This window comes from Streptomyces sp. NPDC005728 (assembly GCF_040630895.1).
Taxonomy (GTDB): domain Bacteria; phylum Actinomycetota; class Actinomycetes; order Streptomycetales; family Streptomycetaceae; genus Streptomyces.
The window spans coordinates 1-57,671 of record NZ_JBEXYL010000046.1 but is presented as its reverse complement, the minus strand read 5'-3'; the positions used below and the strand labels follow the sequence as shown (position 1 = coordinate 57,671).

37 protein-coding genes and 3 pseudogenes (1 of these 40 running past the window's edge) are annotated in these 57,671 nt (G+C 71.0%); 29 read left to right on the top strand and 11 right to left on the bottom strand.

Translation table 11 applies throughout. The features are described 5' to 3' along the window. Together ABZ471_RS27615 and ABZ471_RS27610 are read right to left on the bottom strand one after the other, a co-directional pair. Positions 1 to 213, bottom strand: the start of a protein-coding gene (locus ABZ471_RS27615; RefSeq protein ID WP_359069947.1) for an acyl-CoA dehydrogenase family protein. The gene continues 930 nt to the left of window position 1, outside the view; 213 of the gene's 1,143 nt are visible here — the first part of the coding sequence; the start codon lies at positions 211 to 213; the stop codon falls past the left edge of the window. Positions 214 to 245: 32 nt separating this feature from the next. After that, a complete protein-coding gene (locus tag ABZ471_RS27610; RefSeq protein ID WP_359069945.1) occupies positions 246 to 1,877 on the bottom strand; it encodes an aldehyde dehydrogenase family protein in 1,632 nt (543 codons plus the stop codon). A 161-nt stretch (positions 1,878 to 2,038) separates the two neighbouring features. Between ABZ471_RS27610 and ABZ471_RS27605 the strand changes: the two genes are divergently transcribed. The 8 genes and pseudogenes from ABZ471_RS27605 to ABZ471_RS27570 form a co-directional block, all read left to right on the top strand. After that, positions 2,039 to 2,338, top strand: a complete 300-nt coding sequence (locus ABZ471_RS27605; protein ID WP_145884114.1) for an acyl carrier protein — start codon at positions 2,039 to 2,041, stop codon at positions 2,336 to 2,338. An 11-nt stretch (positions 2,339 to 2,349) separates the two neighbouring features. Further along, positions 2,350 to 8,037, top strand: a complete 5,688-nt coding sequence (locus ABZ471_RS27600) for an SDR family oxidoreductase (protein ID WP_359069942.1) — start codon at positions 2,350 to 2,352, stop codon at positions 8,035 to 8,037. 51 nt (positions 8,038 to 8,088) lie between these two features. Next, entirely contained in the window at positions 8,089 to 9,690 is a 1,602-nt protein-coding gene (locus ABZ471_RS27595; RefSeq protein WP_359069941.1) for a fatty acid--CoA ligase, read from the top strand. Beyond that, the gene (locus ABZ471_RS27590; RefSeq protein ID WP_359069940.1) at positions 9,687 to 10,679 is read left to right on the top strand and encodes an LLM class flavin-dependent oxidoreductase; all 993 of its coding nucleotides are present in this window, start codon (positions 9,687 to 9,689) and stop codon (positions 10,677 to 10,679) included. The genes ABZ471_RS27595 and ABZ471_RS27590 overlap by 4 nt, the downstream gene beginning before the upstream one ends. Before the next feature lie 29 nt (positions 10,680 to 10,708). Beyond that, positions 10,709 to 11,476: a thioesterase domain-containing protein gene (locus ABZ471_RS27585; protein WP_359069985.1), complete on the top strand. Its 768-nt coding sequence runs from the start codon at positions 10,709 to 10,711 to the stop codon at positions 11,474 to 11,476. A 522-nt stretch (positions 11,477 to 11,998) separates the two neighbouring features. Next, entirely contained in the window at positions 11,999 to 13,207 is a 1,209-nt protein-coding gene (locus ABZ471_RS27580) for a cytochrome P450 (protein WP_359069938.1), read from the top strand. A 59-nt stretch (positions 13,208 to 13,266) separates the two neighbouring features. After that, a pseudogene (locus ABZ471_RS27575) lies at positions 13,267 to 13,542 on the top strand (MFS transporter); the annotation flags it as partial. Positions 13,543 to 13,684: 142 nt separating this feature from the next. Next, positions 13,685 to 13,876 (top strand): annotated as a pseudogene (locus ABZ471_RS27570) (alpha/beta fold hydrolase); the annotation flags it as partial. Here the strand turns inward: ABZ471_RS27570 and ABZ471_RS27565 are convergent. Further along, a complete protein-coding gene (locus tag ABZ471_RS27565; RefSeq protein WP_359069987.1) occupies positions 13,822 to 14,103 on the bottom strand; it encodes a hypothetical protein in 282 nt (93 codons plus the stop codon). The pseudogene ABZ471_RS27570 and the gene ABZ471_RS27565 overlap by 55 nt on opposite strands. Before the next feature lie 405 nt (positions 14,104 to 14,508). On the opposite strand from ABZ471_RS27565, the gene ABZ471_RS27560 reads away from it, so the two are divergent. The 3 genes from ABZ471_RS27560 (at position 14,509) to ABZ471_RS27550 (ending at position 17,591) form a co-directional block, all read left to right on the top strand. Further along, a complete protein-coding gene (locus ABZ471_RS27560) occupies positions 14,509 to 15,459 on the top strand; it encodes a diacylglycerol kinase family protein (protein WP_359069983.1) in 951 nt (316 codons plus the stop codon). Positions 15,460 to 15,522: 63 nt separating this feature from the next. Then, positions 15,523 to 15,891: a nuclear transport factor 2 family protein gene (locus ABZ471_RS27555; RefSeq protein WP_359069936.1), complete on the top strand. Its 369-nt coding sequence runs from the start codon at positions 15,523 to 15,525 to the stop codon at positions 15,889 to 15,891. 131 nt (positions 15,892 to 16,022) lie between these two features. Continuing rightward, positions 16,023 to 17,591 carry an MmgE/PrpD family protein gene (locus tag ABZ471_RS27550; protein ID WP_359069935.1) on the top strand — a complete coding sequence of 523 codons (1,569 nt, stop codon included), beginning with the start codon at positions 16,023 to 16,025 and terminating at the stop codon, positions 17,589 to 17,591. Positions 17,592 to 17,596: 5 nt separating this feature from the next. Here the strand turns inward: ABZ471_RS27550 and ABZ471_RS27545 are convergent, their stop codons facing one another. Both ABZ471_RS27545 and ABZ471_RS27540 read right to left on the bottom strand, forming a co-directional pair. Then, entirely contained in the window at positions 17,597 to 18,844 is a 1,248-nt protein-coding gene (locus tag ABZ471_RS27545) for an AAA family ATPase (protein WP_359069933.1), read from the bottom strand. Then, positions 18,841 to 19,638: a GntR family transcriptional regulator gene (locus ABZ471_RS27540; RefSeq protein WP_359069931.1), complete on the bottom strand. Its 798-nt coding sequence runs from the start codon at positions 19,636 to 19,638 to the stop codon at positions 18,841 to 18,843. Before ABZ471_RS27540 ends, ABZ471_RS27545 begins: the two co-directional genes overlap by 4 nt. Before the next feature lie 337 nt (positions 19,639 to 19,975). On the opposite strand from ABZ471_RS27540, the gene ABZ471_RS27535 reads away from it, so the two are divergent. The 9 genes from ABZ471_RS27535 to ABZ471_RS27495 all read left to right on the top strand — a co-directional run bounded on the left by ABZ471_RS27535 (position 19,976) and on the right by ABZ471_RS27495 (position 30,328). Then, on the top strand, positions 19,976 to 21,253 hold the full coding sequence (locus tag ABZ471_RS27535; RefSeq protein ID WP_359069929.1) for an extracellular solute-binding protein: 1,278 nt from the start codon (positions 19,976 to 19,978) through the stop codon (positions 21,251 to 21,253). Positions 21,254 to 21,530: 277 nt separating this feature from the next. After that, positions 21,531 to 22,529 carry a sugar ABC transporter permease gene (locus ABZ471_RS27530; RefSeq protein ID WP_359069928.1) on the top strand — a complete coding sequence of 333 codons (999 nt, stop codon included), beginning with the start codon at positions 21,531 to 21,533 and terminating at the stop codon, positions 22,527 to 22,529. After that, positions 22,526 to 23,356 carry a carbohydrate ABC transporter permease gene (locus ABZ471_RS27525; protein ID WP_359069927.1) on the top strand — a complete coding sequence of 277 codons (831 nt, stop codon included), beginning with the start codon at positions 22,526 to 22,528 and terminating at the stop codon, positions 23,354 to 23,356. Before ABZ471_RS27530 ends, ABZ471_RS27525 begins: the two co-directional genes overlap by 4 nt. Before the next feature lie 8 nt (positions 23,357 to 23,364). Continuing rightward, a complete protein-coding gene (locus ABZ471_RS27520) occupies positions 23,365 to 24,852 on the top strand; it encodes a glycoside hydrolase family 3 N-terminal domain-containing protein (protein WP_359069925.1) in 1,488 nt (495 codons plus the stop codon). Positions 24,853 to 25,101: 249 nt separating this feature from the next. Then, a complete protein-coding gene (locus ABZ471_RS27515) occupies positions 25,102 to 26,133 on the top strand; it encodes a phytanoyl-CoA dioxygenase family protein (protein WP_359069923.1) in 1,032 nt (343 codons plus the stop codon). Continuing rightward, complete coding sequence (locus ABZ471_RS27510; RefSeq protein ID WP_359069921.1) at positions 26,130 to 27,443, top strand: DUF6271 family protein; 1,314 nt, start codon at positions 26,130 to 26,132, stop codon at positions 27,441 to 27,443. Before ABZ471_RS27515 ends, ABZ471_RS27510 begins: the two co-directional genes overlap by 4 nt. Continuing rightward, positions 27,440 to 28,636: a type III PLP-dependent enzyme gene (locus tag ABZ471_RS27505; RefSeq protein WP_359069919.1), complete on the top strand. Its 1,197-nt coding sequence runs from the start codon at positions 27,440 to 27,442 to the stop codon at positions 28,634 to 28,636. The genes ABZ471_RS27510 and ABZ471_RS27505 overlap by 4 nt, the downstream gene beginning before the upstream one ends. Position 28,637: 1 nt before the next feature. Continuing rightward, positions 28,638 to 29,141 (top strand): GNAT family N-acetyltransferase, encoded by a 504-nt coding sequence (locus tag ABZ471_RS27500; RefSeq protein WP_359069918.1) that lies wholly within the window; start codon positions 28,638 to 28,640, stop codon positions 29,139 to 29,141. Further along, positions 29,138 to 30,328: an MFS transporter gene (locus tag ABZ471_RS27495; RefSeq protein ID WP_359069981.1), complete on the top strand. Its 1,191-nt coding sequence runs from the start codon at positions 29,138 to 29,140 to the stop codon at positions 30,326 to 30,328. The genes ABZ471_RS27500 and ABZ471_RS27495 overlap by 4 nt, the downstream gene beginning before the upstream one ends. 162 nt (positions 30,329 to 30,490) lie before the next feature. Here the strand turns inward: ABZ471_RS27495 and ABZ471_RS27490 are convergent, their stop codons facing one another. From ABZ471_RS27490 to ABZ471_RS27480, 3 genes are all read right to left on the bottom strand, one after another. Next, entirely contained in the window at positions 30,491 to 31,738 is a 1,248-nt protein-coding gene (locus ABZ471_RS27490; protein ID WP_359069916.1) for an MFS transporter, read from the bottom strand. Between the two features lie 96 nt (positions 31,739 to 31,834). Further along, complete coding sequence (locus tag ABZ471_RS27485; RefSeq protein ID WP_359069914.1) at positions 31,835 to 32,968, bottom strand: hypothetical protein; 1,134 nt, start codon at positions 32,966 to 32,968, stop codon at positions 31,835 to 31,837. Positions 32,969 to 33,177: 209 nt separating this feature from the next. After that, on the bottom strand, positions 33,178 to 33,768 hold the full coding sequence (locus ABZ471_RS27480) for an isochorismatase family protein (protein ID WP_359069913.1): 591 nt from the start codon (positions 33,766 to 33,768) through the stop codon (positions 33,178 to 33,180). Between the two features lie 131 nt (positions 33,769 to 33,899). Between ABZ471_RS27480 and ABZ471_RS27475 the strand changes: the two genes are divergently transcribed. Beyond that, positions 33,900 to 34,895: a DJ-1/PfpI family protein gene (locus ABZ471_RS27475; RefSeq protein WP_359069911.1), complete on the top strand. Its 996-nt coding sequence runs from the start codon at positions 33,900 to 33,902 to the stop codon at positions 34,893 to 34,895. 124 nt (positions 34,896 to 35,019) lie between these two features. Continuing rightward, the gene (locus tag ABZ471_RS27470; RefSeq protein ID WP_359069909.1) at positions 35,020 to 35,943 is read left to right on the top strand and encodes a tyrosine-protein phosphatase; all 924 of its coding nucleotides are present in this window, start codon (positions 35,020 to 35,022) and stop codon (positions 35,941 to 35,943) included. A 112-nt stretch (positions 35,944 to 36,055) separates the two neighbouring features. Here ABZ471_RS27470 and ABZ471_RS27465 read toward each other — a convergent pair whose 3' ends face one another. Beyond that, positions 36,056 to 37,585: a UDP-N-acetylglucosamine 1-carboxyvinyltransferase gene (locus ABZ471_RS27465; protein ID WP_359069908.1), complete on the bottom strand. Its 1,530-nt coding sequence runs from the start codon at positions 37,583 to 37,585 to the stop codon at positions 36,056 to 36,058. Positions 37,586 to 38,024: 439 nt separating this feature from the next. Here ABZ471_RS27465 and acnA point away from each other — a divergent pair, with 439 nt between their 5' ends. Continuing rightward, on the top strand, positions 38,025 to 40,739 hold the full coding sequence (gene acnA, locus ABZ471_RS27460) for an aconitate hydratase AcnA (RefSeq protein WP_359069905.1): 2,715 nt from the start codon (positions 38,025 to 38,027) through the stop codon (positions 40,737 to 40,739). Positions 40,740 to 40,916: 177 nt separating this feature from the next. Continuing rightward, positions 40,917 to 42,437, top strand: a complete 1,521-nt coding sequence (locus tag ABZ471_RS27455) for a HAMP domain-containing sensor histidine kinase (RefSeq protein ID WP_359069903.1) — start codon at positions 40,917 to 40,919, stop codon at positions 42,435 to 42,437. A 6-nt stretch (positions 42,438 to 42,443) separates the two neighbouring features. Here the strand turns inward: ABZ471_RS27455 and ABZ471_RS27450 are convergent, their stop codons facing one another. After that, positions 42,444 to 45,095 carry a SpoIIE family protein phosphatase gene (locus tag ABZ471_RS27450; protein ID WP_359069979.1) on the bottom strand — a complete coding sequence of 884 codons (2,652 nt, stop codon included), beginning with the start codon at positions 45,093 to 45,095 and terminating at the stop codon, positions 42,444 to 42,446. A 338-nt stretch (positions 45,096 to 45,433) separates the two neighbouring features. Here ABZ471_RS27450 and ABZ471_RS27445 point away from each other — a divergent pair. Both ABZ471_RS27445 and ABZ471_RS27440 read left to right on the top strand, forming a co-directional pair. Continuing rightward, positions 45,434 to 46,390, top strand: a pseudogene (locus tag ABZ471_RS27445) (lytic polysaccharide monooxygenase). Between the two features lie 347 nt (positions 46,391 to 46,737). Next, entirely contained in the window at positions 46,738 to 50,004 is a 3,267-nt protein-coding gene (locus ABZ471_RS27440) for a GH92 family glycosyl hydrolase (RefSeq protein ID WP_359069901.1), read from the top strand. Between the two features lie 61 nt (positions 50,005 to 50,065). On the opposite strand, the gene ABZ471_RS27435 is transcribed toward ABZ471_RS27440, so the two are convergent. Continuing rightward, positions 50,066 to 53,869 (bottom strand): GH92 family glycosyl hydrolase, encoded by a 3,804-nt coding sequence (locus ABZ471_RS27435; RefSeq protein WP_359069899.1) that lies wholly within the window; start codon positions 53,867 to 53,869, stop codon positions 50,066 to 50,068. 342 nt (positions 53,870 to 54,211) lie between these two features. Between ABZ471_RS27435 and ngcE the strand changes: the two genes are divergently transcribed. The 3 genes from ngcE to ABZ471_RS27420 are packed head-to-tail and all read left to right on the top strand — an operon-like array spanning position 54,212 to position 57,540. After that, on the top strand, positions 54,212 to 55,657 hold the full coding sequence (gene ngcE, locus ABZ471_RS27430; RefSeq protein WP_359069897.1) for an N-acetylglucosamine/diacetylchitobiose ABC transporter substrate-binding protein: 1,446 nt from the start codon (positions 54,212 to 54,214) through the stop codon (positions 55,655 to 55,657). Positions 55,658 to 55,685: 28 nt separating this feature from the next. Continuing rightward, the gene (locus ABZ471_RS27425) at positions 55,686 to 56,612 is read left to right on the top strand and encodes a sugar ABC transporter permease (protein ID WP_359069977.1); all 927 of its coding nucleotides are present in this window, start codon (positions 55,686 to 55,688) and stop codon (positions 56,610 to 56,612) included. A 4-nt stretch (positions 56,613 to 56,616) separates the two neighbouring features. Further along, entirely contained in the window at positions 56,617 to 57,540 is a 924-nt protein-coding gene (locus ABZ471_RS27420) for a carbohydrate ABC transporter permease (RefSeq protein ID WP_359069895.1), read from the top strand. Positions 57,541 to 57,671: the final 131 nt, after the last annotated feature.

Here is a 57,671-nt window from a genome sequence, read left to right as displayed (position 1 = left end):
AGCCAGCTGCACGCGCAGCGCCTCCAGCGGGGCGGCACCGTGGCCGCCGTAGGACTCGGGGATGAGCAGGCCGACCCCGCTGTGGATCCGGAACAGGTCGATCACCGGACTGCCGGGCCGCTCCCGCTCGGCGTACGGAATCTGCTCCAGCTCCTTGAGCAGTCCGGGGTGGAACCGTTCGCAGACGGTCCGGGCAGCATCGAGGGAACGCACGGGAAACCTCCGGAAGACTTCGGGACGGTCGGTCAGGCGCCGAAGACCGCGTCGTACGGGCTCACGTCGCGGGCGATGCTGACTCCCTGGATGTGGGAGGTCTTGAGCATCGGGTAGTTGGCCTCGCCGAAGGCGCCGCCGGTGCGACCGGTGCCGCCGTGGCTCGGCAGATACGGCAGGAAGCCGATGTGGGAGTCGTTGACCTTCAGCAGACCGCCGTTCACCACGCGGCGCACGAAGGTCTCGATGACGTGGTCGGAGCGCGACCACAGGGAGTTGCGCAGCCCGTAGTCGTTGCTGTTGACAAACTGCAGGAAGGACTCGAGGAGGGCGTCGTCGTGGTCGCGTTCGGCGACCACGATCGGGATCAGCGGGAAGAACGTCTCCTCCCGGACCACGTCGTACGTCCGGGCCCGGTCCAGGCCGTCCACCCGCACCACCGTCGGCTGCAGGAAGACACCCGTCTCGGACACCGTGCCGTCGACCTCGGTGCGGTTGCCGCCGGTGACCAGCTCGGCGCCGTTGTCCAGCGCCTGCCGCAGCAGCCGGAAGAACCGCTCGCTGCGCCTGACCGGCGACAGGAGCACGTCCTCCTCCTCGGGCAGGCCCGGCTTGATGCCCTTGACCTGCTCCTTCACCTCGGCGATCAGCGCCTCGGCGATGTCGGGGTGGACCAGCACGTAGTTGGGCACCATGCAGATCTGCCCGGAGCCGTAGAACGCCTCCGTGAGGGCCTCGGCCGCCCACTTCACGTCGGCGTCCTTCCACACCACGATGCCGTCGTTGCCGGCCAGTTCGAGGATCGGCTTCTTGCCGTGCGCCACGCATTGCTGCTCGAAGCGCAGGCCCTCCTGGCTGCCGCCGATGTAGAAGATGTCGTCGATCAGCGGGTCCGCGATCCAGCGGTCCATGGTCTGCTTCGGGTTGGAGCACACCGCGTTGAGCACACCGGCCGGCGCGTCGACCTCCTCCAGCAGCGGCGCGACGATGTCGCGCAGCAGCCACATGGTGGACAGGGCGATGCTGCGGGGCGAGCGCACCACCACGGCGTTGCCCGCCATCAGCGCGAGCACGCACAGGGCGGCGCTGGGCAGCGGGGCGTTCTGCGGCGGGTTGAAGGCGACCACACCGTCCGGCTGGCGGTGCAGGATCAGCTTGCGGCCGTTGTACTCCTTCTCGACCCGCATCTGCTTCAGGTACCAGCGCAGGGAGCCCGGGGCGTAGATCTGCAGCAGGCAGCTCAGCTCCCAGCGGGCCAGCTTCACGGGGTGGGATTCGGCGACCAGCATGCGCAGGAACTCGTCCTGGTGCTTGATCAGTTCCTCGCGGAACCGGGTGCCCAGTCGCATCCGCCTCTCCAGCGGAACGGCCGCCCAGTCGGGGGCGGCCGCGGCGGCCGCCTGGGTCGCCAGGTCGATGGCGGCGTCGTCCGCGATCGCGCAACGCCCGACGACGTAGGGGTGCTGGGCCGCCTCGGATTCCGGGTCCTGTTCGAGGGAGCGCTTCAGGCTCACGCTGGTGAACACGTCTTTCAGCAGGGAACGCCCGCTGACGGTGTAGACCCATCCGTCCCCGGCGACGTCCTTGCCCGCGATGTAGAGGTCGTAGCTCTTGAATCCGGAAGGTGCCTCAGCACTCTCCTCCTGCGCGGCTTCGCGAAGCATCTTCAGCCTTTCGGATATGGCGTGTGGATTTCTTGAAGCAATGCGAGCCTGACAGCGGAATCTGACCCCGCGCTGACACGTGACTGACCGCGCTGATCCGGCCAACGGGGCTGTACTCCGGCCGTCAGCGGGGTGTCAGCCCGCGCTGCTTGCATGACCGCATGCCACCTGTCGACAGCACGATCCAGCGATTGCGCGATCTGCCGCGCAGTGAACTCGCCGAAGAAATCGAGTCAATCGTCCTGGTGAAATTCAAGGCCGTGCTCCTCATGGACGATTCCGAGGATCTTCCCCTCGACGTCAGCTATTTCGATCTCGGCCTCACCTCGCTGCGGCTGACCGAGATACGGCAGAGCCTGGAGCAGCTCCTGGACCTGTCGATCAACGTCAACGTGCTCTTCAACGAGCCGACGATCGCCCACCTCGTGGACCACCTGACCCAGGCCATCCAGGAAGCTTGAGGAGTCGTTCCATGCCGCGTACGGAATCAGCGCAGGCGCCCGAGCCGGTCGCGATCGTCGGAATCGGTCTGCGGTTCCCCGGCGGCAGCGGCTCGCCCGACGAGTTCGACGCCTTCCTGAAGGAGGGCCGCAGCGGAATCGGGCCGATCCCCCGGGACCGCTGGGACGTCGACGCGTTCACGCCCGAGGGCCCTGACGACAAGGGCAAGATCATCGCCTCGGGCGGCGGGTTCCTGGACCGCATCGACCTGTTCGACGCCGGCTTCTTCAACATCTCCCCGAAGGAAGCCCGGTACATGGACCCCCAGCAGCGGCTGCTGCTGGAGACCGCCTGGCAGGCCCTGGAACACGCGGGCATCGACCCGGCGCCGCTGCGCCGCGGCAACGGCGGCGTCTACATCGGCGCCAGCTCCATCGACTACGCACTGGAGCTGGACTCGCTGCCGTACGAGGAGCTGGACGGCCATCTGGCGTCCGGCATCACCATGTTCCCGCTGTCGGGCCGCCTCTCGTACTTCCTCGGCTGGCGCGGCCCGAGCATGAGCGTCGACACCGCCTGCTCGTCCTCGCTGGTCGCCCTGCACCTCGCGGTGCAGGCGCTGCGCGGCGGCGAGACCGACATCGCGCTGTGCGGCGGCGTCAACGCCCTGCACCACCCGCGCATCCCTGTGATGTTCTCCAACGCGCAGATGCTCGCCCCGGACGGGCAGTGCAAGACCTTCGACGAGGCCGCCGACGGCTACGCGCGCGCCGAGGGCTGCGGGATCGTCGTCCTCAAGCGGCTCTCCGACGCCGAACGCGACGGCGACCGCATCCTCGCCCTGGTCCGCGGCACCGCCGTCGGACAGGACGGCGACAGCGCCGGCCTGACCGTGCCCAACGGCCCCGCCCAGGAGAAGGTCATCCGCAGCGCCCTGGCCGCGGCCCGTCTCGCGCCCGAGGACATCCAGTACGTCGAGGCGCACGGCACCGGCACTCCGCTCGGCGACCCCATCGAGTTCGGCGCCATCGGTGACGTGTTCGTCGACTCCCACACCAAGGACCGGCCGGTGCTGGTCGGTTCCGTGAAGACCAACCTCGGTCACATGGAGCCCGCCTCCGGCATCGTCGGCGTCATCAAGACCGTGCTGCAGCTGCGATCCGGCACGATCTACCCGCACATCAACCTCGACACCCCGTCCGGGCGCATCCCCTGGGACCTCTACCCGGTGCGCGTGCCCACCGCGTGCGAGCCCTGGAAGGCCGACGTACGGCGCGCGGTCGTCAACAGCTTCGGGTTCGCCGGGACCATCGGCGCGGTGGTGCTGGAGCAGGCGCCCGAGCCGGCCGAGAAGCTCTCCGAGGGCGGGGCCGCACCGGTGTTCACCCTGTCGGCGAAGAACGCCACCGCCCTGCGCGAACTGGCCGTCCAATACCGGAAGTTGGTGGAAGAGCAGCCCTTGTCGGCGCTCTGCCACAGCACCAACACCACCCGCACCCACCACCCCTACCGCATCGCCGCGCCGGTCACCGACCGCGCAGTGCTGGCCAAGCTCCTGGACCGGGCCGCCGAGCAGGAACACGAGGGGCCCTCCGGAATCCGCAAGACGGCCTTCATGTTCACCGGCCAGGGCTCCCAGTACGCCGGCATGGGCGCCGCCCTCTACGAAGCCCTGCCCGTCTTCCGGGCCCAAGTGGACGCGTGCGACCTGCTGTTCGCCCAGCACCTGGACCGCTCGGTGCGCGACCTGCTGCTCGGCACCGCCGCCGACCCCGAGGCGATCGACCGCACCGAGTACACCCAGCCCGCCCTGTTCACCCTGGAGTATGCCCTCGCCCAGCAGTGGATGGCCTGGGGTGTGCGCCCCAACGTGCTCATCGGGCACAGCATCGGCGAGGTCGTGGCCGCCGCTGTGGCCGGCCTGTTCGGCCTGGCCGACGCGGTCAAGCTGGTCGCCGCCCGCGCCCGGCTGATGCAGGCCGTGCGCACCGAGGGAGGCATGGCCGCCGTCGCCGCGCCCGTCGAGGAGGTCGCCCCGCTGCTGGAGGGCCGCGCCGACCTGGCCCTGGCCGGGATCAACGCCCCCGACCAGACCGTGATCTCCGGCGCCACCGCCGCCCTCGACGAGGTCGTCGGCATCCTCGCCGACCGGGGCGTCCGCGTCGACCGCCTCAAGGTCTCGCACGCCTTCCACTCCCCGCTGATGGCCGAGGTCTACGACGACTTCCGCGCCGCCCTCGACGGCATCACCTTCCACGAGCCGAGGATCAGCCTCATCTCCAACGTCACCGGACGCCTCGCCCGGTTCCGCGAGATCGGCGACCCCGACTACTGGGTGCGGCACATCGGCGAACCCGTCCGCTTCCTCGACGGCATCCGCGCCGTCGCCAAGCGCGGCCGGCACGCCCTGATCGAGGTCGGCCCGCAGGCCGGGCTCACCGCGCTCGCCCGGCGCAGTGTCACCGTCGAGGACCACCTCTGGCTGGCCGGCCTGCGCCGCCGCGACACCACGACCGCGACGACCCTGACCGCGCTCGCCGACTACTACGCCGCCGGGCTCGGCGTCTCCTGGGCCGACTACCACGCCGACCACCCCTCGCCGGCCCGGGTGGACCTGCCGACGTACGCCTTCCAGCGCAAGCGCTACTGGCTGCCCTCCGTCACGCCCCGCCGCTCCACCGCGAACGGCACCGCACGCCACCTGCTGCTCGGCACCGAGGAGCGGTTCGCCAGCGGCGTGCGCGAGTTCACCGCGGAGTTCACCACCGAGGAACTCGGCGCACTCGCCGACCTCGCCGACGGCGGCCGTACGGTCCTGCCGGCCGGCGCCTACGTCGACCTGCTGCTCGCCGTGCAGGACGCGGTCCAGGGCCACGCCCGCTCGGCCGTCCGGGACCTGTTGCTGCTCGCCCCGCTGGAGCTGCCCGCCGACACCGTGACCGCGCTGACCACCCGCTGGCGGCCGCGCCCGGGCGGCGGCGCCGAGGTCGAGGTGTTCACGGTCGTCGGCGGCGAGGAGAACCTGCACGCCACCGCCGTCGTCGCCGCCGAACGCGAACCCCTCGTCCCCGTCTCCGAACTGGCCGAGCTGGACGCCACCCTGGCCCCGCCCGGACAGCAGATCGACGACGAGGACATCTACACCGACCTCGCCTCCGTAGGCCGCCCGCAGGGACCCCGCATGCGCCTGCTGCTGCGCGCCGCCCGCCACGGCGACGGGCTGGTCACCGGCGAGCTGACCGGCCGCGACGCCACCGCCGTCGAGCACGTCCCGGCGGAGCTGCTGGAGGCCGCCGTCCAGGCCCTGGTCGTCCTCGACCCCGAGGGGCCGGTGTTCGTGCCCCGCGAGATCGCCTCCGTACGGCACTTCCGCAAGCCGCGCGGCGAGCTGCTGCGGGTCCTCGCCCGGGTCCGCGGCGAGCAGGACCGGCGCCTGGCCGACGTGCTGCTGCTGGAGAACGGCGACCCGGTCGCCGAGCTGCTGGGCGTCCGCATGGCCCGGCCCGAGGGCCGCGGCGGCCGCCGCCAGTTCCTGCACCGCCCCGACTGGGTGCGCCGGGCGCTGCCCGCCAAGGAGCACGCGCCGGCCCGGCACGTCGTCCTGCTCGACCCGTCCGCGGTCCGCGCCGCCGAACTCGCCGCCGAGCCCGGCCTGAAAGTCACCTGGCTGCCCGAACTCACCGACCTCAAGGCCGCCCTGGAGGACCCCACCGTCACCGACGTCTGCCGCGTCTGGCGGCAGCACCCGGCGCCGATGTCCGCCGGCCGGCTGCGCGCCGAGTGCGAGGACAACTACCGCGAACTGCTCACCCTGACCGGCGCGTTGGACGCCTCCGGCGCGCCCCGGCCGCCCCGGCTGTGGCTCGTCACCGAGGGCGCCCAGTGGCTGCCCGGCGACCCGGCCGGCGACGGCGGGCACCTCGGCGCCGCCACCCTGTGGGGCTTCGGCCGGGTGCTGCTGGCCGAGTACCCGCAGTACCGGACGACCCTGGTGGACCTCGCCCCGGGCAGCGGCCTCGCCCCGCTCGCCGACGAGTGGCGCAGCGAGCCGCCCGGCGAGTACCAGGTCGCCCACCGCCCCGGCCGCCGCTATGTGCGCCGGCTCCTCGCCGGCGACGAGAGCCTCACCTGGAGGGGAGGCTTCGAACTGCGGGCCCCCGACTCCGGCGACCTGTCCGACCTCGCGCTCGCCGCGGTCACCGAGCGGGCGCCCGGGGCCGAGGAGGTCCAGGTCCGCGTGCACACCGTAGGCCTGACCGCCGAGGACGCCCGCACCGCCCTCGACACCGGCCGAGCCGAGCGCTCGGAGGCGGACGCGGCCGAGGAGGAACCGCCGCCGCTGCTCGGCCGGCTGGCCCGCGGCGCGGTCCTCGCCGCGGCCGCCGGCACCGGTTTCGCACCCGGCGACGAGGTCCTCGTCCGCCACGACGGCACGTTCCGCTCCACGCTCACCGTCCCCGCGGTGGCCGTCGTCCACGCCACCGGCTCCGACGACACCGCGCCCCGCTTCCGGCTGGACGAGACCGGCGAGGCCCTGCGCACCGCCCTGTCCGACCCCGCCGGACGTGCCTGGGTGACGCTCCCCGAGGACCCGGCCGGGGAACGGGCCGACCGCGTCGAGGAGGGCCCGGCCGGGCTGCGCGCCGACCGCACCTACCTGGTCACCGGCGGTCTCGGCGGCCTGGGCCTGGTCACCGCCCGCAAGCTGGTCGCCCTCGGCGCCCGGCACCTGACCCTGGTCAGCCGCAGCGGCCGGGCAGCCGAGGAGGCCTCACCGGTCCTCGCGGACCTCGCCGCCGACGCCGAACTCGACGTCGTACGCGCCGACATCTCCCGCGCGGAAGACGTCCAGCGCCTGGTACGGCACCTGGCGGCCGGGCCGTACCCGCTCGGCGGCATCGTGCACGCGGCCGGCTCCTACGACAAGAAGCTGGTCTCCGAACTGACCTGGGAGTCGATCGACGCCCAGCTGGCGGCGAAGGCCTACGGCGGCTGGCTGCTGCACGAGGCCGCCGAGGAGTCCTTCCCCGAGCTGGAGTTCTTCGTCACCTACTCCTCCATCGCCTCCGTCCTCGGCGGCGCCACGCAGGGCCACTACGCCGCCGCCGGCGCCGGGCTCGACGCGCTCGCCGAGTGGCGCAGCCGGCGCGGGGTACCGGGGCTCTCGGTCAACTGGGGCGCCTGGGCCCGGGTCGGCATGTCGGCCCGGCTGGAGGAGCACCTCAGCCAGGAGATCGAACGCAGCGGCGTCCGCTTCTTCTCCCCGACCCGGGCCCTGGACACCCTGGCCCGGCTGTGGGGGCGGCCGCGCACCCAGCGGATCGTCGGCGAGTTCGACTGGGACCGCTATGTGGCGGGCAGCGTCACCGGCGACCTGTTCTACGACCGGCTCGCCCGGCAGGCCCCCGACGACGACGGCACCGGGCTCGACCTCACGGCGCTGACCGCGCTGCCCGAGGCCGAACGCCTGGCCGCCGTCACCGGCGTGGTCCGCGAGAAGGTCGCCGCCGTCCTGCATCTGGAGGAGGGGGACGAGCTGGACCTGTCCACCGAGTTCATGTCGCTGGGCCTGGACTCCCTGATGGCCCAGCAGGTCAAGGCCGCACTGGAGCAGACCTTCCGGCTGCCCCTGCCGGCCTCCCTCACCCACGACCACCCCACGGTCCGCGCGCTGGCCCAGTTCGTCGACGGTCAGCTCGGCCCGGTACCGGCAGCGTGACAGAGCTGGGGGGCGTCTTCGCAAGGACGCCCCCCAGGGACGGGAAACACGATGACTGACACACCGAGGGAGCGCTGGACGCTCCACCACGCCTCCCGGGCCCACGCCGGAAGCCGCCCGGACCACCCGGCGATCATCTGCGAGGGCCGCGTCACCACCTACGAGAAGCTCCACCGCGACAGCAACCGCGCCGCGCACGCCCTGCGCGCCGGCGGGGTCGGACGCGGCGACCGGGTCGCCTACCTGGGCCGCGAGTCGGCGCACTACTACCTCGTCATGATCGCCTGCGCCAAGGCGGGCGCGGTCCTGGTGCCGGTCAACTGGCGGCTCACCCCGAACGAGGTCGACCACATCCTGCGCGACTCCGGCGCCGCCCTGATCTTCGTCGACGACGAGTTCTGGGACACCGTCGCCACCGTCCGCCACCAACTGCGCGGACTGCGCAAGGTGATCCGGGTCGACGGCACCGACACCGACGGCGAACCCGCCCGCGGCGCCGGACTGCCGGCCTGGACCGCCGACCAGCCCGACACCGACCTCACCCCGGGCACCGGCCCGGACGACGCCGTCATCCAGATCTACACCAGCGGCACCACCGGCCTGCCCAAGGGCGCGGTGCTCGCCCACCGCAGCTTCTTCACGCTGCCGCACGCGAGCCGCGAGCAGGGCGTGGACTGGATCGACTGGCTGCCCGAAGACGTCGGTCTGATCTCCCTGCCGGGCTTCGGCGTGGCCGGCATCGGCTGGTTCCTGCACACGTTCAACGCCGGCGGAACCAACGTGATCATGCCGCAGTTCGACCCGCAGGAAGCGGTCCGGCTCATCCGCGAGCACCGGGTCACCACCACCTTCGCGGCCCCGGCGATGCTCCAGGCGATGGCGGCCGAACGCGGCGCGGGCCCCGAGGCGTTCGCCTCCCTGCGCAAGATCGCCTACGGCGCCGCCCCCATGTCCGAAACGCTCCTCAAGCAGTGCCTGGAGACCTACCGCTGCGCGTTCGCGCAGATCTACGCCAGCACCGAGACCGGCAGCGTGGCCGTCTGCCTCCCGCCCGAGGTGCACCACCCCGGCAGCACCGTGCTCACCTCGGTCGGCAGGCCCTGCCCCGGCAACGAGATCAAGGTGATCGGCCCCGACGGCGAGACCCTGCCGCCCGGCGCCATCGGCCAGATCTGCGTCCGCACCCCCTCCCGGATGCTCGGCTACTGGAACCTGCCCGAGGCCACCGCCCGCACCCTGGTGGAGGAGTGGCTGCACATGGGCGACGCCGGATACCTCGACGAGGACGGCTACCTCCACCTGTGCGACCGCATCAACGACACGATCATCGTCGCCGGGCAGAACATCTACCCGGCCGAGGTCGAGAAGGCACTGGCCGCGCACCCGGCCGTCGCCGACGCCGCGGTCGTCGGACTCCCGGACGACCGCTGGGGCGAGAGCGTGCACGCGGTCGTGGTGCTCAGGCCCGGCGCGACCGCCACACCCCGGGAACTCCTGCTGTCCCTGCGGGGCCGCATCGCCGACTACAAGATCCCGGGCACGTACCACTTCACGGACTCCCTGCCCCGCAACCCGTCGGGCAAGATCCTGCGCCGCGCGGTACGGGAGCAGCTGACGACACCGGCCAGGGACCCCCTTGGGAGTGCAGTGTGACTTCACCACGGATCGGCATCCTCCTTCCCACCCGAGAGCAAGCCATCAACGGCACCTACGCGGCAGCTCCCCTGCTCGACTTCGCCCGCCGGGCGGAGGCCCTCGGCTTCGACTCCCTGTGGGCCGGCGACTCCCTGACCGCCCGGCCCCGCCTGGACCCGCTCGTCGTCCTGTCGGCCGCCGCGGCGGCCACCCGGCACATCGCGGTCGGGACCGCCGCCCTCACCCCCGCCCTGCGCCATCCCCTGATCGGCGCCAACATGGTCGCGAGCCTCAGCCATGTCGCCGCCGACCGGCTGATCCTCGGCCTCGGCTCCGGCTTCCCCATGGCCGAGACCGAGGAGGAGTTCGCCTCCGTCGGCGCCTCCTTCCAGGGCCGGGTGAGCCGCCTCGACGAGATCACCGCGCTGTGGCGCACCGCCTGGCGCTCCGGTACGAAGGGCGAACCGACCGGGTTCGAGGGGAAGTTCTGGCAGGCGGAGAACCTCGACCGCCTCCCCGCGCCCGCGATCCCCGGCGGCCCGCCCCTCTGGCTCGCCGGCAGCGACACCCCCAGGATCCTGGCCCGCGCGGCGACCCGGTACGACGGCTGGCTGCCTTTCCTCCCGGACGTCGACGCCTACGCCCGCGCCCGCCGCCGCCTCGCGGAACTCGCTGAGGAGGCAGGCCGGACGGTGACACCCGCGCTGTACGCGACCGTCACGGTCAACGCCGGTGAACGGGCGGCCCGCGCCGAACTCGAGCACTACATCAGCCACTACTACGGCCGATCCCTGGAGCAGATGCGGACCATCCAGGCCTACGCCTGGGGCAGCGCCGAGAAGTGCGCCGAGTGGCTCGGCGGCTACGTCCGCGCCGGCGCCCGGCACCTGGTCGTACGGATCGGATCCCTGGACCCCGAGCCGCAGTTGAAGGAGATCGCCGAGGTACTGCTGCCCGCGGTACGCGCCCTCGGACCGTCCACCACCGTTGGGAGTACGCAGTCGTGACCACCGCCACCGGTACCGTCGGCAGCCAGATGTCCAGCGAGGGGCACTGGTTCCACCCCGTGGAGCCCTCGCCGGACGCCTCGATACGGCTGTTCCTGCTGCCCCACGCGGGCAGTGGCGCCATCATCTACCGCGACTGGGAGCGCCTGCTGCCCCCGGACATCTCGCCGCAGGCGGTGACGCTGCCCGGCCGGCACAACCGCCGGGAGGAGCAGACCCACGAGCGGTTCTCGCCGCTGCTGGACGCCCTGCACGAGGCGGTGCTCAACGATCTGGACGAGCGGCCGTTCGCCTTCTTCGGTCACTGCCTGGGCGCCCAGCTGGCGTTCCGGCTGGCGATCCGGATGGAGGAGGAGGGCGGACCGGCTCCGGTGATGGTCGGCATGTCCGGCTGGTCGCCCGTGGGCTTCTTCCAGCCGACGGAGGAGCAGAGCCGGATGCCGGAGCCCGAACTGGTCGAATGGATCAAGAAGTTGGGCTCGTTCCCGGCCGAGATCTACGACAACCCCGAGATGCTCGCCCTGGTCGTGCCCGCACTCCGCGCCGACCTCAGGGTCGCCGGGGACTACGCGGACGACGGCGCCGGCGTCACCTGCCCGCTCGCCTCCTACGGCGGCCGCAGCGACCCGCTCCAGGAGGCCCCCGACGCCATGTCCCACTGGGCGGGCCGCACCCCCGCCTACCTGGGCCACAACGAGTACGAGGGCGGCCACTTCTACATCGACACGCACGCCCGGGCCGTCACCGCGCACTTCGCGCACCGGCTGCAGCGGACCGTGGCCACGGTCGCGGGCTGAGCCGCGAGGCCGCGCCGGCGGGGCGCGGGACAGCGACCCGAGGACCGTTTCCGGGTGCCGTCCCGCGCCCCGCCGCGCGTGGCACACACCCCGCACCGAGTCCGGCCGTGCCGGTCGGGGAGGTGCGCCTCCGCGGGAAACCGGCCGACCGGCCCACGTCAGTCCAAGATCAGCCCCGGGTCAGTTCTCCTTGGCAAAGTCATTACTACCGCTCGCGCCCACCGGCGCTCCGGTCGACCACCGGTGCGTCCGACGTGAGGAGAACACCCGTCATGACTCACACCCCCGCCACCCCTTAGCAACTCCCTCCACCGACTCGCACGGGCCCCGGCAGGGACCCGTGTCAGCGCTGTGTCAGGGCAGTGCGCCAGGGTGGCGTACTACGTCCGCGCACGGCCCGGAGGGAGAGATTCCCCTTCCACGGCCCCGCCCGGGGCGCCCGCCCGGGCCCCCACCGTGTCCAGCGCAAAAAGAGAGCCGGTGCCGAGGATCACCTTTGCCCCCCGAACCCGGAGGACGAACATGTCACTCGCGCACCACACCGATGTCCTGGACTGGCCCTTCGCCCGGACCGAGGACGGTACCCCGCCGCCCCTGCTGGCCGCGTTGCGCAAGGCGCCCCCCTGCGTGGTCCGGCTCCCGGCGGGAGCAGCGGAGTCCCGGCTCGCCTGGCTGGTCACCCGGTACGCCGACGTACGACAGGCTCTCGCCGACCCGCGGCTGAGCGCCGACGAGACGTTACCCGGCGCCCCCGTGCGCATCCAGGTGACGCCCGGAGGCAACCCCAGCTCGTTCCTTCGCCTGGACGACCCCGAGCACGCGCGACTGCGCGGCATGATCCAGACCGAGTTCACCGCCCACCGCGTCAAGCGGCTGCGCGAGCCGGTCCAGCGGCTGGTGGACGAGCTGCTGGACGAACTGGCCGCCCGGCCGCAGCCGGCCGACCTGCACGCCGTCTTCTCCCGGGCGCTGCCCACCCTCGTCATCGCACGCCTCCTGGGCGTTCCGGGAGAGGACTCCCCGTTCTTCGTCGAGAAGACCCACGCCGTCATGTCCCAGGAGGACCCGGCCGTCTCCCAGGCCGCCTACGTGGAGATGTCCGAGTACCTCGCCGAGCTGGCGCTGCGCAAGCTGGCCGCTCCCGGGGACGACCTGATCAGCCGGCTCGCCGTCACCTACCACGCGACCGGCGCCCTCGCCCTGGACGAACTCGTCGGCATCGCCCGCCTCGTGCTGGTCGCGGGCCACGAGACCACCACCAACCAGCTCGCCCTGAACATCCTCGCCCTGCTGCGCGACGACGAGCTGCGCGCCCGGGTCGCCGCCGACGACGGCGCGCGCATCCCCAACTTCATCGAGGAATCGATGCGTTACTGGTCGATCTCCCAGGACGCCACGGTCCGCCTCGCCGTCGAAGACCTGGAACTCGGCGGCGTGGCGATCGAGAAGGGGGACGCCGTCGTCATCTCCGTGCCCGCCGGCAACCACGACGAGTCCGTCTTCGCCTGTCCGCACCGCATCGACCCCGACCGCGACACCAGCGGCCATCTGCAGTGGGGCTTCGGCCCGCACTACTGCCAGGGCGCCCCGCTGGCCCGGCTCGAGATGGAGCTGTCCCTGCGTTCCCTGCTGCGCCGCTTCCCGAACCTCCGCCTCGCGGCCGACCCGCGCGCGCTGTTCCGCCGCGGGACGGTCTTCCACGGGGTGACTCGTCTTCCCGTGACCTGGTGACCGGTGCATCCCGCCGGTGCACCCACAACCCACAAGGAAGGTCAGGAAACGGAGTCGTCATGACTTCTGAAGCAAGCCCGGAAGCCGCGGTGGAAGGGCGTGAGAGGACGATCCCCGTGGGCACACCGGCTGCCGCCCCTTCCGCCGGTGCCCTCCTGGTGGTCCTCGTCGGGACGTTCATCACGGTGCTGGACTTCTTCATCGCCGACGTGGCCGTCCCCGCCATCAAGGCCGACCTGCACGCCACCGCCGCACAGGCCCAGATGATCGTCGTCGGCTACGGCGTGGCCTTCACCGCGGGCCTGATCACCGGCGGCCGGCTCGGCGACCTCTACGGCCGCCGGCGGAACCACCCGGGACGGGACCCGGCTGCACTACAGCGACCGGGGCGACGGACGGCCCGTCGTCCTGCTCGGCGCGGCCATGGCGGACTCGCGCATGTAGGAGTTCCAGGCGCCGTTCCTCGCCGGGAACGGGCTGCGCTGCGTCATCTACGACCGGCGCGGCAGTGGCCGCTCGGACATCCCCTGGACCGGATACGACTACGACACCCTGGCCGGCGACCTCGCCGACCTGCTCGACCACCTCGATCTGAGGGACGTCGTGCTGGTCGGCTACGCGGTGGGCGGCGGGGAGTGCGTGCGCCACCTGTCCCGCCACAGCACCGCCCGGGTGGCCGGGCTGGCCCTGGTCGCCTCGACGACGCCGCTCCTGATGCGCGCCCCGGACAACCCCGACGGACTCGAACCCGGGCTGATCGAGCAGGTGGAGCGGGCCATCCGTACCGACCGGGCCGCCTGGCTGTCCGAACTCACCTGGCCGTTCTTCGCGGGCCCCGCCCCGGACCCGGACAACCTGCCGCTCGCCGGGCAGCTCGCCGACTGGCTGATCGGCATGTGCCCGAACACCTCGCCGAGAGCCGGGATCGAGATCTACCGCACGCTGTTCACCACCGACCAGCGTGCGGAGACGGCCGCGGTGCGGGTGCCGACCCTGGTCGTCCACGGGACCCGGCAGCAGGTTCCGCACCTACGAGGGCGCGGCACACGGCATGTTCGCGACCCACGCGGACCGCCTCAGCGCAGACCTGCTGGCCTTCGCCAAGGAGTGACACGCGCCGCTGCCGCCGCGTCCGGCCCCTGCACAAGGGGCCGGACGTTCGCGTTTCCGCCCCCCTGCTGCCGCGTCAGCGCCACGTCAGCCCCGCGACAGCGCCCCCCGGCAGAGTGGAGATCGCCGCGCCGCCGGGGCGCACAGCAGGCCGGGTCTCCGGTGCCGTCCGACGAAGGAGTACGCCCGCCATGGCAGACACCGCAGCCCCGGCTCCCACCCGGGCACTCGTCCTGGGCAACCCCGCATCCGGCAGCCACTCGCCCGAACTGGTCGAGGAGGTGCGCCAGTTGTGCGCCTCCTGCCTGGAGCGCACCGAGGTGCACCTCACCACCGGACCGGGCGACGCCACGGTCGCCGTGCGCCGGGCCCTGCAGCGGCCCGCCGGGGCACCCGACCTGGTCGTCGTGATCGGCGGCGACGGAACCGTCCGGGAGGCCGTCCAGGGACTGGTGCCCGTCACCGGGAACGCCACCCTCGCGGTGGTGCCCGGCGGCACCGGCAACTCCGGGTACAAGATGCTGTGGGGCGAGCGGCCCTGGAGCGAGTCCCTGAAGGCGGTCCTGACCGACTACGGCATCGGCGGCAGCGCCCGCCTGCGCCGACTGGACCTGGCCCGCCTCGCCGAGACCCGCAACTACGTCTATCTGGGCGCCTGTTCGGGCGTGATCGCCGATGCGCTGATCACCGCCCGGGAGCTGCCGCTGACCGGACGCGAGCGCTACGCCCGCGCCTTCGCCGACACGGCCGCCGGCTACCCGCCCTACCCGGGCCGGGTCACCGTCGACGGCCGCGTGGTGCACGAGGGCCCCACGGTCCTCGCCAACGTCGGCGGCGGCCGGTACCGCGGCGGCCGGTTCCTGGTGCTGCCGGACTCGCTGCTCGACGACGGACTGCTCGACGTCTGCGTGATCGGCGGCGAGATCGCCGCGGCCGATGTGCCCGGACTGACCCTGAACGCCGCGCACATGGACCACCGGGCGACCGTGTACGCGCGCGGCCGCAGGATCACCGTCGAGCGCACCGACGGCCACCGGCTGCCGCTGGAGCACGACGGCGAGTACCAGCACGGCATCGGCGCCTCGGCCACGTTCGAGGTGCTCCCCGCCGCCCTCCCGGTCTGGGCGCCGGCCACCCCCTGAAGCCCGCACGAAGCCACCTGTCCGAAGAACACGTCAGAGCACGTCACAGAGGAGAACGCCCGCATGAGCGACCTGACCACCACCGTCTCCCGCTACCTCGACATCTGGAACGAGGCGGACGCCGACAAGCGCGCCGCGACCATCGCCGAGCTGTTCACCGCCGACGCCCCGTACATCGACCCGCTCGCTGCGGTCGAGGGTCACGAGGGCTTCGGGGCCGTGGTGGCCGGCGCCCGCGACCAGTTCAAGGGCCTCACCTTCGAGCTGCACGGTGCCGTCGACGCCCACCACAACCAGGCCCGCTTCCAGTGGGGCCTGGTGACCGAGCCGGGCGCCGAGCCGATCGCCATCGGCTTCGACGTCCTGGTCACCGACGACGAGGGCAGGATCCAGGGCGTCTACGGCTTCCTGGACAAGGTCCCCGCCGCCTAGGACCCAGCCACACCGCGGGAGCACCGGGCCAACGGTGCTCCCGTGCTCGTGTTCCCCTCCCGATGCGCGTTCCCGCACCCGTCGCACGCTTCCGCTCCCGACGCACGCACGGCAAGGAAGGTAGCCGCCTCATGACCACTGTCCTCGGGGAGAGTGTGGCCCGGGCCCTGTGCGCCGACTGGACCGAGCAGGCCGAGATCCTGCCCCGGGCCCCCCGCGGCCGCACGCCCGCCGACACCCCGCTGCGCGAACTCTCCCACTGGGCCGCCACGTTGCGCCCGCAGCACATCCCGTGCCGGGTGCTGAAGCTCGCCGCGAGCCAGGTGCTGTCACAGATCGCCTCCATCCGGGCCGGTCTCCAGCACCCCCTCGGCAGAAAGCTGGTCGCCGCCTTCGGACACCCCATGCAGCGCGACCCGCGGCAGGCCGCGGGCGTCTTCGCCGCGCTCGGCTCCTGGCTGAACCTGGACGACACCGCGTACGCCGGGCACCTGTCGAACTCCACGGTCGCGGTCCCGCTCGCCTTCGCCTACGCCCGCCGGCTGGACGGGCTCTCGCTGCTCACCGCTGTGGTCGCGGCCAACGAGTGCGCGGCCCGCATCACCGCTTCCGCGACCCTCGGGCCGCTGCGCGGCCAGAGCGCCGTGCACACCCACCTGGCCGGCGCGGTCGCGGGCCGCCTGCACGCGGACCGGGCCCCCGCCGCCCTCTTCGAGAACGCCTTCGGGCTGGCCTTCGCCATGCCCAACTGGCCGCTGATGCGCGCCTTCCTCGCCAGCGACGCCCGCCTGTTCAACACCTTCACGCCGGTGCGCACCGCGATGGACGCCTGCGACGCGGCGTACGCCGGGCTGCGCGGGGCGCCCGACATCATGGAGCACGGCGACGGCTTCCTGGCCCGCTTCGCGACGGTGCCGCTGCCGCAGGCGGTGGCGAAGGGGCTGGGCCGCCGCTGGCACACCGACACCCTGTCGTTCAAGATGCACCCCGGCGGGCCCGGCATCGACGCGGCGGTGGACTGCGCCGCCGAGATCCACCGGGAACTCGGTCCGGTCAGGCCCGAGGACGTCGCCGAGGTGGTCGTCGAGGCCTCCCTGTACACGCTGTTCGCGGGGGAGCGGGCCGCCCAGTACGTCACCGGCCCCGGCTCCCCGCTGGGCGCACTGGTCCTCGACGTGCCTTATCCCGTGGCCACCACCCTGCTCACCGGCGAGTTCTCGGTGGACGACTTCTCCTCGCCGTACCTGGACGACCCGGACCGCTGGGCGCTGGCCCAGCGGATCCGGCTGGAGCACGACACGGAGATGACCCGCGAGCTGTTCCTGTCCGACGCGCCGTTCGGCGAGGCCGTGCGTGAGGCGGGGGAGCTGGCCGTGCCGTGGCTGCGCGGCTTCGGCGGGGACGAACTCGTGGACCTGGTCGGTGCGTTGCAGGCCGACGACCGGGACTTCTCCCGGTCCACCAAGGCCACCGGCGCCCGGGTCACCGTACGGCTGACGGACGGCCGTACCCTCTCCCGCACCCGGCTGATCCCGGTGGGCGCCGCCGGTCCGGAGACCCGGGCGAGCCACGCCGACCTGGTGCGGGAGAAGTTCCTGTCGGTCGGCGGCTCCCAGCAGGTGGCCGACACCGTCGACGGCCTGCACCGGATGCGTCCCCGGGGGGTACGCCGCTGGATCGAGACGGCGTTCCTGGACTGAGCGGGTCAGGCGCCGTGGGTCACGTACAGGCGCACCGCGTCGTGCAGGTGGTGGCGGATCCGGCCGTCCCGGTCCCGCTCGCCGGCCTGGATCATCTGGCGGTGCAGCAGTTCCTCCAGCAGGTCCACGGCGAGCCGCCGCGACGGTGTCACCCGGGCGAGCATCTCCTCGACGCCGAAGCCGCCCGTCAGGTGCCGGAGCTGGTGCAGCGAGGTCCGCAGCGGGGGTGACAGGGGCCGGTAGTACGCGGCCACACTCGCCCGCAGGGACAGATCCCCGACGGACAGCGTGCCCAGCCGGTCCCGTTCGTCCGCCAGCCGGTCCGCCAGGTCCCGCAGCGACCGGTGCGGGCGCGCCGTGAGCCACAGGCCGGCGATGTGCAGGGCGAGCGGCAGCCGACCGCAGTAGCGCACGATGTCGAGCGCGGCCGGCCGCTGCGCCCGGGTGCGTGCCGAACCCACCAGCTCCTCCAGCATCCGGCCGGCGTCCCGCCGGCCGAGTGTGCCGATCCGGCGGCACGACGTCCCGCGCAGCGCGGGCAGTTCGCGGCGCGCCGCGACCAGGACGGCACTGCGTCCGCCGTCCACGAGCAGCGGACGGACCTGCGCCTCGCTGACGACGTTGTCGAGGACCACCAGCACCCGCCGTCTGCTGAGTGCGTCCCGCAGCCGGGCGCGCGCCTCCTCCGGGCTCTGGGCGCCGGCAGCCTGGCCGAGGGACCGCAGGACGCGACGGACCAACTGGTCGGAGGTGAAGGGAAGACAGGAGGTGGGGTGCAGGTCGACGAAGACCTGGCCGTCGGGGAACCGGTCGCGCGCCGCGTGGGCGGTGCGCAGGACCAGGGAGGTCTTCCCGGCGCCCGGGGGTCCCACGATGACCGCGGGTCCGCCCTGACCGGGAAGACTGCCCGTCAGTTCGTCCGCCAGCTCTTCCCGGCCGACGAGGCGGTGCCGGGGGGCCGGGGGAAGCTCGGCCGGTACCGAGGAGCCGGTCGGCGCGGGCGGCTGCTCACCCCGGGGCAGCCGTAACAGCCGCCCCACCTCGGTGGGCGCCAGCCCTAGCGCCTCGGCCAGCAGCACGAGCGACTGCCTGCGGGGCCGGGCGGTGTGCCCGGTCTCCAGATTCCGTATGGCCCGCACGCTCAGCCCGGACCGCACAGCCAGCTCGTCCTGCGTGAGACAGGCCGCCTCCCTCGCCCGCACCAGCGCGACGCCGAGGCTCGGCGCGGGCCCGGAGGGATGCGGGAACGTCACCCGTTCTCCCGGGCGGGCACGACCGAGGTGCCGCCTGCCGGCCGGCGCAGGGCGGCGACGAACTTGTAGCGGGAGCCCCGGTAGACCGAGCGCACCCACTCCACCGGTGTCCCCCCGGCGTCCCGCGAGTGCCGGGACAGCAGCAGCATCGGCAGGCCCACGTCGGTCGCGAGCAACTGGGCCTCGCGCGGGGTCGACAGCGAGGTCTCGATCGTCTCGTCGGCCTCCGCGAGATGGACGCCGTACACCTCGGCGAGGGCCGTGTAGAGGGACGGGTACGTGTCCAGCCACCGGCGCAGTCCGGGAAAGCGCCGTACGGACAGGTGGGTCGTCTCGATCGCCATGGGATCGCCGCTGGCGAGCCGCAGCCGCTCGATGCGCAGGACGCGTTCGCCGACCTCGATGCCGAGGAGGTCCGACAGCTTCGCGTCCGCCGGGACCTCGCCGATGTCCAGCATCTGCGAGGCGGGTTCCAGGCCCTGGGCGCGCATGTCCTCGGTGTGCGAGGTGAGCTGGAGGGTCCGGTACAGCTTGGGCTGGGCGACGAAGGTGCCCTTGCCCTGGATGCGGTCGAGCCGGCCCTCTCCGACCAGTTCCTGCAGCGCCTGCCGGATCGTGGTGCGCGAGGTGCCGAGCCGGACGGCGAGCAGGCGTTCCGCGGGCATGGCCGAGCCTGGCTCGAGCGCCTGCGTCATCTCCAGCACCTGCTGCTTGATCCGGTAGTACTTCGGCACGCGCGCGGCGCGGCCGGGCGTCCCCGTGGGGTGCTGGGCGCTGCTGACGTCGGTGGCCATGCCTGCCTTCCCGGCTGTGTGGGTGGGCTCCCGTTATAGCGACCAACGGACCTATGGTCTAGTCCAACTGGAGTAGGAGGTCTAGTCCAGCAGGCGCGCCGTGCGGAGCCGTGCGGCGCACCGCGCAAAAGGGGACGGACGCACTCCGGTGACTTTCTCGTAACGGCCGGGATCGCCTTCCCGAACCACCCTTGACACGCCAAAAGGTCTAGGCCAAGCTCCACCGTACTGGTCTACACCATTAGTGGCCAGGTCCCGAGCCCTACGTGCAACAGCGTCGTGCGCAGGTCACCGCAGAGGGCGTGGGGGGATTAGTGGCATCCCTGAGGAGGGTGGCGTGAAGCGCAAGCTTGCTGCCGCGATCGTGATCGCGGGCATGATGGTTTCCGTCTCGGCGTGCGGCGACGACGACAAGGACAGTGGCAAGGCCGCAGGGCCGGACAGCTTCAAGGGCCAGACGCTCACCGTCTGGACGATGGACGGCTCGGCGCCGCCCCAGTGGTCGAAGGACGTCCAGGCCGCCTTCGAGAAGAAGACCGGCGCCAAGCTGAAGTTCGAGATCCAGAAGTGGGACGGGATCCAGCAGAAGATCACCACCGCCCTCTCCGAGTCCACCCCGCCGGACGTCATCGAGGTCGGCAACACCCAGACCCCGGCCTACGCCGCCACCGGCGGCCTCGCCGAACTGGGCGACCTCAAGCAGGAGATCGGCTCGGACTGGGCCCCGGCGGTCTCCGCGTCCTCCGTCTACGACGGCAAGCAGTACGCCGCCCCGTGGTACTTCGCCAACCGCGTCGTCATCTACAACAAGGCGATCTGGGCCAAGGCCGGCATCAAGGACACCCCGAAGACGCGGGACGAGTTCTTCAAGGACCTGGACACCATCGGCAAGAAGACCGACGCCGAGCCGCTCTACCTGCCCGGCCAGAACTGGTACTTCTTCGACGGCCTGACCATCGGCCAGGGCGCCGACCTGGTGAAGAAGGACGGCGACAAGTACGTCTCCAACCTCGGTGACCCCAAGGTCGCCGCGGCCATGGAGATCTACAAGAAGTACGCCTCCTACTCCAAGGCCCCCAAGGACAAGGACGAGGCCACCCCGCAGCAGGCCGAGGTCTTCGCCAAGGGCAAGACCGGCGCCTTCATCGGTATGGGCTGGGAGGCCGGTACCGCCGTCACCGCCAACAAGGCGATCGAGAAGGACCTGGGCTACTTCACCGTCCCGGGTGAGACGGCCGGCAAGCCCGAGGGCGTCTTCCTCGGCGGCTCCAACCTCGCGGTCGCCCAGGGCAGCAAGAAGCAGGCGCTGGCCAAGGAGTTCCTGAAGATCGCCCTGTCCGACCAGTACGAGGGCGAGCTGGCCAAGCTCAACGGCGTCATCCCGAACAAGGAGTCCCTGGAGACCAACCTCAAGGGCAACGCCGTCGCCGAGGCCGCCGCGCCCGCCGCCGCGGTCGGTGGGACCACCCCGCTGATCCCCTCGTGGGCCGCGGTGGAGAACACCCCGAACCCGATCAAGTCCTACATGACCGCGGTGCTGAACGGTAAGTCCCCGGCGGACGCCGCCAAGCAGGTCGAGGGCGAGATCAACAAGCGCCTGGCCCAGCAGAACTGATGACCCGCGCCGGGGGCGTCCAGGGCCTGTCCGGCGGATCAGGCCGGCTCGAGGCAAGGGTGCCTCATCAGCACCGGTGAGCGGGGGCTGGTGCGTCCAGCTGCAAGGCGGAGGAGGGCGTCGACGCGGAGCGTCGGCAACCGACGACAACGCTGCAGATGGACGTGCCAGGCCCCGCGATTCCGGCATGATCCGCCGGGCAGGCCCCGAGGACGCCCCCGGCTCAGTCGTTCGTACGGCCGTACGGCCAGAACCGCCACGGAAGAGATGGCAACTCATGTCAGTGCAGACCGAAGGCACGGACACGGCCGGGGAGCCCGCTGTCCGCAAGGCCCGGACACCCGGGCCGCCGACGGGTGAGGACCGCGGCCCCGGGTCCCCGTCCCGCCGCAGTGCCGCCGCCCCCTATCTGCTCCTGCTGCCCGCGCTGCTGGCCACCCTGATCCTGCTCGGCTGGCCCCTGGTGAAGAACGGCATGCTGTCGTTCCAGAACCTCAACCCGCGGCAGCTCATCCAGCACCTCACCGAGTGGAACGGCGTCGACAACTACAAAGAGGTCCTGACCGGTTCGGACTTCTGGCACGTCGTCGAGCGCTCGGTGGTCTTCACGGCGGCCAACGTCGTCCTGATCATGCTGCTCGGCACCCTGATCGGACTGCTGCTGGCCCGGCTCGGCAAGAAGATGCGGCTGCTGCTCCTGCTGGGTCTCGTCCTCGCCTGGGCCATGCCCGTCATCGCGGCCACCACCGTCTACCAGTGGCTGTTCGCCCAGCGCTTCGGCGTCGTCAACTGGGTCCTGGACAAGCTCGGCTGGCACTCCATGGCCGACTACAACTGGCTCGGCACCCAGTTCTCCACCTTCTCCGTGGTCACGCTGCTGATCGTCTGGCAGTCGATCCCGTTCGTCGCGATCAACCTGTACGCCGCCACCACCACGATCCCCAGGGAGCTGTACGAGGCCGCGTCCCTGGACGGCGCCGGCGCGTGGAAGAGCTTCACCTCGGTGACGTTCCCGTTCCTGCGGCCCTTCCTGTACGCCACGACCTTCCTCGAGGTCATCTGGGTCTTCAAGGCGTTCCCGCAGATCTTCGCGATGAACGAGGGCGGGCCCGACCGCCTCACCGAGACGCTGCCCATCTACGCCTTCGTCGAGGGCGTCGGCAACCAGCACTTCGGCGTCGGTGCGGCGATCTCCTTCCTGACCATCCTGGTGCTGCTCGCCCTCACCTCGTACTACCTGCGCATGGTGCTCAAGCAAGAGGAGGACGAGCTGTGAAGCGCTCGGTCTTCGGCCGTTTCTGGCCCAACGCGACCGCCGTCATCCTCTTCGTCGGCTTCGTGTTCCCCGTCTACTGGATGTTCGCCACGGCCTTCAAGCCGACCGGCGACATCATCTCCGAGAACCCGGTGTGGTTCCCGACCGACCTCACCTTCGGCCACTTCAAGAAGGCCGTGGACGCGGACCACTTCTGGACCCTGGTCCTCAACTCCGTCACCGTCACGGTCAGTGCGGTTCTCCTGTCGCTCGTCATCGCCCTGTTCGCCGCCTTCGCGCTCGCCCGGATGCGGTTCAAGGGCCGGCGCGGCTTCGTCGTGACCTTCATGCTGGCGCAGATGGCGCCCTGGGAGGTCATGGTCATCGCCATCTACCTGCTGGTCCGCGACAACGACATGCTCGACAGCCTGGTCCCGCTCACCGTCTTCTACGCGGTCATGGTGCTGCCGCTGACCGTCCTGACGCTGCGTGGCTATGTGGCCGCCGTACCGAAGGAGCTGGAGGAGTCCGCGATGGTCGACGGCTGCACCCGGCCCCAGGCCTTCGTCAGGGTGATCTTCCCGCTGCTGGCGCCCGGCCTGATGGCCACCTCGCTGTTCGGCTTCATCACCGCCTGGAACGAGTTCCCGCTCGTCCTGATCCTCAACAAGGACATCGAGAAGCAGACCCTGCCGCTGTGGCTGTCCCAGTTCCAGACGGCCTTCGGTGACGACTGGGGCGCCACGATGGCCGCCTCGTCCCTGTTCGCGCTGCCCGTCCTGATCCTCTTCATCTTCCTGCAACGCAAGGCTGTCAGCGGTCTGACCGACGGCGCCGTGAAGGGATGACGCCCCCGATGACGACACTCACCACTGGGCCCGACACCCTCACCCGCGACGCTCTCGCCGTACTGCAGCCGGGCTTCGCCGGCACCACCGCGCCGGACTGGGTGCGCCGCCGCCTCGGCGAAGGACTCGCCTCCGTCGCCCTGTTCGGCCGCAACGTGGTCACCGAGGAGCAGGTCACCGCGCTGACCGCCGAACTGCGCGCGGAGCGGGACGACCTGCTGGTGGCCATCGACGAGGAGAGCGGCGACGTCACCCGCCTGGACGTGCGCAGCGGCTCCTCCTTCCCGGGCAACCACGCCCTCGGCGCCGTCGACGACCCGGGCCTCACCCGGGAGGTGGCCCGCGAGCTGGGCCGCCGGCTGGCCGCCTGCGGCGTCAACTTCGACTGGGCGCCCTCCGCCGACGTCAACGCCAACCCCGACAACCCCGTCATCGGCGTGCGCTCCTTCGGTGCCGCCACCGACCTGGTGGCCCGGCACACCGCCGCCTGGGTCGAGGGCCTGCAGTCCACCGGCGTCGCCGCGTGCACCAAGCACTTCCCCGGCCACGGCGACACCAACGTCGACTCGCACCACGCGGTCCCGCGCATCGACGTGGACGCGGAGACCCTCTACGCGCGCGAACTGCCCCCCTTCCGCGCCGCCATCGCGGCCGGCACCCGGGCCGTGATGAGCGCGCACATCCTCGTCCCCGCCCTCGACGCCGAGCGCCCCGGCACCCTCTCCCGCCGGATCCTCACCGAGCTGCTGCGCGGCGAACTCGGCTACCAGGGGCTGATCGTCACGGACGGCATGGAGATGCGTGCCATCTCCGGGACGTACGGCCTGGAGCACGGCGTGGTCCTCGCGATAGCGGCGGGCGCCGACGCGATCTGCGTCGGCGGCGGCCTGTGCGACGAGGCCACCGTGCTGAACCTGCGGGACGCGCTCGTGGCCGCCGTACGCTCCGGGGAACTGCCCGAGGAACGCCTGGCCGACGCGGCCGCCCGGGTGCGGGAGCTGGCGCGGTGGACCGCCGACACCAAGAAGGACGCCGAGACCGCCGTACCCGCACCGGAGGTCGGCCTGGTCGCGGCCCGCCGCGCCCTGACCGTCACCCGGGCCGGCTCCGCCGCGCCGGTCACCGGACCGGTCCACGTCGCCCGGTTCAACCCGGCCCCGAACATCGCCGTCGGTGACGAGACCCCCTGGGGCGTGGCCGCCGAGCTGCGGCGGCTGCTGCCCGGCAGCACGGCCGGCTCCTTCACCGGGCCCGACGCGGGCCGGGAGGCCCTCGCGGCAGCGGGCGGCCGCCGGGTCGTCGCCGTGGTCCGCGACGAGCACCGGCACGCCTGGATGGGCTCGGCCATCGACACGCTGCTCGCCGCCCGCCCGGACACCGTCGTGGTCGAGATGGGCGTACCACAGGCCCCGCCGCGCGGCGCGCTGCACATCGCCACCCACGGCGCCGCCCGCGTGTGCGGTGTGGCGGCGGCGGAGGCCGTCGTCGCGGGCTGAACCGCACGGCCCCACGTCCGCTGCCCCCGCCTGCGGCCCGTCTCTCCGGCCGGCACCGAGCGCCTCACCGAGGCCCGGTGCCGGCCGTTTTCCTTGTCCAACGGTCGCCATTCCACGTTCAACAGGCGGCACTTCAGCGGCAGTTGGGCGGCACTTTCACAGGGGTACCGGCCGGTAATCGTTGACACCCACAATTGGTCTAGTCCAGCTTGAGGGGGCGCCACCGTTCGATCACCACGGAGTGACGACATGCACAAGCCCTCCCCCTACCTCCACCGAGCGGCGTCCGGCCGCCCCTACTTCAGCGCGGACGGCGAGACGTACCTCGCCCCTGCCCCCCTGCGCGACCTCGAGAAGTCCCGGCCCCTGCGGGTGCTGTCCGAGGAGGACTTCGCCTTCTGGCAGACCTACGGCTACGTCGTCGTCCGGGAGGCCATCACCCCCGGCGAGGCGAAGAGCCTGCTCGCCTTCGCCTGGGACTTCCAGGGACTCGACCCCGACCGCCCCGAAACCTGGTACGAGGAGCCGGAGTTCCGCTCCGAACTCGACCAGCACCTGTTCATCTACGGCTTCGTCGAGGCCTACCAGCACCAGCTCATCTGGGACAGCCGCCAGTCGCAGCGCGTCTACGACGCGTTCGTGGACGTGTGGGACTGCGAGGAGCTGTGGGTCACCCTGGACCGGCTCAACCTCAACCCGCCCAACATCCGCACCCGTTCCCGCTCCCGGATCGAACCCACCGACGAGGGCTTCGACATCGAGTTGCACTGGGACGTCGACACCACCCTCGCCGTGCTGCCGCAGCGGGTCCAGGGCATCATCGCCCTCAACGACACCCGGCCCGAACTGGGCGGCTTCCAGTGCGCCCCGGAGCTGTTCCGCCGCTTCGAGGAGTGGCGCATCGCCCAGCCGGCCGGCCGCGACCCCATCCGGCCCGGGACCGACCGCGCCGAGTTCCCCGTGGTCCGGCCCGAACTCCAGGCCGGCGACCTGCTGATCTTCAACGGGCTGCTGGCGCACGGCGTGGCGCCGAACCTCTCCGACAACGCTGTCCGGGCCGTCCAGTACCTGTCGATGATGCCCGCCCTGGAGGAGCACACGGACCTGCGCACCTCCCGCACCGAGTCCTGGCGCACCCTCGCCACCCCCGACTGGAACGGCACCCTGCTCGGCGACGCTGGCAGGCCGGAAGCCCTCCGGTACGGCCCCGCCGAACTGAACGACCTGGGCCGCAAGCTGCTGGGCCTCGACTCCTGGGCCGCCGCGGAAGGGGCACAGTGAACCGGATCTGCCTGTGCCTGCCCACCAACCGGGCCTGCCCCGCCACGATCACCGCGATCCACGAGGAAGCGGCCTACGCCGCCCGCCGCTTCGGCGCCGACGTCCAGCTCCTGATCCTCGACTCCTCCGACGACCGCACCCGCGCCGCACACGCCCGAGTCGTGACCGCACTGCCCCCGGCCGGGCAGGTCACCGTGCACCACCTCGGCGAGGACCCGCAGCGCGACTTCCTGCGCCGGGTGATCCGACGGGCCGGCCCCGCAGAGCCGGACCGGTTGCTTGCGCTCCTTCTCCCGTCCGGCGTCTCCTACGGCTCCTGCACCGACCGCGCCTTCCTGCTGGCCGCCGCCCTCGGCTGCCATTCGGTGCACCGCAGGGACTCCGACAGCACCTACCAACTCCTGGACGGCGAGCCGGTCTTCCCCGTCCACCACGAACTGCCCTGGCTCGGCCGTCCGGCCGCCGAGGCGTCGGCCGCCGTCACGCGCACGGACCTCGACCCGGCCCACACGCAGCGCCCGGTGTCGATGGCCGGCGCCTCCTTCATCGGGGAACTCTCCGTCGACATCGGCGGGATACGCCACCTGGACGAGGGCGTCTACCACGACGTCGTCGGCCTGTGGGCGCCCGCCGACGCGTCACCGGAGCAGCGGCGAGCACTGGTCGAGGAGTCCTTCACCGGAGCGGGCACGACCCCCTTCGCCGGCGACCACTCCACCCTGGCCCTGGTCGACCCGATGCGGGTGGACATGTGCAACATCGCCTTCCACCGCGACGTGTACGAGCGGATCCCGCTGCCCCCGGCGACCGACACCATCGGCAGCGACTACTTCCTCCTCCACCTGGTCCACGACGCCACGCTCCCCGGCATCCTGCACAACCGGCACATCGAGAACTTCTACACCCCCGAACGCCGCACCGACGCGGGCTTCCTGGCCTACCAGACCCGCTTCGTGAAGTTCCTGCTGTCGATGCTGTACTTCCACCACGTCTACGGCCGGACGGCCGCCGAGGGCGCCGGGCTCCTGGACGACCGGCAGCACGTACGGGCGGACAGGATCGTCGCGTTCCTGCGCGAGAGCACCGGTCTTGACCCCGCCGAGAACGTGTGGCGGCTGGACCGCGTCGACACCGCCTACCGCAAACTGGGCGGCCGCTACGAACGGTTCGCCGAGCAACTGGGCGCCCACCGCGAGCAGTTGTTGGCAGAGGCCCGCCAGGACATCGAGGACTTCGCCCTGCTGACCGAGGCCTGGCCCGCCCTGGTCGAGGCCGCCCGGCACACCGCACCCGGACCCGGGGGCCGATGACCGTGGAGATCAGCACGCGGCTGGCGACCGCACTGGCCGCCGCCCCGGCGGACCGCATCGTCTACGACCTGGACGGCATCGAGTCCCAGTACGACCGGCTGGTGGCCGAGTTGCCCGGCGCCCGGGTCCGCTTCGCGTTGAAGGCCTGCCCCGTGGACGAGGTGCTGCAGTGCCTCGCGGACCGGGGCGCCGGCTTCGACGCGGCGAGCCCCGCCGAGATCGTCCGGGCTCTGCGCACCGGCGTGCCCGTGGACAGGATCCACTACGGCAACACCGTCAAGTCCGACGCGGACATCGCCGAGGCCCACCGGCTCGGCGTCCGCACCTTCGCCACCGACAGCGTGCAGGACGTGACGGCGATCGCCGAACACGCCCCCGGCGCCCGGGTGTTCTGCCGCCTCGCCACCAGCGGGGACGGCGCCCTGTGGGGCCTGAACCGCAAGTTCGGCTGCTCGGCCGAGGACGCCGTCCGGGTCCTGACCACGGCCGCCGCGTCCGGCCTGGTCCCGGCCGGCCTGTCCGTGCACGTCGGCTCCCAGCAGCTGACCGGCGAGGCCTGGCAGCAGGCCCTCGACTCCCTCGCCGAGGTGCTCGTGACGCTGGACGGGCTGGGGGTCGTACCGGACCACGTCAACCTCGGCGGCGGCCTGCCCGCGCTCGGCTACCTCGACCGGCTCGGCAGCCCCCTCGACCCGCCCCTGGACAAGATCCTCACCGTGATCCGCGAGGGCATGGAGCACCTGAGCGGCCTCACCTCCGCCCCGCTCGGCTTCGTCATGGAACCGGGCCGTCACCTGGTCGCCGACCACGGCGCCGTCCGCGCCCACGTGTACCGGCTGACCGAACGGGCCCAGCCGGACGGTACGCACGCCCGCTGGCTGTACCTGAGCGTGGGCAAGTTCAACGGCCTGTACGAGATGGACCAGGTGCGTCACCGGCTGGTCTTCCCGGCACAGGCGGACGCGGACGACGGGGAGTACGTGTCCGCGGTCGTCGCGGGCCCGACCTGCGACAGCGACGACGCCTACGGCGGCGGCCGGCACCCGGCGCGCGTCCCCCGTGCCCTCGCCTCCGGCGACCCGGTCTGGATCCTGTCCGCCGGCGCCTACGCCACCAGCTACACGACCCAGGGCTTCAACGGCATCCGCCCGCTGCCGTGTGTGTGCACACGCGGACCGGAAGGACACCACTGACATGAAAGACCCCATACGGGCCATCACGGAGGCCGACTGGCCCCAGGTCGCGGCCCTGGAGGCCGGGGCGTACGCGGACACCTCCCTGACGGAGGGCGAGACCGCGCTGCGGTCCCGGGCCTCGGCGGGCACCTGCTTCGTCCTGGACCTGGACGGCCGGATCGCCGGCTACGTCCTGGCCCTGCCCTACCCGATGTTCCGCTACCCGGACCTGACCCGCCCGGAGCGGGTCGCCCACCACTCGGCCAACCTGCATCTGCACGACCTCGTCATCAGCGCCCCCCTGCGGCGCCGAGGGCTGGGCAGCAGGCTGGTGCGCCATCTGACGGACGCGGCCGGTACACGCGGTTTCCGGACGATGTCGCTGATCGCGGTCGGCGGCAGGGAGACGTTCTGGCGGGCCAACGGCTACCGGGCCCACCGCGAGGCCCGGCTGCCGTCCGGTTACGGCAGCGACGCGGTGTACATGTCGGCTCAGGTGGCCGCGCACCAGGAGGCGAGCTGACGGTGACGACACCCGACCTCGCCGGTTTCCGCCGTGCCAAGTGGGCGATCGCGGCGCTGTTCTGCTTCCTCGGCTTCCAGTACGCCACCTGGGCCGCCCGCCTGCCCGCGCTGAAGTCCAGGCTCGACCTGGGCGCCGGCGAACTGGGTCTGCTGCTGATGGCCTGCGGCGTGGGCGCGGCGGCCTCCTTCCCGCTCGTCGCCGTCCTGATGCGCAGGCTCGGCTCCCGGCGCCTGTCCCTCGCCTCCGCCCTGTGCCTCGTGGCGCTGCTGGCGGCCCTGTCGGTGGTGCCGAACTACCCGCTCGCCCTGCTGGTCGTCTGCGGTGACGGCGTCGCCGTCGGCTGCCTGAACGTCGCGATGAACGCCCAGGGGGCCGCCCTGGAGACCGTGTACGGCCGCACCGCCATGTCCCAGCTGCACGCGACGTTCAGCGCGGGCCTGCTCGCCGCCGCCCTGCTGGCCTCCGGCGTCACCACCGTCACCCCGTCCGTACCGGCCCACTTCGCGGTGGCCGCCGCGCTGTTGCTGCTCCTGCCGGCCCACGCGCGCCGGGGTCTCCTGCCGCACACGGAACCCGGACCCGCGGATCCGGACACGCCGAAGAAGCGGGCACGGCTGACCCTGCCGGCCGGGACGACCCTGCTGATGGGCTGCGCCATGGCGTTCGGCACCGTCACCGAGGGCGCCATGAACGACTGGTCGACGCTCTACATGAAGGACGTCGTCAAGGCCTCCCCGACGCTGGCCCCGATGGGCATCGCGGTCGTCTCGGCCATGATGCTGCTGGCCCGGGTGCGCGCGGACCGCTGGCGCAGCCGCTGGGGCGACGGGCATGTGGTGCGCACCGGCAGCGCCGTGGCCGGCGTCGGCCTGGCCCTCGCCCTGTCGGCCGGCGGGGTGGTGCCCACCCTGCTCGGTTTCGCCTGTGTCGGTCTGGGAGCGGCCGCCGTGACCCCGTGCGTGTACGTGGCCGCCGCCGAACGCGGCTCGGACGCGCTGGCCCTGGTCGCCGCGATGGGGACGACGGGACTGCTGGCCGGCCCCGCCCTGATCGGCTTCGTCGCGGGCGCCGGCGGTCTGACCCTCGGCATGGCCACGGTCGCCGCCTCGGCCCTCGCCGTCACCCTGGCTGCCGTCTGGATCCCCTGGCCGGCCCGCGACCGCATCCGTGTCACCGTCGGCTAGGACGGGCCGAAAGCGCTCGTGAACCCTACTCGCCGTCCACCTTTATCGCCGTCCACCCTTCTCGTCGGCCGCGCAGCAGCGCGTGCGGCGGGAACTACGAGGGGCACGGGAGACCCCCGCCGGTTCCGGATCGCTCCGGGGCGGGGGCCTCGTGGGGCGTGATCAGCCGCCGGAGCTGTCGCTCAGCACCGCCGGACGCGGTGCCCGAGGCGCGGCGGAGGCAAGGTCGCCGCGGGTGACATGGCGGGGGCGGGCGGCCAGCAGGCCGGCGACGGTCTCGGGGACCACCAGGGCGAGCAGGAGCAGCAGCGGAACCCCCCATCCGCCGGTGGCGCCGTGCAGCACGCCGACCGCCAGCGGGCCGGCCCCGGCCACCAGATAGCCGCCGGTCTGCGCCATCCCCGACAGCCGCGCGGCGACCGACGGATTCGGCGAACGCAGGCTCAGCAGGGTGATGGCCAGCGGAAACGCGCTGCCGGTGGCGAGCCCGAGCACCGAGATCCACACCCAGCCGGCGTCGGGGGCGAGGAGGATCCCGCCGAGTCCGACCACCTTCGCGGCGCACACACCGATGACCAGCGGTCCCTGATGACGCAGCCGGGCGGCTGCCACGGGGACGAGGAAGCCCAGCGGGATGCCGATCGTCAGCATGACCGACACCATCCCGCCGGCCTCGGCCGCGGAGTACCCCCGGTCCCGCATGATCCCGGGCAGCCATGCCACCAGGACGTAGAACATCAGCGACACCACGCCGAGGAACACCGCGACGGCCCAGGCCGGCGGGGAGCGCAGCAACGATCCGCCGGTGAACGCAGGTTGCATGGCCGGCACCCGGGCGCGCCGGCCGCGCAGCGCAGGCGGACCCCACACCGCCATGCCGATCAGGGACGGTACGGCCCACACCGCGAGGGCCACACGCCAGCCGGCGGCGTCGTCGAGCGGGACGGCCGTGCCGGCGGCGACGGCCCCGCTGACGGCCATCAGCATCATCGCCAGCCCGGTGAGGGTTCCCACCCGTTCGGCGAAGTCGCGCTTGACGACCGCAGGCACCAGTACATTGCCCAGGGCGATGCCCGCCCCGGCCAGGGTGGTTCCGGCGAACAGCGCCGTCGTGGACGGTACGACCCGCAGCAGGATGCCGGCCGTGGTCAGACCGAGCGAGACGGCGACGGCCGCCTCCGTGCCGATGCGCCGGGCCAGCGGCGGCGCGAGCGAGGCGAAGACCCCCAGGCACAGCACGGGGAGCGTGGTCAGCACGCCGACCTCGACGCCGCTGAGGCCGAACGCGGCCTGCACGTCGTCGAGTACCGGCGAAACCCCCGTGATCGCCGCGCGCAAGTTGACCGTGAGAAGGATGAGACCGACGAAATTCCACGCCCGGACGGCCCGAGGCGTGTCTGAAAAGAGCATGATCTCCCCGCGTAGAGGGCGCGCGTAGTGGGCGTACGACGGCTCCCCCGAGGAGGCGGCGCGGTCCACGCCGGGTCTCGTGGGGGAGCCGTTGTCCTACGAGTGCTTGACCGGGCAGACCAGTTGCGCGGCGACGCTCTCGCCGAGCTGGTCCAGGATCTCCTCGGAGAGCAGGTCCTGCTTGCCCTTGAGCGCGTCCGCGATCTCCTGGTCCACGGGGAACACCATTTCCGCGGCGATGTTGTCCTGGACGATCCGCGCCAGGTTGTCCAGCGCCGTGAGGACCGGGTCGGCCGGCAGTTCGGCGGTGACGATGTCCAGCAGGTGCGAGTCGGCCTGCGCCGGGTCCAGGTACTGCTTGATGATGATGCTGTTCTGGTTCAGGACGGACGTCGTCCAGATCGACAGGACGACGACGTACAGCTCCTGCCAGTTCTTGTCGCCGACCTTCGCCTTCCAGCGGGTCATGACGTCCTTGACACCGGCGATCTGCGCCTCCGCCGCGAACTTCATGTTGGTGCGGATGTCGCCGTAGACGCTGCCCGAGAAGGCCTCGAACGACTTCATGTCGAAGGAACGGATGCGGGTGGAGTCGGCGATGAACGCCAGGGCGCCGTCGAGGATGTGGGCGCAGGACGCCTCCAGCTTCGCCGGCAGGTGTGCGTCCTTGAGCTGCCGCCGGGCCGTGCCGAGAGTACGGCCGAAGTCCTGGAGCGGCTGGACCCAGCCGTCGGTCTCGGGCCCGTTGAACGCGACCATCTCCAGGTCGTGCGGGTGGATGTCGCCTTCCTTGACGTGCTCCGGCGGGACCCGCCGGTTCAGGTACGACGCGACGACGGAGAAGATGCCGAGAGGGATGTGGGCGATCGACTTCGCCAGTTCGAAGGTCTCGGCGACCGGGTGCTCCGAGATCGTCTGCCCGTTGTGGACCAGGAAGTACTTGCCGCCCTGTGAGTCGTTCTGGACGATGATCACCGGGTCGAGGTGCTTGGTCAGCTCGGCCTTGAGCGAGGCGTAGTTGCGCCGCATGTCGCTGTTGACCGCGCGGATCGCATCGCGTGCCGCCTGCTGACCCGCCGCGTCCGCGCCGGCCGGGGCGGGATCCTGCGCGACGGCCGGAGCCGCACTCAGGAGCGTGGTGGCACCGACCGCCGTAGCGGTGCCGAGGAATGTTCTTCGAGTGGCCACGTTCTGTCTTTCCGTCAGGTGGGTGGAGACCTGTGCGCCCATCGGTGAATGACCGTAGCCAGGCGGCGGTTGAGGTGGGAACTATCGGAAGACACAGCACTTGTGGCCTCAGTGTGTGCAATCCCCGGATCTTCTTCACAACCGGAAGAGATTCGGACTATCTCCATAAATGGAATATTCAGCGCCAAGCCGCCGCGGGGACATCGTGCGGGGAGGGCGCGACGCACCCCCGCGGCGACCTGCCGTCGGCGTCAGCTCAGCGACGCGGTGGACGGGACGACGACGCCGTACAGGTCCTCGATCGTCGCCAGCGCGCCGTGGTGCACCTGCTCGGCCGACACCTCGGCAACCGCCGTCTGCAGAGGCCGCGTCGCGCAGGCGTCGGCGACGACGGTCGGCCGGTTGCCGCGCAGGAACGCGCCCTGGGCGGTGAAGGCCACGCACATGTGCGTCATGAAGCCGGCGATCACGACGTCCTTGTTCCCGGCGGCGTCCACGTGCTCGGCCAGATCGGTGTCGAGGAAGGCGTTGGGCACCTGCTTGACGACGACGGGCTCGCCCTCGGCAGGGGCGACCCGCGGGTGGATCCGGCCGATCTCGGCGCGGATGTCGTACGGGGTGCCCTCGCCGCCGTCGTTGATGACGTGGATGACCTTGGCGCCGGTCTCCCGCGCCCGGGCCAGCAGCGCGGCGCCCGCGTCGAGCGCCTCCTGCCACCCGTCCAGCTCCATCACGCCCTGGGTGTAGGTGTTCTGGTAGTCGATCAGGATCAGCGTCGCGGACGCCAGCGACGCCGGCGTCTGGTCGAAGCCGTTGAGGTCCCGCAGAGTGGTCGTAGGCATGGCTGTACCTCGTGCTACGTGAGTGGAAGACGTCACCGAGCGGTGACGCGTCCCACGCTACGAACCCCCGCTGCGTGGCGGCAATGTCACGTAACTTGCAGATACGGACACCCTCTCGGGACGGAGCACCCATGCCCACGGCCGCCATCAGCCGGTTCGTCGTCGTTCTCCTCTTCGACGGCGTCGACCTCCTCGACGTCACCGGCCCGCCCGAGGTGTTCGCCCTGCTCCAGCGCGAAACCGGCGACGCCACCGGCTACCAGGTGGCCCTGGCCGCCGAGACCATGGACCCCGTCACCACCTCGGCCGGAGTGCGCGTCCTCCCCGACCTCACCTTCGAGGAGGCCGCCGCTCGAAGCATCGACACCCTGATGGTGCCCGGCGCGGTCGACGTCGACGACCAGCGCCGCGTGCACGCCCTCACCGACCCCGGTGTCGTCCACTGGGTGAAGACCCTCGCCGGCCGGAGCCGGCGCATCACCTCGGTGTGCGTGGGAGCGCACCTCCTCGCGGCCGCCGGGCTGCTCGACGGCAGACGCGCCACCACCCACTGGTCGACCGCGCAGCAACTCGCCGCCGACCACCCCTCGGTCGAGGTCGACGCCGACCCCATCTTCATCCGCGACGGCCGGGTCTGGACCGGCGCGGGCATCACCGCCTGCCTCGATCTGTCCCTCGCCCTCGTCGCCGAGGACTTCGGCGAGGCCCTCGCGCTGCGCGTCGCCCGGCAGCTCGTGATGTACCTGAAGCGGCCCAGCGGACAGAGCCAGTTCAGCGTCCCGATCGAACCCGTCTCGACCACCCGGCGCATGGACGATCTCCGGCACCATGTCACGCGGCACCTCGCCGACCGCCTCACCGTCGCCGACCTCGCCGCCCATGCCCATGTGAGCGAACGCCAGTTGACCCGGATCTTCAAGACGGAACTCGGCACGACCCCGGCCGCCTACCTCGAGTCGGCGCGCGTCGAAGCGGCACGCAACCGGCTCGAATCCACGGACGACACGCTCGAACGCGTCGCGTCCGTCTGCGGTTTCCAGACGATCGACACCCTCATCCGAGCGTTCCGCCGCAAGCTCAACACGACCCCGACGGAGTACCGCAACCGCTTCCGCCACTCCGGCTGACCCGCCCGGGCGAAGATCACGACCTGGGGGCCGAGGCCCGGTACCCGGCCCGTGGACATCCGTCTTCCGCTCTCAAGATCCACGCGCTAGCTTCCCGCCCCTGCTTCCAGGAAGGGGCACATGCATGCGATCCAGAGCACGCGCTGCCGGCACGATCGCCCTCACGCTGACCCTCGCCGGCCCGCTCGCTCCCGCCGTCGCGCACGCCGCACCAGCGGCACACACACGACCGGCGTACAGCTCTCTGCCAACTCACGCGGCCAGCCGCGTCGTCGCGGTTCCTGGGACTGTCAACGCCCGTGACATCGGCGGCTACCGCACCTACGACGGCAGGACCACCCGGTGGGAGGTGTTGTACCGATCCGAGAGTCTGTCCAAGATCCCCCCAGAGGGTGTCACCGCGCTGCAGAACCTGGGGCTCGGCAGCGTCATCGACCTGCGGACGTCGCCGGAGATCCAGGCCGACGGAACCGACCGGCTCCCCGCCGGGGTCGTTCCGGTTCCTGACCCGATCGACGACACCAGCCTCTACGCCTTCCTCGGCCAGGTGGTGCGGAGCAAGGATCCCGCTTACCAGCAGGCCCAGCTCGGGGACGGCAAGGCGGTGCAGCGGATGCTTTCCCTGTACCGGGGCTTCGTCACCAACCCGGCGAACAGGGCCGCCCTCGGTGCCGCGATCCGCACCGTGGCGAACTCCACCAAGCCGGTGCTGTTCCACTGCTCGGCGGGCAAGGACCGTACCGGAGTCCTCGCCGACACGATCCTTCGAGCCGTGGGCGTCCCCGCGTCGGCGTCCGAGCAGGATTTCCTGCTGTCGGACCAGCTGCGGGCCGCCTCCGACCAGGCGCTCAGGGACCAGCTCAAGGCAGCCGGCTACATGCAGAACCCCGACCTGCTGATACCGCTCCAGGAGGTGCGCAGCGACTATCTCGCCGCCTTCCGGGACGAGGCAGTGACGGACTACGGGAGCTTCGGGAGCTTTCTCACCGACGGCCTCGGCCTCGACGCGTCCACGCTGCTGCGGCTGCGGAGCCGTCTCGTGGGGTGACTCCGGAATCAGCGAAGCCCCCGCCGGGTCCGGATCGCTCCGGGGCAGGGGCTTCGTGTCGACGGCGGCTCCTGGCGTCCGTACGACGATGCCAGGAGCGGCGCACGTAGGCTCAGATGTCCCGGAAGATCTCGATCTGCGCCCCGATCGAGTTGAGCCGCTCCGCGAGGTCCTCGTACCCCCGGTTGATGACGTACACGTTGCGCAGGACCGACGTGCCCTCCGCAGCCATCATCGCCAGCAGGACGACCACGGCGGGGCGCAGGGCCGGCGGGCACATCATCTCGGCGGCGCGCCAGCGGGTCGGGCCCTCGACCAGGACGCGGTGCGGGTCCAGCAACTGCAGGCGGCCGCCGAGGCGGTTGAGGTCCGTCAGGTAGATCGCGCGGTTGTCGTAGACCCAGTCGTGGATCAGCGTCTGGCCCTGCGCGACCGCCGCGATGGCGGCGAAGAAGGGGACGTTGTCGATGTTCAGGCCCGGGAAGGGCATGGGGTGGATCTTGTCGATCGGGGCCTCCAGCTTGGAGGGCCGGACCGTGAGGTCCACCAGCCGCGTACGGCCGTTGTCCGCGAAGTACTCGCGGCTGCGGTCGTGGTCGAGGCCCATCTCCTCCAGGACCGCCAGCTCGATCTCCAGGAACTCGATGGGGACGCGGCGGACGGTCAGTTCCGACTCCGTGACGACCGCGGCGGCCAGCAGGCTCATCGCCTCGACCGGGTCCTCGGAGGGGGAGTAGTCGACGTCGACGTCGATGTTCGGCACGCCGTGCACGGTCAGCGTCGTGGTGCCGATGCCCTCGACCTTGACGCCGAGCGCCTCCAGGAAGAAGCACAGGTCCTGGACCATGTAGTTGGAGGAGGCGTTGCGGATGACCGTCACGCCGTCGTGCCGGCCGGCGGCCAGCAGCGCGTTCTCGGTCACGGTGTCGCCGCGCTCGGTCAGCACGATCGGACGGTCGGGGCGGACCGTGCGGTCGACCTGCGCGTGGTACTGGCCCTCGGTGGCCGCGATGTCCAGACCGAACCGGCGCAGCGCGATCATGTGCGGCTCGATGGTCCGCGTGCCGAGGTCGCAGCCGCCGGCGTACGGCAGCTTGAAGTGGTCCATGCGGTGCAGCAGGGGACCGAGGAACATGATGATCGAGCGGGTGCGGACGGCCGCCTCCGCGTCGATCGCCGCCATCTCCAGCTCGGCGGGCGGCACCAGTTCCAGGTCGACCCCGTCATTGATCCAGCGGGTGCGCACGCCGATGGAGTTGAGTACCTCCAGAAGGCGGTACACCTCCTCGATGCGGGCCACCCGGCGCAGCACCGTGCGCCCCTTGTTCAGCAGCGAGGCGCACAGCAGGGCGACGCAGGCGTTCTTGCTGGTCTTCACGTCGATGGCGCCGGAGAGCCGACGGCCGCCGACCACACGCAGGTGCATCGGACCCGCATAGCCCAGCGACACGATCTCGCTGTCCAGGGCCTCACCGATCCGGGCGATCATCTCAAGGCTGATGTTCTGGTTCCCGCGCTCGATGCGATTGACCGCGCTCTGGCTGGTGCCGAGCGCCTCCGCGAGCTGCGCCTGTGTCCAGCCACGGTGTTGCCGGGCGTCACGGATGAGCTTGCCGATGCGTACGAGGTAGTCGTCTGCCATGAGGCTGAGGTTATCTCACATATGAGATGGCGCCTGTTGGGGGGTCCATTCGGGTGACGCGGCGTCAGTGACCAGCGGAGATGCGGGGGATGCGGGATGATGTGGGGGATTTATCCGATAGTCGGCGACTTTCCGGGTTTCGCCGATATTCACACGGAAGGACTAGAGATCCTCGTGTGACGCCGGGGGTGCCGACGAGGGTCTGTGGCCGACGCCACCGAAAAACGGCGGGACGGGGTCCGCCCGGGCATGACCAGCCAGCCCCCATGTACTAGAGTTATCTCGACATCGAGATATCTGCCGAGGCGCACCGCAGTCGCACGCCATCGCCGGTCTAGTGGTAAGGCTTACCTAACTTAGCCTTACCTTAGCGGATCGGCCAAGATGCCGGGGCGGCAGGATCGTGGTGAGTACGCGCACATCAATGAAGGAGACTGTCGTGTCGGCGAACAGCTTCGACGCCCGCAGCACGCTGCAGGTGGGCGACGAGTCGTACGAGATCTTCCGGCTGGACAAGGTCGAGGGCTCGGCCCGGCTGCCGTACAGCCTGAAGGTCCTGCTGGAGAACCTGCTCCGCACGGAGGACGGCGCGAACATCACCGCCGACCACATCCGCGCCCTCGGCAACTGGGACTCCCAGGCCCAGCCCTCGCAGGAGATCCAGTTCACGCCGGCCCGCGTGATCATGCAGGACTTCACCGGCGTCCCCTGCGTCGTGGACCTCGCGACCATGCGTGAGGCCGTGAAGGAGCTGGGCGGCGACCCGGCGAAGATCAACCCGCTCGCCCCGGCCGAGCTGGTCATCGACCACTCCGTCATCGCCGACAAGTTCGGTACGAACGACGCGTTCGCGCAGAACGTCGAGCTGGAGTACGGCCGCAACAAGGAGCGCTACCAGTTCCTGCGCTGGGGCCAGACCGCCTTCGACGAGTTCAAGGTCGTCCCGCCGGGCACCGGCATCGTCCACCAGGTCAACATCGAGCACCTCGCGCGGACCATCATGGTGCGAGGCGGGCAGGCCTACCCCGACACCCTCGTCGGCACCGACTCGCACACCACCATGGTCAACGGCCTCGGTGTGCTGGGCTGGGGCGTCGGCGGCATCGAGGCCGAGGCCGCCATGCTCGGCCAGCCGGTCTCCATGCTCATCCCGCGCGTCGTCGGCTTCAAGCTGACCGGTGAGCTGAAGCCCGGCACCACCGCCACCGACCTCGTGCTCACCATCACCGAGATGCTCCGCAAGCACGGTGTCGTCGGCAAGTTCGTCGAGTTCTACGGCGAGGGTGTGGCGGCCACGAGCCTCGCCAACCGCGCCACCATCGGCAACATGTCGCCGGAGTTCGGCTCCACCGCCGCGATCTTCCCGATCGACGGCGAGACCCTGAACTACCTCAAGCTCACCGGCCGCTCCGAGCAGCAGGTCGCGCTCGTCGAGGCGTACGCCAAGGAGCAGGGCCTCTGGCTGGACCCGAAGGCCGAGCCGGACTTCTCCGAGAAGCTCGAGCTGGACCTCTCCACCGTCGTCCCGTCGATCGCCGGCCCGAAGCGCCCGCAGGACCGTATCGTCCTCGCGAACGCCGCCGAGCAGTTCGCGCTCGACGTCCGCAACTACGTCGACACCGCCGACGAGTCCGGCAAGGAGTCCTTCCCGGCGTCCGACGCCCCGGCGTCCATCAACGGCGTCCCGTCCAACCCGGTCACCGTGACCGCCCCCGACGGCGCGACGTACGAGATCGACCACGGCGCGGTCACCGTCGCGGCCATCACCTCCTGCACCAACACCTCGAACCCGTACGTCATGGTCGCCGCCGCCCTGGTGGCCAAGAAGGCGGTCGAGAAGGGCCTGACCCGCAAGCCGTGGGTCAAGACCACCCTCGCCCCGGGCTCGAAGGTCGTCACCGACTACTTCGACAAGGCGGGCCTCACCCCGTACCTCGACAAGGTCGGCTTCAACCTCGTCGGCTACGGCTGCACCACCTGCATCGGCAACTCCGGCCCGCTGCCGGAGGAGGTCTCCAAGGCCGTCAACGACCACGACCTCGCGGTCACCTCGGTCCTCTCCGGCAACCGGAACTTCGAGGGCCGGATCAACCCCGATGTCAAGATGAACTACCTGGCCTCCCCGCCGCTGGTCGTCGCGTACGCCCTCGCGGGCTCCATGAAGGTGGACATCACGCGCGACGCCCTGGGCACCGACCAGGACGGCAACGCGGTCTACCTGAAGGACATCTGGCCCTCCGAGGCCGAGGTCAACGACGTCGTGGCGAACGCCATCGGCGAGGACATGTTCAACAAGTCCTACCAGGACGTCTTCGCGGGCGACGCGCAGTGGCAGGCGCTGCCGATCCCGACCGGCAACACCTTCGAGTGGGACGCGGAGTCGACGTACGTCCGCAAGCCCCCGTACTTCGAGGGCATGACGATGGAGACCACCCCGGTCTCCGACATCACCGGCGCCCGCGTGCTCGCCAAGCTGGGCGACTCGGTCACCACCGACCACATCTCGCCCGCCGGCGCCATCAAGGCCGACACCCCGGCCGGCAAGTACCTCACCGAGCACGGTGTGGAGCGTCGTGACTTCAACTCCTACGGCTCCCGCCGAGGCAACCACGAGGTCATGATCCGCGGCACGTTCGCCAACATCCGCCTGCGCAACCAGATCGCGCCGGGTACGGAAGGCGGTTACACCCGCGACTTCACGCAGGCCGACGGCCCGGTGTCGTTCATCTACGACGCCTCCCGCAACTACATCGAGCAGGGCACCCCGCTGGCCATCCTGGCCGGCAAGGAGTACGGCTCCGGCTCGTCCCGCGACTGGGCCGCCAAGGGCACCGCGCTCCTCGGCGTCAAGGCCGTCATCGCCGAGTCGTACGAGCGCATCCACCGCTCGAACCTCATCGGCATGGGCGTCCTGCCGCTCCAGTTCCCGGAGGGCCAGTCCGCCGAGTCCCTCGGTCTGACCGGCGAGGAGACCTTCTCCTTCACCGGCGTCGAGGAGCTGAACAACGGCACCACGCCGCGCACGGTCAAGGTCACCACCGACACCGGTGTCGAGTTCGACGCGGTCGTCCGCATCGACACCCCCGGTGAGGCCGACTACTACCGCAACGGCGGCATCATGCAGTACGTGCTGCGCAACCTGATCCGCAAGTAAGCGACTGCGGCACGGCCGGCCGTCCAGGGCCGCATCCCCGGTGCCGGGGATGCGGCCCTTCGCCGTACCGTGACCGGGTCATCGTCCCGGCTCAGGTGGAACACAGGGTTCCCCCAGCGGACCGGGACAGAATCGCTACATGTCTGGCACCCCTCGTTCCCCTGCGGAGTACGGCGGATGAACCGCCGACCGTGGAGCCGCTCGCTGCGCACACGCTTGCTGGTCCTCGTCACCGCCACCCTCGTGTGCGTGTGCGCCGCGCTCGCTCTCGCCACCGTCCTCGCCCAGCGCGCCTATCTCCTGGGCACCCTGGACGACCGGGTGAACGACGCCGCCGAGCGCAGCGTGGGCGGCGCCGCGCTGCACCCCGGTCTCCCCGCCGGCCTCGCCTTCCTCGCCGAGGGCGGCCACCCCGAGGGGCTGCTCGCCGCCCGGCTGGACGCCCACGGGCACCTGGTCTCCGCCGCGGTCGTCACCCGGGACGCGGCCCCGCGCCCCCTCACCACAGTGCAGCGCGCCGCCTTCACCGGTATCCGGGCCGACGGCTCGCTGCACACCCGCACGGTGCCCGGACTCGGCACCTACCGGTTCACCGCCCTCGACGCGAGCGGCATCCGCGTCCTCACCGGCCTGCCCATGGACGGCGTCCGGGCCACCCTCGGCAGGCTGGCCGAGATCGAGGCGGTCGTCGGCGCCACCGGACTCGCGGCCGCCGCAGGCGTCTGCGCGGTCGTCATCCGCAGGCAGCTGCGCCCACTCGGCCGGGTCGCCGCCACCGCCGTCGAGGTCTCCCGGGTGCCGCTCGGCCACGGCCGGGTCACCGCACTGCCCCGGGTGCCCGAACGCGACACCGACCCCGGCAACGAGGCCGGGCAGGCCGGCGCCGCCCTCAACCGGATGATCGACCACGTCGAGACCTCACTCGCCGAACGCCGGCGCGGCGAGGAACGCATGCGCCGCTTCGTCGCCGACGCCAGCCACGAACTGCGCACCCCGCTCGCCTCCATCGCCGGGTACGCGGAGCTGATGAACCGCGTCGCCCCCGACCTCGCCTGGCGCCGGGTCGCCGCCGAGTCGGCGCGCATGACGGAGCTGGTGGAGGACCTGCTGCTGCTCGCCCGCCTCGACGAGGGGCGCCCGCTGCAGACCGCCGAGGTGGACCTGGCCACCCTGGTCGCCGAGGCCGTGTGGGACGCCCGGGCATCCGGTGCCGATCACCGGTGGCGGCTCGAACTCCGCCCCGACACCCCCGCGGCGGTCACCGGGGACGCGGCCGGGCTGCACCAGGTGGTGGCCAACCTGCTGGCCAACGCGCGCGTGCACACCCCGCCCGGCACGACCGTCACCGCCACCGTCGAGTCCGGTCCCGCCCGCCACCTGATCCGCGTCCGGGACGACGGCCCCGGCATACCGCCCGACCTCCTGCCGGCTGTCTTCGAACGCTTCACCCGTGCCGACACCTCACGCTCCCGCGCCCCCGGCACGCAGGGCGGCTCGGGCCTCGGGCTGGCAGTCGCCGCGGGGATCACCGCGGCCCACGGCGGCCGCATCCGCGTGGACAGCGCCCCCGGCCGGACCGAGTTCACGGTCGACCTTCCCGCGGCCGAGCCGTCGCCCACGGCCGGGGAGGAACCGCCGGACAGGCTGTCCGGCACCACCCCGCGCCCGGCCTCCCGGCCGCTCGGCAGCTCCGCCTGAGGCCGCTCACTCCGCGAAGAGCTCCGTGAAGTCCGGCAGCGCCACCTCGGCCCAGATCACCTTGCCCTGGGGCGTGTACCTGGTGCCCCAGCGCTCGGTCATCTGCGACACCAGGAACAGGCCCCGGCCGCCCTCGTCGGTCGTCGCGGCGTACCGCAGATGCGGCGACGTGCTGCTGCCGTCGGCCACCTCGCAGATCAGCGTGCGGTCACGGATCAGCCGCACATGGATCGGCTCGGAGCCGTAGCGGATGGCGTTGGTGATCAGCTCGCTCAGGACGAGTTCCATGCCGAAGCCCAGCTCGGACAGGCCCCACTCCTCCAGCTTCTCCGACACCGCGCCGCGCATACCCGACACGGCGGCCGGGTCGCGCGGCACGTCCCAGTCGGCGACGTTCTCCGGAGGCAGCGCCCGGGTGCGCGCGATCAGCAGAGCGACATCGTCCTTGGCCCCCGCGGGCAGCAGCTCCGCCAGCACCGCCTGGCAGCTCTCCTCCAGCGGGCGGTCCGGATGGCCCGCCAGCGCCTGGCGCAGCAGCTCCATGCCCACGTCCAGGTCGCGGCTGCGCTCCTCGACGAGGCCGTCGGTGTACAGCACCAGCTGGGTTCCCTCGGCCAGCTCCAGCTCGGCCGTCTGGAACGGCATGCCGCCGAGGCCCAGCGGCGGTCCGCCCGGCAGCTCGGGGTAGGTGACGCTGCCGTCGGGGTGGACCAGCGCGGGCGCCAGGTGCCCGGCCCGTGCCATGACGCAGCGCCGCGTCACCGGGTCGTAGATCGCGTACAGACAGGTGGCGCCGACGATCTCCCCGGCCGACTCCGCACACGACGACTCGTCCTGGTCGATGCGGCCCACCAGGTCGTCCAGATGGCTGAGCAGCTCGTCGGGCGGCAGGTCGAGCGTGGAGAAGTTGTGCACCGCGGTCCGCAGCCGGCCCATCGTCGCGGCGGCGTGCAGGCCGTGCCCGACCACGTCGCCGACGGCCAGCGCCACCCGGCTCCCCGGCAGCGGGATCACGTCGAACCAGTCGCCGCTCACGCCCGACTGGGCGGGCAGATAGCGGTAGCCGACCTCCAGGGCGCTCTGCTCGGGCAGCGCCCGAGGCAGCAGGCTGCGCTGGAGTGTGACCGCGAGGGTGTGCTCGCGGGTGTACCGGCGGGCGTTGTCGATGCTGACCGCGGCCCGCGCCACCAGCTCCTCCGCCAAGGACAGCTCCTCCTCGTCGAAGGGGTCCTGTTTGGAGCGCCAGAAGTGAGCCATGCCCAGAATGACTCCGCGGGCCTGGATCGGGGCGGTGATGAGCGTGTGGATGCCGAAGTCGAGGATCTGCCGGGTGCGCCTCGGGTCCTGGGCCTGCCAGTCCGCCGCGGACGACAGATCGGCCACCAGCACGGCGCGGTGGTCGCCGTAGACGCGCGCCTGCGGGGTCGAGGGCAGGAAGTCGATCAGCCGGCCCATCTCGTAGAGCGGATGGTCGTCCCGGATGCCGATCACGGCGACGCGCCGCAGCTCGGTCGGTGTGGGCCCCGGCTCCTCTCCGCGCAGCACGGCGTCGGCCACGTCCACGGTGACGAAGTCGGCGAAGCGGGGGACGGCGAGCTGGGCCAGCTCGCCGGCCGTGCGGCCCGCGTCGAGCGTGGTGCCGATGCCCAGCCCCGCGTCGTACAGCAGCTCCAGCCGCTCCCGTGCGATCTCGGCCCGGCCGGACACCGCCTGGAGCTCCGTGGAGTCGCGGAGCGTCACCACGGTTCCCCGGGGACCTCCCGCGCGGTCCGTCGGCCGCTGGTTGACCGCCAGCAGCCGGCCCCCGGCGAAGTGCACCTCGTCGGTGGCCTCGCGCCCGGAGGCGAGCAGCTCCACCATCTCGGGGTCGAGGCCCGACAACTCCCGCACCTGCTGCCCCTCGGCCTCGGGGGGCAGCTCCAGCAGCCGCCTGGCCTCGTCGTTGGCCAGCAGCAGCCGCCCGTCGTCACCGACGATCAGCACGCCTTCCCGCACCGAGTGCAGCACCGTGTCGTGGTGCTCGTACATGCGGGTCATCTCGTCCGGGGCCAGGCTGTGGGTCTGCCGCCGCAGCCTCCGGCCCACCAGCGCCGTACCGCCGGTCGACAGCAAGAGCGCTCCGGCCCCGGCACCCAGGATGATCGGCAGCTGCCGGTCGAACTGACTGGTCACGTTCTTGACCTTCATCCCGGAGGAGACGAGGGCGATCACCTTGCCGTGGGAGTCCCTGATGGGAACGGTCGCCTGCACCTCGTGGCCGAGCGGGCCGTTGACGCTCTCGGTGTAGACCTTCCCGGCCAGCGACGGCCCGATCTCCCCGACGAACCGGTGGCCGATCTTGCTGGGGATGGGGTGGGTGTAGCGGATGCCGTGGGTGTCCATGACCACGATGAAGTCGACGCCCGCTGTCTTGCGCCCCTCTTCGGTGAGCGGCTGGAGCAGCTTCGACGGGTCGGGGCTCTGCAGGGCCGCCACGACGCCCGGAGAGTGCGCGAAGGTCTGCGCGACGGCTATCGACCGGCGCTTTGCCTCCGTGCTGGTGTCACGTTCCGACTGCAGGACGAGGGCGATGACGGCGCAGACCACCAGCACCACCACCAGCGCCACCTGCAGGACGAAGACCTGCCCGGCGACGCTACGAGGGCTCTTGCCGGCCATCGAGCGCCCGGCGATGTGCCTGAATCGGGCGAATCGGTCCCACATGCAACATTTCTAGCACTGGCCTTTCCGGGTGACTACGGTTGGTCCAAGCGATGGACAGAATTCCCCCCTCGGCCTTTACTTCTACGATCCTCCCTCTGGGCCCTTGTGTCACAGCGGCAGTGGCAGGCGTTTACACCTGCCGTCGTGCGCGCTAGCTTCACGGACAAGGGGTGGGAGCGCTCCCATGCAGACGCGGTCCCGGTGGACCGGAACCCGCCCGGATCGTGCGGGTCCCGCTCCCGCCCCGACCCCCGTTCTGTATGGCACCGGCCACGCCCAGAGGTCGATGGGTCATACCTACGACAATACGGGCCGCGGGTCCCGCGAGGCGCCCGCGATTACCGCACCCCACCCAGAACAGAGCCGTCCTCCTGGACCTGCTCGCCACCCTCCCCGCCTTCGGCCTGATCGTCGCCGCAGGCACCCCGGCCTCGGCCCACGGCCCCCATGAAGCCGGGCAGCCGGACCTTCCTGTGCCGGCAGGACGCGCTCGCCGACACCGGCGAGATCAAGCCCGTGAACCCGGCCTGCCGGGCGGCCCGGCAGGCGAGCGGCGCCGCGCCGTTCTGTAACTGATTCTCGGTGCTCTGCTCCACTCTGCTCCACTCTGCTCTGCGCCTGGGGCGGCGTATCCGGGCTGGTTCCACGTGTGCGTCACCAAGGACACCTATGGCCCGACCGAGCCGCTCACCCGGGACGAGATGGAGGACCAGTCGTTCCTCACCGTCGCCCCTCCGCCGCTGAACCGCACCCCGGGCACGGACGAAGCCGCTACTCCTGGGCCGGCAGGCTTCCGTCGGACAGGACGGGGCGGCACATCGTCCACATGGTCCGGCAGCGCTCGGACGGCGCGGAGATCTTCTACTCCTGCTCCGGTGTCGTCGTCGACGGCGGTCACGGGGAGGTCATGGGCGTCCACGGCCCCGGCAACCCCACCGGGCCCCCGCCCGGCACCCGCACCGCGACCTGCCGGACGACCGGCACCTGGGCCGGCGGTCACCAGTCCGAGGTGACGGTCACCGACAGGGGGCGTCCCGATGCTCGGCTGGACGGTCGACCGGACGCTGCCCGCCGGACAGTCGGTGGCCGGCCTCTGGAACGGCGACGCCACCTGCACCGGACAGGACGTGATGGTCCACAACGCCGACTGGAACGGCTCCTCGAGCCCGGGGCAGAGCGCGACGTTCGGCTACGTCGTCCAGGGATCCGGTGACGAGGGCTCCACCGCCCCTGCCTGTCAGGTCGGTTGAGCCGCTCTGGGCGGACCCGGTGGCTGTGCACACCGGGTCCGCGAGCCGGGCAGGTGAGGGGGGTGGGGTGATACCTGTCCGGGTGGTGCTGGCTTGTGACAGCGAGGCCCTTGGGCCGGCTTCGTCCTGATGGAGCGCGACAACGTTGTCTGATGGTCTGTACATGACTCTACCGCCTCAACGGACAACGATGTCAAGCCACTTCGGATAGCCCGACCGGGTGATCCCCCGTGTGTGCCTGCGGCGGCGTACGCGGTCTTCCGTGCTAGCGGTGGCGCACGTTACTGTCCCTGCGGCTTGTGCGACCTGTGGTGCGCGACCCGTCCGTCAGGAGGAAGGGCCGCGTCATGCGTTTCCGTCCCACGTCCCTGCTGCTGGCCGCGGTGCTCGCCACCTTCGGCGCCACCCCGGCCTTCGCGGCGACCGCAGCTCCCCCCGATCTCGTCAAGGACCCGACCCCGTACGTCGATCCGCTGATCGGCACCAAGAACGGCGGCGATGTCTTCCCCGGCGCCGTCGCGCCGTTCGGCATGTTCTCGTTCAGTCCGGAGAACACCAGAGGTGACGCCACCCGTACCGCCGCACCGGGCGGCTACCAGTACGACGCCACCCGCATCCGCGGGTTCAGCCTGACCCACATGTCCGGCACGGGCTGCGCGGGCGGCAGCGGCGACATCCCGCTCTTCCCGTACCCGGGTGAGGTCACCTCCTCCCCGGCGGGCGACACCAAGGACGCCGTCTACGCCGCGGACTTCCGGCACGCCGACGAGACCGCCGAGCCCGGCCACTACCGGGTCGGCCTCGCCTCCGGCGTCACCGCCGACCTCACCGCGACCACCCGCACCGGCTCGGCCCGCTTCACCTACCCGGCGGACAAGCCCGCCTCGCTGCTCGTGCGCACCGCCAACTCCGAGGTGGGCTCGGCGGATTCGACGGTCACCATCGACCCGGCGACCCGCACCGTCTCCGGCTCCGTCACCTCCGGCAACTTCTGCGGCTACCTCGACCCCGAGGGCCAACGCTCCTACTACACCCTGTACTTCACCGCCCGCTTCGACCGTGCCTTCACGGCGGCCGGCACCTGGCAGGACGACAGGCTGAGCCCCGGTTCCCTGAAGGCCTCCGGCGGCACGGGCGGCTTCTCGCACGGCGGGCGGCCGGTCGCGGGCAAGGGTTCCGGCGGGTACGTCCAGTTCGCGCCCGGCACCGGCCCGGTGAACGTCAAGATCGGCATCTCCTACGTCAGCCAGGCGGGCGCCGAGGCGAACCTCGCCGCGGAGAACCCGCAGGCGCGCTCCTTCGACGCCGTCAAGGACGCGGCGCGGCGCGCCTGGCGCGACCGGCTGGACGCGGTCCGGGTCGGCGGCGGGACCGAGGTCGAGCGCACCACCTTCTACACGGCGCTCTATCACTCCCTGCTGCATCCGAACATCATCAGTGACGTCGACCGTGGATACCATGGTGCCGACGGTCGACCGCATACAGTCGACCGTCGGCACCATGCGCAATACGGCACCTTCTCCGGCTGGGACGTCTACCGCGATCAGGTGCAGCTGCTGACCCTGCTCGACCCCGGGACGGGCTCGGACATCGCCCAGTCGCTCTACGAACTCGCCACACAGAACGGCGGGATCTGGGACCGCTGGCTGCACGGCGCGAGCGGCACCCACGTCATGAACGGCGACCCGTCACCCACCGCGCTGGCCGGCATCCGCGCCTTCGGCGGCACCGACTTCGACCTCAAGGGCGCCCTGGACTCGCTGGTCAGGGCCGCGACCGTACCCACGCAGCAAGACCTGTCCGCGGCCGGCAAGCCGGTGCTGTCGGTGGGCCAGCGCCCGTCGCTCGACAAGTACCTGAAGCTGCACTACATGCCCAGCGTCTCCAACGCCTGGGGCGGCGCCGCCGAGACCCTGGAGATGTCCACGGCGGACTTCTCCCTCGCCCAACTGGCCTCCGCGGCAGGGGAGAAGGACACCGCGGCCGCCTTCGCCCGCCGCGCCCAGTGGTGGCAGAACAACTTCAACATCGCCGCCGACCCGAGCGGCGGCTACGTCGCCAACCGCAAGGCCGACGGCAGCTGGGTCACCGGCTTCACACCCGACACCGGCAACGGGTTCGTGGAGGGCACGGCCGCCCAGTACACCTGGATGGTCCAGCACAACCCCGCCGGGCTCTTCGCCGCGATGGGCGGCACCGGCAAGGCCCTCGCCCGCCTCGACTCCTTCTTCCACACCGCCGACGGCGGCTGGGCCTTCACCGGCAACGGCGGCACCAAGTCCGAACTGGACAACGAGCCGTCCATCAACGTGCCCTACCTGTACGACTACGCGGGGGCCCCGTACAAGGCCCAGGAGACCGTCCGCGCGGCGATGCGCCAGCTCTGGTCGACCGGGCCCGGCGGCATCCCCGGCAACGACGACCTCGGCGCCATGTCGTCCTGGTACGTGTTCTCCGCGCTCGGCATGTACCCGCAGGTGCCGTCCCGGGCCGAACTCGTCCTCGCCTCACCGCTGTTCGAGCGGATCGAGATCGACCGCCCGCACGGCAACGACATCTCGATCCGCGCCACCGGAGCGGCGGCCGACGCACCGTACATCCAGTCCCTGAAGGTCAACGGAAGGGCCGGCGACCGGCCGTGGCTGCCCGCCTCCTTCGTGCGGGACGGCGGCCGCCTCGACTACACCCTCGCCACCACCCCGAACCGCGGCTGGGGTGCGGGCTCCCCGCCGCCGTCCTTCCGGCAGGGCGAGCAGCCGTACCAGATCGGCGTCGGTCCCACCGCCGCCACGGTCGCCCCCGGTGACAGCACGAAGATCGGCATACGGGCGCTGGCCCTCGGCGGCGGTACCGGACCCGAGGTGCGCTTCCGGGTGGAGACGCCGTCCGGTGTCACGGCCGCGCCCGCCGAGGGCACGGTCACCGACGGCTCCCAGGAGATCACCCTCACCGCGGCGCAGGACGCCCCCCAGGGCTTCTACACCGCCAAGGTCACGGTGACCTCGGGCGACACCTCGTACGAGCAGCCCGTCTCGCTGACCGTGGCCGCTCCGGGCACCCTGCTCGCGGCCTACAACAACACCGGCGTCTCCGACGACCAGGGCGAGCACGACGAGGCCGACTTCGACGGCGGCGGCTGGAGCTACTCCCGCCAGGCCCTCGCGGCGGCCGGCCTGACCCCCGGCGCACAGGGCACGGTCGACGGTCTCGCCTTCACCTGGCCGAACTCCCCGGCCGCCCGCCCCGACAACGCCTCGGCCACCGGCCAGACCATCGAACTGCCCACAGCTGCACGCAGGTTGTCCTTCATCGGCAGCGCGGTCAACGGCAACCAGCAGACCGGGGCGACCGTCACCTACACCGACGGCACGACCGACACCGTCGACCTCTCCTTCACCGACTGGACCGTCGGTGGCGGAGGCGGCACCGTCCAGTACGGCAACGAGGTCGTCGCCAGGACCGCGTACCGCAATGTCGCGGGCGCCGACAAGGACCCGGTGGCGACGTACGTGTTCGCCACCAAGCCGTTCACGGCACCGGACGGCAAGGCCGTCAAGAGCGTCAAGCTGCCCGGGAACACCGACCTGCACGTGTTCACCCTGGCCACCGGCTGAACCTCCCCATGACGAAGGGGCGGGCCCGCACGGGCCCGCCCCTTCCTCGTGCGGGGAGGCGTCAGGCCAGCAGCTCCACCTCCGACAGGGCCGACTCGCCGTCGAGGACCAGGCGGTACCTGGTGTACGAGCCCGGTGCGGTGACGGTGAACGCCCGGGTCTGGCGGTCCCAGGTGAACGACTCGGCGGTGCGGTGGTCCAGGGTCGTCCAGGTCGTGCCGTCCGCGGAGCCCTGCAGGGTCCAGCCCGTCGGTGCCTTGGTGTGGTCGGCCGACGAGGTCAGGGTGTACTGGACGACCCGGGCCGCGGCGCCGACCGGCAGGTCCACCGAGGTGACGGTGGCGCTCGTCTGCGAGGTGTTGTCGAACAGGGCGCCGTCACCCTTCAGCACGTCCGCGCGGGGCGTCGGCACCTTGTCGTCCTGGGTGATGGAGACCGGGGCCGCCTGCTTGCCCGTGCCCCACGTCGAGGGCCTGGAGCCCATGAAGAAGTCCAGCACGCCGCCCTTGGCCAGCAGCGAGTGGGGGAGCGACGTCGAGGTCCAGGGGCGGCCGTTCACCTTCACGCCCTGCACGTACACGTTCTTCGCGCTGTTGCGCGGGGCCTTGATGACCAGGTCCCGGCCGTTCTCCAGGTGCACGGTCGCCTTCTTGAAGAGCGGGGAGCCGATCGCGTACTCGCCGCTGCCCATGACCAGCGGGTAGAAGCCCAGCGAGGAGAACAGATACCAGGCCGACTGCTCGCCGTTGTCCTCGTCGCCGTGGTAGCCCTGCCCGATCTCGCTGCCCGCGTAGAGCCGGGACAGCGCCTCGCGGACGGTCGCCTGTGCCTTCCAGGGCTCGCCGGCCGCGTCGTACATGTAGATCACGTGGTGCGCGACCTGGTTGGAGTGGCCGTACATGCCCATCCGGACGTCCCGGGCCTCGGTCATCTCGTGGATGACACCGCCGTAGGACCCGACGAAGTCCGGCGAGGCGGTCTCCGGGGTGGCGAAGTACTCGTCGAGCTTCTCCGCCAGGCCGCTGCGGCCGCCGTACAGGTTGGCCAGGCCCCGGCTGTCCTGCGGGGCGGTGAAGGCGTAGCCCCAGCCGTTGGTCTCCGTGTAGTCGTAGCCCCACACGCGCGGGTCGTACTTCGCGGAGTCCACCCGCCAGTTCCCCTCGGCGTCACGGCCCTGGAAGAAGCCCGCCGCGGGGTCGAAGAGACGCACGTAGTCCTGGGCGCGGTTGAGGAAGTACTGCGACTCCTCCTTGTAGCGCTTCTCGCCCGTCTTCTTGTAGAGGGCCTCGCCCATCTTCGCGATGCCGTAGTCGTTGACGTAGCCCTCCATCGCCCACGACAGGCCCTCGTGCGTGCCGGTGCTGGTGTAGCCGAGGAACGGGGAGGAGGCCATGCCCTTGCGGCCCACTCCGGAGGACGGCGGAACGACCGTCGCGTTCTTCACCGCGGCGTCGTACGCCGCCCTGGCGTCGAAGCTCACTCCCTTCACGTACGCGTCGGCGAAGGCCACGTCCGAGGAGGTGCCGGTCATCAGGTCGGCGTAACCGGGGGAGGACCAGCGTGAGGTCCAGCCGCCGTCCTTGTACTGCTGCACGAACCCGTCGACCATCTCGCCCGCCTGGGACGGGGTCAGGAAGGAGTACGCCGGCCAGGTGGTCCGGTAGGTGTCCCAGAAGCCGTTGTTGACGTACACCTTGCCGTCGACGATCTTCGCGCCGGTGTGCGTCGGCGTGTCCGGGCCCGGCATGGGGGAGAAGGGCGAGGCGTACCGGTCCTTCCCGCCGACCTTCTCGGAGCCGGAGTTCGGGTACAGGTACAGCCGGTACATGCTGGAGTACAGCGTGGTCAGCTGGTCCGGGGTCGCGCCCTCCACCTCGACCTTGCCGAGCAGCTTGTCCCAGGTCCGCTGGGCCCGTGCCTTCACGGTGTCGAAGGACGTGCCGTCCGGGATCTCCTGGCGCAGGTTGTCCTTCGCCTGGTCGATGCTGATCAGGGAGGTGGCCAGGCGCAGGGTGACCGTGCGGTCCGCGCCCGCGTCGAAGCGCAGATAGCCCTTGACCCCGCTCGAGGAGCCGTCCGTCACCGGCTTGTCGAAGACGCCGTACACGAACAGCCGTGTCGCGCCCGTCGACAGACCCGACTTCACGTCCGAGTAGCCGGTGACGACCCCGTGCTCCTTGTCCAGGGTCAGGCCCGCCTGCTCGGTGACGTTGTCGAACACCACGCTCGCGTCGTCGCCGGGGTAGGTGAAGCGCAGCGCCGCCGCATGGTCGGTCGGGGTTATCTCCGCCTGCAGACCGTTGTCGAACCGGACCCCGTAGTAGTACGGCCGTGCGGTCTCGTTCTCGTGCCGGAAGGCCAGCTCCCGCGCCTCACGCCCGGTGTCCGGGGTGCCGGTCACGGCGGACGGCATCAGCTGGAAAGTCTGCCGGTCGCCCATCCAGGGGCTCGGCTCGTGGCTCGCGCTGAACGCCTGGATCGTCGGCAGGTTGTCGTCGTTGTTCGCACGTGCGTACTCGTACAGCCAGCTCAGCGAAGAGGCGTTCGTGACCGGCGTCCAGAAGTTGAAGCCGTGCGGGAGGGCCGTCGCCGGGAAGTTGTTGCCGCGCGAGAAGCTGCCGCTGGAGTTGGTGCCGCGGGTGGTCAGCGCGTAGTCCGACAGATGCGCCTTCGGCTTCTGGGGCGCCACCTGCCGGATGTCGACGTCGTCTATCCAGCCGCGGAACTTCGCCGGGCCGTTCGGCGAGTCGTACGCCACCAGGATCCGGTCGACGGTCCTGCCGGCCGCCACCGAACCGATCCGCGAGGCGACGCTGTTCCACTGGTTGACGTACAGCGCCTTCGAAGCGCCCTGCCCGCGCGGCGACAGCGGGAAGCCGTGCTGGTCCAGCGCGCCCAGGTCGCTCAGATAGGTGCCGTCGGTGAAGGCCAGGTCCACGGAGACGTCGGTGGCGTCGTAGTCGCGGTCGCCGTCGGCCATCGACGGGAAGATGCGGTACGACAGCTGTGTGTCGGCGCCGACCTTCACGTTCACGTCGAAGACCTTGTTGTACGAGTACGCCCGGCCGGCCGCCGTGTGCCGTCCGGCGTAGCGCAGGGCCCGCTTTCCGGTGAACCCGGCCCGTGCCTTGGCCGTGGGCGAGCCGCTCGGGCCCTTGTCCACCAGCGACAGCATGTCCTGCGGCACGGGGCCGCCCGAGCCGCCGGTGGAGAACTGCACGTCGGCGAGTTGCAGGATGTCCGAGGCGCCGTTGTTCTCCGTCACGTCCAGCCGGAAGTGCTGGTACTCGGCCGGCTGGGCCAGGTCGTACGACTTCGTCTCGAACCGTTCCGAGAAGGACTCGCCCGAGCGGGTGTCGATCGTCTTCCAGTCGTGGCCGTCCGTCGAGCCCTGGAGCGTCCAGTCCTTCGGGTCGCGCTCGTCGTAGTCGTTCGCCGAGGTGAGCGCGTACGTCACCAGCTTGACGGGTTTGTCCAGGTCGAACTCGGCCCACCCCGTGGGCTGGAAGGTCAGCCACTTGGTGCCGGGCTCGCCGTCGACCAGGTTCTCCTTCACCTCGCCCGCGCCCGTGTTCTCGCTGCTGGCCCGGACCTCGGTCACGTGGTCGGTGACGTTGCCCGGAATGCCCGTGCTGTAGCCGCCGTCCACGCCCGCGGCGCGCTCGCTCCCGTCCGCGGCGGTGTCGACGGTGTTCAGCCACTGCGGCGCCGGATCGCCGGACTCGAACGAGGATGCGAACTCCCGGTCGGCGGCCGGAGCCCTGTCCGGCTGGGCGACCGCCGCGCCCTGCGCGCCGACTGCCATGACAAAGGCGGTCGTGAGGACGACCGCCGGACCGTATCTGTGCCGCGTTCTTGGCTGCATCTACGGAATCCCCTCCTGCGCTCCGCTCTGGACAACGTTGTCAACTTCGATGCGCAGGAACCAGTAGGTGGTCAAGTGGCCCTTGATGTCAAGGGTGTTGGGTGTGGCATTCAGGGGCCTATGTCGCGAATTTTTCCGGCCGGGTGCCCGCAGGCCGCTCATATTTCCGAGAGGTCTCAACTCGGAAAAGACCCATGACCAACCTTGCATTCGATCTTGCTCCGCTGGCGGGAAGTGGACTATACCTGTCGGCGTTTCCCGCATGACCCTGCACTACCCGACAGCGGTGCCGGGGAGGATCCGGTTCACCGCCTGAGTCCTGGAGAAGGCGAGGACTTGAGCATGGGATCCACTGCGCACCACGGTGGCGAGGGTGTCGGCCGCCGCGATCTGATCAAGCGTTCGGCCGCACTCGGCCTGGTGGCCGCCCCCGGAATGGGCCTGCTCTCCGCCTGCGCGAGCAGCGGCGGCGACGGACAGGACAAGGCGAAGGCGGGCAAGAAAACCGGCAAGAACCCGCTCGGCGTCAACGAGACCGCCAAGATGGAATTCGTCCTCTTCGACGGCGGCTTCGGCAAGGAGTACGCCCAGGACGCGGTGAAGATCTACCAGAAGGACTTCCCCAAGGCCACGGTGAAGTTCTCCGCCACCCAGAAGATCCAGTCCACCCTCCAGCCCCGCTTCAACCAGGGCAACCCGCCGGACCTCATCGACAACTCCGGCGCCGAGCAGATGGACATGGGCGTCCTCGTCGGCAAGAACCAGCTGGCGGACCTCACCCCGCTGCTGGACGCCCCGTCGTACGACGACCCGAACAAGAAGGTCCGCGACACGCTGCGCCCCGGCATCGTGGAGATGGGCCAGTTCGACGGCAAGCCGGTCTGGATCCTGTACTACGCCTACACGGTCTATGGCGTCTGGTACTCGCAGAAGGCGCTGGACTCGCTGGACGCCACGTACCCCGAGACCTGGGACGAGATGCTCGCGGTCTGCGAGAAGGCCAAGAAGAAGGGCATGGCGGGCTGGACGTACGCGGGCAAGTACCCGTACTACCTCCCCTTCTCGCTGTACCCGATGATCGGCAAGGTCGGCGGCCGCGAGGTCCTCGACGCCATCGACAACCTGGAGCCGAACGCCTGGAAGCACCCTGCGGTCAAGGCGTGCTTCGAGGCCTACTACGAGCTGTTCAAGAAGGGCTACATCCTCAAGGGCACCCCGGGCCTCGACCACATCCAGTCGCAGACCGCCTGGGCCAAGGGCAAGGCCCTGTTCATCCCGAACGGCTCCTGGGTGGAGAACGAGTCGGCCAACGTCATCCCGGCCGACTTCAACCTCGCGGTCTCCGCGCCCACCGGCATCGACAGCTCCGACAAGATGCCCTTCGGCACCATCTGGGCCTCCGGCGGCGAGCCCTTCGTCGTGCCGGCCAAGGCGGCGAACTCCGAGGGCGGCATGGAGCAGCTGCGCATCATGCTCTCCGAGGCGTCCTCGAAGAACTTCACCGCCAAGGTGAAGTCGCTGACCGCGTTCAACGGCGGCACCGACGGCATCACCCTCACCCCGGGTCTGAAGTCGGGCGTGGCGGCGCTGGACAAGGCCGGATCCAACGTGGTGAATCCGCGGATCCAGGACTGGTACGTGCAGCTCCAGAAGGAGAAGATCGGTGTGTCCGGTCTCGGCGAGATGATGGCCGGCCGCCTCACCCCGGCCGAGGCCATCAAGAGGATCCAGGACTTCGCCGACGAGGCCGCGAAGGACACCTCGATCAAGCACTACAAGCACCAGTAACCAGCACCTCTACAGCACCGGAGTGGCGATGCAGCACGGCAAGTACCGGTTCATTGTGGGGTTTCTGGCACTCCCCCTGGGACTGTACGCGCTCTTCGTGGTGTGGCCGTTCATCCAGTCCATCTACTACTCGTTCACGGACTGGACCGGCCTGAGCCCCGAATTCAAGATGGTCGGCTTCGACAACTACGAGAGGATGGTCCACGACGACATCTTCTGGAAGTCGTTGCAGCACAGCCTGCTCTTCGCTCTGGTGCTGCCGCTGGTGACGATCAGTCTGGCGCTGTTCTTCGCCTTCATGATCAATGTGGGCGGACGGCGGCGAAGGGGCGGCCCCGTGATCTCCGGGGTCCGGGGCTCCTCCTTCTACAAGATCGTCTATTTCTTCCCCCAGGTCCTGTCCATCGCGATCGTCTCGCTGTTGTTCGCCTTCGCGTACAACCCGGACAGCGGAGCGATCAATTCGCTTCTGCGCGGAATCGGGCTCGACAGCATCCAGCCGCTCTGGCTCGGCGATCCGAGCCTCGCGCTGTGGTGTGTGATGGCGGTGCTCGTGTGGTCCACGGTCGGCTTCTTCGTGGTCCTGTTCTCGGCGGGCATGGCGTCGATCCCGGCCGAGATGTACGAGGCGGCCCTGCTCGACGGCGCGAGCCGCTTCACCACCTTCTTCCGCATCACCCTGCCGCTGCTGTGGGACACCGTGCAGTCCGGCTGGGTCTACATGGGCATCCTCGCGCTCGGCGCCGAGTCGTTCGCCGTCGTGCAGATCATGACGACCGGGCCGGGCGGTCCCGACTACTCGACCACCGTGATGGTCCTGTACGTGTACCAGAAGGCGTTCCGGGACGGTCAGGCCGCCTACGCCACCACCATCGGCGTCGCCCTGCTCGTCGTCACGCTCGCGTTCGCCGCGGTCGTGATGCGGCTGGGCCGTCGCGAGCGGCTGGAGTACTGAGCAGATGAAGACGACCGAGACCTCCGCCCCGCTGCCGGCCGAGTCCGGGGCGCCCATCGCCAAGGTCGACGTACCGCCGGCGCGGCCCGCCGACCGGAAGAAAGAGGGCTCCGTCCTCAACGTCTTCTCCCACGGCGTGCTGGTCATCTGGGCGATCATGGTGGTCATGCCGCTGCTGTGGGCGGTGATGACGTCCTTCAAGGACGACAGCTCCATCTTCGGCTCGCCCTGGTCCCTGCCGGACAAGCTGCACTTCGACAACTGGTCGCGGGCCTGGACCCAGGCCAACATGAGCGACTACTTCCTGAACACCATCCTGGTGGTCGGCGGCTCGCTCATCGGCACCCTGGTCCTCGGCTCGATGGCGGCCTACGTGCTGGCCCGCTTCGACTTCCCGGGCAACCGCTTCATCTACTACCTGTTCGTCGGCGGCATGAGCTTCCCGATCATGCTGGCGCTGGTCCCGCTGTTCTACGTCGTGAACAACATGGGCCTGCTGAACACGATCCACGGCCTGATCCTGGTCTACATCGCCTACTCGCTGCCGTTCACGGTCTTCTTCCTGACCGCCTTCTTCCGCACCCTGCCCACATCGGTGGCGGAAGCGGCCTTCGTCGACGGCGCCTCGCACTCGCGTACGTTCTTCCAGATCATGCTCCCGATGGCCAAGCCGGGCCTGATCAGCGTGGGCATCTTCAACTTCCTGGGCCAGTGGAACCAGTACATGCTCCCCACGGTCCTCAACACCGACCCCGACAAGCGTGTCCTCACCCAGGGCCTGGTCCAGCTGGCGGTCAGCCAGGGCTACAAGGGCGACTGGTCCGGCCTCTTCGCGGGCCTGGTGATGGCGATGCTGCCGGTTCTCGCCGCGTACATCGTCTTCCAGCGGCAGGTGGTGGCCGGCCTGACGGCCGGCGCCCTGAAGTGACCTGACGGAGCCGATCGGGCCCGGTCGCCCCCGCGGGGGGGGCCCGGGCGCGGGGGGGGGGGGACAGGACAACGCTTTAATCACCGCAAACCAAGATTAATCGTGTTTTGGGGGTTGTGGGTGTATATTTT

Excerpts from the sequence above, each read along its gene's own strand:
- ABZ471_RS27610 (WP_359069945.1), bottom strand. The coding sequence starts at position 1,877 with ATGCTTCGCGAAGCCGCGCAGGAGGAGAGTGCTGAGGCACCTTCCGGA.
- ABZ471_RS27580 (WP_359069938.1), top strand. The coding sequence starts at position 11,999 with ATGTCACTCGCGCACCACACCGATGTCCTGGACTGGCCCTTCGCCCGG.
- ABZ471_RS27485 (WP_359069914.1), bottom strand. The coding sequence starts at position 32,968 with ATGGGCGCACAGGTCTCCACCCACCTGACGGAAAGACAGAACGTGGCC.
- ABZ471_RS27505 (WP_359069919.1), top strand. The coding sequence starts at position 27,440 with ATGACCGTGGAGATCAGCACGCGGCTGGCGACCGCACTGGCCGCCGCC.
- ABZ471_RS27585 (WP_359069985.1), top strand. The coding sequence starts at position 10,709 with ATGTCCAGCGAGGGGCACTGGTTCCACCCCGTGGAGCCCTCGCCGGAC.
- ABZ471_RS27605 (WP_145884114.1), top strand. The coding sequence starts at position 2,039 with ATGCCACCTGTCGACAGCACGATCCAGCGATTGCGCGATCTGCCGCGC.
- ABZ471_RS27480 (WP_359069913.1), bottom strand. The coding sequence starts at position 33,768 with ATGCCTACGACCACTCTGCGGGACCTCAACGGCTTCGACCAGACGCCG.
- ABZ471_RS27440 (WP_359069901.1), top strand. The coding sequence starts at position 46,738 with ATGCGTTTCCGTCCCACGTCCCTGCTGCTGGCCGCGGTGCTCGCCACC.
- ABZ471_RS27455 (WP_359069903.1), top strand. The coding sequence starts at position 40,917 with ATGAACCGCCGACCGTGGAGCCGCTCGCTGCGCACACGCTTGCTGGTC.
- ABZ471_RS27550 (WP_359069935.1), top strand. The coding sequence starts at position 16,023 with ATGACCACTGTCCTCGGGGAGAGTGTGGCCCGGGCCCTGTGCGCCGAC.
- ABZ471_RS27520 (WP_359069925.1), top strand. The coding sequence starts at position 23,365 with ATGACGACACTCACCACTGGGCCCGACACCCTCACCCGCGACGCTCTC.
- ABZ471_RS27470 (WP_359069909.1), top strand. The coding sequence starts at position 35,020 with ATGCGATCCAGAGCACGCGCTGCCGGCACGATCGCCCTCACGCTGACC.
- ABZ471_RS27465 (WP_359069908.1), bottom strand. The coding sequence starts at position 37,585 with ATGGCAGACGACTACCTCGTACGCATCGGCAAGCTCATCCGTGACGCC.
- ABZ471_RS27530 (WP_359069928.1), top strand. The coding sequence starts at position 21,531 with ATGTCAGTGCAGACCGAAGGCACGGACACGGCCGGGGAGCCCGCTGTC.
- ABZ471_RS27425 (WP_359069977.1), top strand. The coding sequence starts at position 55,686 with ATGCAGCACGGCAAGTACCGGTTCATTGTGGGGTTTCTGGCACTCCCC.
- ABZ471_RS27500 (WP_359069918.1), top strand. The coding sequence starts at position 28,638 with ATGAAAGACCCCATACGGGCCATCACGGAGGCCGACTGGCCCCAGGTC.
- ABZ471_RS27540 (WP_359069931.1), bottom strand. The coding sequence starts at position 19,638 with ATGGCCACCGACGTCAGCAGCGCCCAGCACCCCACGGGGACGCCCGGC.
- ABZ471_RS27435 (WP_359069899.1), bottom strand. The coding sequence starts at position 53,869 with ATGCAGCCAAGAACGCGGCACAGATACGGTCCGGCGGTCGTCCTCACG.
- ABZ471_RS27555 (WP_359069936.1), top strand. The coding sequence starts at position 15,523 with ATGAGCGACCTGACCACCACCGTCTCCCGCTACCTCGACATCTGGAAC.
- ABZ471_RS27600 (WP_359069942.1), top strand. The coding sequence starts at position 2,350 with ATGCCGCGTACGGAATCAGCGCAGGCGCCCGAGCCGGTCGCGATCGTC.
- ABZ471_RS27595 (WP_359069941.1), top strand. The coding sequence starts at position 8,089 with ATGACTGACACACCGAGGGAGCGCTGGACGCTCCACCACGCCTCCCGG.
- ABZ471_RS27515 (WP_359069923.1), top strand. The coding sequence starts at position 25,102 with ATGCACAAGCCCTCCCCCTACCTCCACCGAGCGGCGTCCGGCCGCCCC.
- ABZ471_RS27565 (WP_359069987.1), bottom strand. The coding sequence starts at position 14,103 with ATGCCGATCAGCCAGTCGGCGAGCTGCCCGGCGAGCGGCAGGTTGTCC.
- ABZ471_RS27560 (WP_359069983.1), top strand. The coding sequence starts at position 14,509 with ATGGCAGACACCGCAGCCCCGGCTCCCACCCGGGCACTCGTCCTGGGC.
- ABZ471_RS27475 (WP_359069911.1), top strand. The coding sequence starts at position 33,900 with ATGCCCACGGCCGCCATCAGCCGGTTCGTCGTCGTTCTCCTCTTCGAC.
- ngcE (WP_359069897.1), top strand. The coding sequence starts at position 54,212 with ATGGGATCCACTGCGCACCACGGTGGCGAGGGTGTCGGCCGCCGCGAT.
- ABZ471_RS27490 (WP_359069916.1), bottom strand. The coding sequence starts at position 31,738 with ATGCTCTTTTCAGACACGCCTCGGGCCGTCCGGGCGTGGAATTTCGTC.
- ABZ471_RS27420 (WP_359069895.1), top strand. The coding sequence starts at position 56,617 with ATGAAGACGACCGAGACCTCCGCCCCGCTGCCGGCCGAGTCCGGGGCG.
- ABZ471_RS27450 (WP_359069979.1), bottom strand. The coding sequence starts at position 45,095 with ATGGCCGGCAAGAGCCCTCGTAGCGTCGCCGGGCAGGTCTTCGTCCTG.